The 53,764-nt window shown below is 71.5% G+C and carries 59 protein-coding genes (2 of these 59 only partly in view); 33 read left to right on the top strand and 26 right to left on the bottom strand.

Annotated elements, in window-relative coordinates; genetic code table 11:
* The 5 genes from ACLJQF_RS16055 to ACLJQF_RS16035 all read right to left on the bottom strand — a co-directional run.
* Positions 1–686, bottom strand: the 5' portion of a protein-coding gene (locus ACLJQF_RS16055) for an endonuclease/exonuclease/phosphatase family protein (RefSeq protein ID WP_410609454.1). The gene continues 445 nt to the left of window position 1, outside the view; 686 of the gene's 1,131 nt are visible here — the first part of the coding sequence; the start codon lies at positions 684–686; the stop codon falls past the left edge of the window.
* A complete protein-coding gene (locus ACLJQF_RS16050; protein WP_410609452.1) occupies positions 683–1,693 on the bottom strand; it encodes a glycosyltransferase family 2 protein in 1,011 nt (336 codons plus the stop codon). Before ACLJQF_RS16050 ends, ACLJQF_RS16055 begins: the two co-directional genes overlap by 4 nt.
* A 45-nt stretch (positions 1,694–1,738) precedes the next feature.
* Positions 1,739–2,782 (bottom strand): NAD-dependent epimerase/dehydratase family protein, encoded by a 1,044-nt coding sequence (locus ACLJQF_RS16045; RefSeq protein ID WP_410609450.1) that lies wholly within the window; start codon positions 2,780–2,782, stop codon positions 1,739–1,741.
* On the bottom strand, positions 2,779–4,200 hold the full coding sequence (locus ACLJQF_RS16040; RefSeq protein WP_410609449.1) for an aspartate aminotransferase family protein: 1,422 nt from the start codon (positions 4,198–4,200) through the stop codon (positions 2,779–2,781). The genes ACLJQF_RS16045 and ACLJQF_RS16040 overlap by 4 nt, the downstream gene beginning before the upstream one ends.
* A gap of 160 nt (positions 4,201–4,360) precedes the next feature.
* Positions 4,361–5,068, bottom strand: coding sequence for a response regulator transcription factor (locus ACLJQF_RS16035; RefSeq protein ID WP_410609448.1), 708 nt, complete (start codon positions 5,066–5,068; stop codon positions 4,361–4,363).
* A gap of 228 nt (positions 5,069–5,296) precedes the next feature.
* Between ACLJQF_RS16035 and ACLJQF_RS16030 the strand changes: the two genes are divergently transcribed.
* Positions 5,297–5,461 carry a hypothetical protein gene (locus tag ACLJQF_RS16030; protein WP_410609446.1) on the top strand — a complete coding sequence of 55 codons (165 nt, stop codon included), beginning with the start codon at positions 5,297–5,299 and terminating at the stop codon, positions 5,459–5,461.
* A gap of 4 nt (positions 5,462–5,465) precedes the next feature.
* Here the strand turns inward: ACLJQF_RS16030 and ACLJQF_RS16025 are convergent, their stop codons facing one another.
* Complete coding sequence (locus tag ACLJQF_RS16025; RefSeq protein WP_410609445.1) at positions 5,466–6,356, bottom strand: hypothetical protein; 891 nt, start codon at positions 6,354–6,356, stop codon at positions 5,466–5,468.
* Entirely contained in the window at positions 6,353–6,721 is a 369-nt protein-coding gene (locus tag ACLJQF_RS16020; RefSeq protein WP_410609443.1) for a hypothetical protein, read from the bottom strand. The genes ACLJQF_RS16025 and ACLJQF_RS16020 overlap by 4 nt, the downstream gene beginning before the upstream one ends.
* 23 nt (positions 6,722–6,744) lie before the next feature.
* Between ACLJQF_RS16020 and ACLJQF_RS16015 the strand changes: the two genes are divergently transcribed.
* On the top strand, positions 6,745–9,624 hold the full coding sequence (locus tag ACLJQF_RS16015) for a CHAT domain-containing protein (RefSeq protein WP_410609441.1): 2,880 nt from the start codon (positions 6,745–6,747) through the stop codon (positions 9,622–9,624).
* 47 nt (positions 9,625–9,671) lie between these two features.
* Complete coding sequence (locus ACLJQF_RS16010) at positions 9,672–10,772, top strand: tetratricopeptide repeat protein (protein WP_410609440.1); 1,101 nt, start codon at positions 9,672–9,674, stop codon at positions 10,770–10,772.
* A 27-nt stretch (positions 10,773–10,799) separates the two neighbouring features.
* Here ACLJQF_RS16010 and ACLJQF_RS16005 read toward each other — a convergent pair whose 3' ends face one another.
* The 4 genes from ACLJQF_RS16005 to ACLJQF_RS15990 all read right to left on the bottom strand — a co-directional run bounded on the left by ACLJQF_RS16005 (position 10,800) and on the right by ACLJQF_RS15990 (position 13,843).
* Entirely contained in the window at positions 10,800–11,696 is an 897-nt protein-coding gene (locus ACLJQF_RS16005) for a LysR family transcriptional regulator ArgP (protein WP_410609438.1), read from the bottom strand.
* 57 nt (positions 11,697–11,753) lie between these two features.
* On the bottom strand, positions 11,754–12,314 hold the full coding sequence (locus ACLJQF_RS16000; protein WP_410609437.1) for a phosphoribosyltransferase family protein: 561 nt from the start codon (positions 12,312–12,314) through the stop codon (positions 11,754–11,756).
* 136 nt (positions 12,315–12,450) lie between these two features.
* A complete protein-coding gene (locus ACLJQF_RS15995) occupies positions 12,451–12,816 on the bottom strand; it encodes a DsrE family protein (RefSeq protein WP_410609436.1) in 366 nt (121 codons plus the stop codon).
* A gap of 304 nt (positions 12,817–13,120) precedes the next feature.
* The gene (locus ACLJQF_RS15990) at positions 13,121–13,843 is read right to left on the bottom strand and encodes an MBL fold metallo-hydrolase (protein ID WP_410609434.1); all 723 of its coding nucleotides are present in this window, start codon (positions 13,841–13,843) and stop codon (positions 13,121–13,123) included.
* Positions 13,844–13,860: 17 nt separating this feature from the next.
* Between ACLJQF_RS15990 and ACLJQF_RS15985 the strand changes: the two genes are divergently transcribed.
* Positions 13,861–14,019 carry a hypothetical protein gene (locus ACLJQF_RS15985; RefSeq protein WP_410609433.1) on the top strand — a complete coding sequence of 53 codons (159 nt, stop codon included), beginning with the start codon at positions 13,861–13,863 and terminating at the stop codon, positions 14,017–14,019.
* Positions 14,020–14,068: 49 nt separating this feature from the next.
* Here ACLJQF_RS15985 and ACLJQF_RS15980 read toward each other — a convergent pair whose 3' ends face one another.
* Positions 14,069–16,255, bottom strand: coding sequence for an MMPL family transporter (locus ACLJQF_RS15980; protein WP_410609431.1), 2,187 nt, complete (start codon positions 16,253–16,255; stop codon positions 14,069–14,071).
* Between the two features lie 207 nt (positions 16,256–16,462).
* On the opposite strand from ACLJQF_RS15980, the gene ACLJQF_RS15975 reads away from it, so the two are divergent.
* Positions 16,463–17,056, top strand: coding sequence for a TetR/AcrR family transcriptional regulator (locus ACLJQF_RS15975; RefSeq protein ID WP_410609430.1), 594 nt, complete (start codon positions 16,463–16,465; stop codon positions 17,054–17,056).
* A gap of 193 nt (positions 17,057–17,249) precedes the next feature.
* Here ACLJQF_RS15975 and ACLJQF_RS15970 read toward each other — a convergent pair whose 3' ends face one another.
* Together ACLJQF_RS15970 and soxR are read right to left on the bottom strand one after the other, a co-directional pair.
* The gene (locus tag ACLJQF_RS15970) at positions 17,250–17,783 is read right to left on the bottom strand and encodes an RNA 2'-phosphotransferase (protein WP_410609429.1); all 534 of its coding nucleotides are present in this window, start codon (positions 17,781–17,783) and stop codon (positions 17,250–17,252) included.
* Positions 17,784–17,816: 33 nt separating this feature from the next.
* Positions 17,817–18,278, bottom strand: coding sequence for a redox-sensitive transcriptional activator SoxR (gene soxR / locus ACLJQF_RS15965; protein ID WP_410609427.1), 462 nt, complete (start codon positions 18,276–18,278; stop codon positions 17,817–17,819).
* Positions 18,279–18,330: 52 nt separating this feature from the next.
* On the opposite strand from soxR, the gene ACLJQF_RS15960 reads away from it, so the two are divergent.
* Positions 18,331–19,023, top strand: coding sequence for a thiamine pyrophosphate-dependent enzyme (locus tag ACLJQF_RS15960; protein ID WP_410609426.1), 693 nt, complete (start codon positions 18,331–18,333; stop codon positions 19,021–19,023).
* A gap of 2 nt (positions 19,024–19,025) precedes the next feature.
* The gene (locus tag ACLJQF_RS15955; protein ID WP_410609424.1) at positions 19,026–19,919 is read left to right on the top strand and encodes a transketolase family protein; all 894 of its coding nucleotides are present in this window, start codon (positions 19,026–19,028) and stop codon (positions 19,917–19,919) included.
* Here the strand turns inward: ACLJQF_RS15955 and ACLJQF_RS15950 are convergent.
* On the bottom strand, positions 19,897–21,015 hold the full coding sequence (locus ACLJQF_RS15950; RefSeq protein ID WP_410609422.1) for a hypothetical protein: 1,119 nt from the start codon (positions 21,013–21,015) through the stop codon (positions 19,897–19,899). The two genes, ACLJQF_RS15955 and ACLJQF_RS15950, sit on opposite strands and share 23 nt — an antisense overlap.
* A 465-nt stretch (positions 21,016–21,480) precedes the next feature.
* On the opposite strand from ACLJQF_RS15950, the gene ACLJQF_RS15945 reads away from it, so the two are divergent.
* A complete protein-coding gene (locus ACLJQF_RS15945) occupies positions 21,481–21,906 on the top strand; it encodes an NUDIX hydrolase (RefSeq protein WP_410609421.1) in 426 nt (141 codons plus the stop codon).
* On the opposite strand, the gene ACLJQF_RS15940 is transcribed toward ACLJQF_RS15945, so the two are convergent.
* The 3 genes from ACLJQF_RS15940 to ACLJQF_RS15930 are packed head-to-tail and all read right to left on the bottom strand — an operon-like array spanning position 21,892 to position 23,881.
* A complete protein-coding gene (locus ACLJQF_RS15940; protein WP_410609420.1) occupies positions 21,892–22,446 on the bottom strand; it encodes an NIPSNAP family protein in 555 nt (184 codons plus the stop codon). The genes ACLJQF_RS15945 and ACLJQF_RS15940 overlap by 15 nt on opposite strands.
* A 37-nt stretch (positions 22,447–22,483) precedes the next feature.
* Complete coding sequence (locus ACLJQF_RS15935) at positions 22,484–23,656, bottom strand: acyl-CoA dehydrogenase family protein (RefSeq protein ID WP_410609419.1); 1,173 nt, start codon at positions 23,654–23,656, stop codon at positions 22,484–22,486.
* A gap of 48 nt (positions 23,657–23,704) precedes the next feature.
* Positions 23,705–23,881 (bottom strand): hypothetical protein, encoded by a 177-nt coding sequence (locus tag ACLJQF_RS15930; RefSeq protein ID WP_410609417.1) that lies wholly within the window; start codon positions 23,879–23,881, stop codon positions 23,705–23,707.
* Positions 23,882–24,052: 171 nt separating this feature from the next.
* Between ACLJQF_RS15930 and ACLJQF_RS15925 the strand changes: the two genes are divergently transcribed.
* The 6 genes from ACLJQF_RS15925 to ACLJQF_RS15900 all read left to right on the top strand — a co-directional run bounded on the left by ACLJQF_RS15925 (position 24,053) and on the right by ACLJQF_RS15900 (position 27,976).
* The gene (locus ACLJQF_RS15925; RefSeq protein WP_410609415.1) at positions 24,053–24,916 is read left to right on the top strand and encodes a hypothetical protein; all 864 of its coding nucleotides are present in this window, start codon (positions 24,053–24,055) and stop codon (positions 24,914–24,916) included.
* A gap of 32 nt (positions 24,917–24,948) precedes the next feature.
* Positions 24,949–25,566 carry an imidazole glycerol phosphate synthase subunit HisH gene (gene hisH, locus ACLJQF_RS15920; RefSeq protein WP_410609685.1) on the top strand — a complete coding sequence of 206 codons (618 nt, stop codon included), beginning with the start codon at positions 24,949–24,951 and terminating at the stop codon, positions 25,564–25,566.
* A gap of 36 nt (positions 25,567–25,602) precedes the next feature.
* Entirely contained in the window at positions 25,603–26,340 is a 738-nt protein-coding gene (gene priA / locus ACLJQF_RS15915) for a bifunctional 1-(5-phosphoribosyl)-5-((5-phosphoribosylamino)methylideneamino)imidazole-4-carboxamide isomerase/phosphoribosylanthranilate isomerase PriA (RefSeq protein WP_410609413.1), read from the top strand.
* Positions 26,341–26,443: 103 nt separating this feature from the next.
* Positions 26,444–27,037 (top strand): TetR/AcrR family transcriptional regulator, encoded by a 594-nt coding sequence (locus ACLJQF_RS15910; RefSeq protein ID WP_410609411.1) that lies wholly within the window; start codon positions 26,444–26,446, stop codon positions 27,035–27,037.
* A gap of 71 nt (positions 27,038–27,108) precedes the next feature.
* Positions 27,109–27,450: a DUF1330 domain-containing protein gene (locus ACLJQF_RS15905; protein WP_410609409.1), complete on the top strand. Its 342-nt coding sequence runs from the start codon at positions 27,109–27,111 to the stop codon at positions 27,448–27,450.
* Positions 27,451–27,499: 49 nt separating this feature from the next.
* Positions 27,500–27,976 (top strand): GNAT family N-acetyltransferase, encoded by a 477-nt coding sequence (locus tag ACLJQF_RS15900; RefSeq protein ID WP_410609408.1) that lies wholly within the window; start codon positions 27,500–27,502, stop codon positions 27,974–27,976.
* On the opposite strand, the gene ACLJQF_RS15895 is transcribed toward ACLJQF_RS15900, so the two are convergent.
* A complete protein-coding gene (locus ACLJQF_RS15895) occupies positions 27,960–28,346 on the bottom strand; it encodes a PPOX class F420-dependent oxidoreductase (protein ID WP_410609407.1) in 387 nt (128 codons plus the stop codon). The two genes, ACLJQF_RS15900 and ACLJQF_RS15895, sit on opposite strands and share 17 nt — an antisense overlap.
* 131 nt (positions 28,347–28,477) lie before the next feature.
* Between ACLJQF_RS15895 and ACLJQF_RS15890 the strand changes: the two genes are divergently transcribed.
* On the top strand, positions 28,478–29,416 hold the full coding sequence (locus tag ACLJQF_RS15890; protein WP_410609405.1) for a hypothetical protein: 939 nt from the start codon (positions 28,478–28,480) through the stop codon (positions 29,414–29,416).
* Here ACLJQF_RS15890 and ACLJQF_RS15885 read toward each other — a convergent pair.
* The 3 genes from ACLJQF_RS15885 to ACLJQF_RS15875 all read right to left on the bottom strand — a co-directional run bounded on the left by ACLJQF_RS15885 (position 29,406) and on the right by ACLJQF_RS15875 (position 32,112).
* On the bottom strand, positions 29,406–30,380 hold the full coding sequence (locus tag ACLJQF_RS15885) for a hypothetical protein (RefSeq protein WP_410609404.1): 975 nt from the start codon (positions 30,378–30,380) through the stop codon (positions 29,406–29,408). The two genes, ACLJQF_RS15890 and ACLJQF_RS15885, sit on opposite strands and share 11 nt — an antisense overlap.
* Positions 30,377–30,877 (bottom strand): SigE family RNA polymerase sigma factor, encoded by a 501-nt coding sequence (locus ACLJQF_RS15880; protein WP_410609402.1) that lies wholly within the window; start codon positions 30,875–30,877, stop codon positions 30,377–30,379. Before ACLJQF_RS15880 ends, ACLJQF_RS15885 begins: the two co-directional genes overlap by 4 nt.
* Before the next feature lie 68 nt (positions 30,878–30,945).
* On the bottom strand, positions 30,946–32,112 hold the full coding sequence (locus ACLJQF_RS15875; protein WP_410609684.1) for a phytase: 1,167 nt from the start codon (positions 32,110–32,112) through the stop codon (positions 30,946–30,948).
* Positions 32,113–32,240: 128 nt separating this feature from the next.
* On the opposite strand from ACLJQF_RS15875, the gene hisF reads away from it, so the two are divergent.
* The 4 genes from hisF to ACLJQF_RS15855 are packed head-to-tail and all read left to right on the top strand — an operon-like array spanning position 32,241 to position 34,106.
* Positions 32,241–33,014, top strand: a complete 774-nt coding sequence (gene hisF / locus ACLJQF_RS15870) for an imidazole glycerol phosphate synthase subunit HisF (protein ID WP_410609401.1) — start codon at positions 32,241–32,243, stop codon at positions 33,012–33,014.
* Positions 33,011–33,388 carry a hypothetical protein gene (locus ACLJQF_RS15865; RefSeq protein WP_410609399.1) on the top strand — a complete coding sequence of 126 codons (378 nt, stop codon included), beginning with the start codon at positions 33,011–33,013 and terminating at the stop codon, positions 33,386–33,388. Before hisF ends, ACLJQF_RS15865 begins: the two co-directional genes overlap by 4 nt.
* A complete protein-coding gene (gene hisI / locus ACLJQF_RS15860) occupies positions 33,385–33,747 on the top strand; it encodes a phosphoribosyl-AMP cyclohydrolase (RefSeq protein ID WP_410609398.1) in 363 nt (120 codons plus the stop codon). The genes ACLJQF_RS15865 and hisI overlap by 4 nt, the downstream gene beginning before the upstream one ends.
* A complete protein-coding gene (locus ACLJQF_RS15855) occupies positions 33,744–34,106 on the top strand; it encodes a DUF1304 domain-containing protein (protein WP_410609396.1) in 363 nt (120 codons plus the stop codon). The genes hisI and ACLJQF_RS15855 overlap by 4 nt, the downstream gene beginning before the upstream one ends.
* A 21-nt stretch (positions 34,107–34,127) precedes the next feature.
* On the opposite strand, the gene ACLJQF_RS15850 is transcribed toward ACLJQF_RS15855, so the two are convergent.
* Positions 34,128–34,961: a helix-turn-helix domain-containing protein gene (locus ACLJQF_RS15850; protein ID WP_410609395.1), complete on the bottom strand. Its 834-nt coding sequence runs from the start codon at positions 34,959–34,961 to the stop codon at positions 34,128–34,130.
* Positions 34,962–35,157: 196 nt separating this feature from the next.
* On the opposite strand from ACLJQF_RS15850, the gene ACLJQF_RS15845 reads away from it, so the two are divergent.
* Both ACLJQF_RS15845 and ACLJQF_RS15840 read left to right on the top strand, forming a co-directional pair.
* Entirely contained in the window at positions 35,158–36,180 is a 1,023-nt protein-coding gene (locus tag ACLJQF_RS15845) for a DUF3592 domain-containing protein (RefSeq protein WP_410609393.1), read from the top strand.
* A complete protein-coding gene (locus ACLJQF_RS15840) occupies positions 36,177–37,175 on the top strand; it encodes a DUF3592 domain-containing protein (protein WP_410609391.1) in 999 nt (332 codons plus the stop codon). The genes ACLJQF_RS15845 and ACLJQF_RS15840 overlap by 4 nt, the downstream gene beginning before the upstream one ends.
* On the opposite strand, the gene ACLJQF_RS15835 is transcribed toward ACLJQF_RS15840, so the two are convergent.
* Complete coding sequence (locus tag ACLJQF_RS15835) at positions 37,151–37,807, bottom strand: TetR/AcrR family transcriptional regulator (protein WP_410609390.1); 657 nt, start codon at positions 37,805–37,807, stop codon at positions 37,151–37,153. The two genes, ACLJQF_RS15840 and ACLJQF_RS15835, sit on opposite strands and share 25 nt — an antisense overlap.
* Before the next feature lie 127 nt (positions 37,808–37,934).
* Here ACLJQF_RS15835 and ACLJQF_RS15830 point away from each other — a divergent pair, with 127 nt between their 5' ends.
* The 7 genes from ACLJQF_RS15830 to ACLJQF_RS15800 all read left to right on the top strand — a co-directional run bounded on the left by ACLJQF_RS15830 (position 37,935) and on the right by ACLJQF_RS15800 (position 44,568).
* A complete protein-coding gene (locus ACLJQF_RS15830) occupies positions 37,935–39,494 on the top strand; it encodes an anthranilate synthase component I (protein WP_410609389.1) in 1,560 nt (519 codons plus the stop codon).
* Between the two features lie 85 nt (positions 39,495–39,579).
* Complete coding sequence (locus ACLJQF_RS15825) at positions 39,580–40,107, top strand: Trp biosynthesis-associated membrane protein (protein WP_410609683.1); 528 nt, start codon at positions 39,580–39,582, stop codon at positions 40,105–40,107.
* 124 nt (positions 40,108–40,231) lie between these two features.
* The gene (trpC, locus tag ACLJQF_RS15820) at positions 40,232–41,041 is read left to right on the top strand and encodes an indole-3-glycerol phosphate synthase TrpC (protein ID WP_043783166.1); all 810 of its coding nucleotides are present in this window, start codon (positions 40,232–40,234) and stop codon (positions 41,039–41,041) included.
* Complete coding sequence (trpB, locus tag ACLJQF_RS15815) at positions 41,038–42,279, top strand: tryptophan synthase subunit beta (RefSeq protein WP_410609388.1); 1,242 nt, start codon at positions 41,038–41,040, stop codon at positions 42,277–42,279. The genes trpC and trpB overlap by 4 nt, the downstream gene beginning before the upstream one ends.
* Positions 42,276–43,067, top strand: coding sequence for a tryptophan synthase subunit alpha (gene trpA, locus ACLJQF_RS15810; protein WP_410609386.1), 792 nt, complete (start codon positions 42,276–42,278; stop codon positions 43,065–43,067). The genes trpB and trpA overlap by 4 nt, the downstream gene beginning before the upstream one ends.
* Before the next feature lie 227 nt (positions 43,068–43,294).
* Entirely contained in the window at positions 43,295–43,849 is a 555-nt protein-coding gene (locus ACLJQF_RS15805; RefSeq protein ID WP_410609385.1) for a Uma2 family endonuclease, read from the top strand.
* 47 nt (positions 43,850–43,896) lie between these two features.
* On the top strand, positions 43,897–44,568 hold the full coding sequence (locus ACLJQF_RS15800) for a peptidoglycan recognition family protein (RefSeq protein ID WP_410609383.1): 672 nt from the start codon (positions 43,897–43,899) through the stop codon (positions 44,566–44,568).
* Here ACLJQF_RS15800 and ACLJQF_RS15795 read toward each other — a convergent pair.
* Positions 44,560–45,918, bottom strand: coding sequence for a glutamine synthetase family protein (locus ACLJQF_RS15795; RefSeq protein WP_410609381.1), 1,359 nt, complete (start codon positions 45,916–45,918; stop codon positions 44,560–44,562). The two genes, ACLJQF_RS15800 and ACLJQF_RS15795, sit on opposite strands and share 9 nt — an antisense overlap.
* 55 nt (positions 45,919–45,973) lie before the next feature.
* Here ACLJQF_RS15795 and ACLJQF_RS15790 point away from each other — a divergent pair, with 55 nt between their 5' ends.
* From ACLJQF_RS15790 to lgt, 4 genes are read left to right on the top strand one after another with little or no spacing between them, the layout of a single operon-like run.
* Positions 45,974–47,401, top strand: a complete 1,428-nt coding sequence (locus ACLJQF_RS15790; RefSeq protein ID WP_410609379.1) for an APC family permease — start codon at positions 45,974–45,976, stop codon at positions 47,399–47,401.
* Complete coding sequence (locus ACLJQF_RS15785) at positions 47,398–48,522, top strand: amidohydrolase family protein (protein ID WP_410609378.1); 1,125 nt, start codon at positions 47,398–47,400, stop codon at positions 48,520–48,522. Before ACLJQF_RS15790 ends, ACLJQF_RS15785 begins: the two co-directional genes overlap by 4 nt.
* Positions 48,519–49,688, top strand: a complete 1,170-nt coding sequence (locus ACLJQF_RS15780) for a M20 metallopeptidase family protein (protein ID WP_410609376.1) — start codon at positions 48,519–48,521, stop codon at positions 49,686–49,688. The genes ACLJQF_RS15785 and ACLJQF_RS15780 overlap by 4 nt, the downstream gene beginning before the upstream one ends.
* An 18-nt stretch (positions 49,689–49,706) precedes the next feature.
* Positions 49,707–50,771, top strand: coding sequence for a prolipoprotein diacylglyceryl transferase (lgt, locus tag ACLJQF_RS15775; RefSeq protein WP_410609374.1), 1,065 nt, complete (start codon positions 49,707–49,709; stop codon positions 50,769–50,771).
* 87 nt (positions 50,772–50,858) lie between these two features.
* On the opposite strand, the gene ACLJQF_RS15770 is transcribed toward lgt, so the two are convergent.
* Positions 50,859–51,644 (bottom strand): SDR family oxidoreductase, encoded by a 786-nt coding sequence (locus ACLJQF_RS15770; RefSeq protein WP_410609372.1) that lies wholly within the window; start codon positions 51,642–51,644, stop codon positions 50,859–50,861.
* Between the two features lie 300 nt (positions 51,645–51,944).
* Between ACLJQF_RS15770 and gltB the strand changes: the two genes are divergently transcribed.
* Positions 51,945–53,764, top strand: partial view of a glutamate synthase large subunit gene (gltB, locus tag ACLJQF_RS15765; protein WP_410609370.1) — the start only. It continues 2,734 nt past the right edge of the window; 1,820 of the gene's 4,554 nt are visible here — the first part of the coding sequence; it begins with the start codon at positions 51,945–51,947; its stop codon lies beyond the right edge, outside the window.

The raw sequence follows: 53,764 nt of genomic DNA, 5'->3' as shown, positions 1-53,764 counted from the left end.
ACCTTCGCGCTCTCGAACACCTCGTCGTACGGCGCACCGTCGCGCAGGCCGCGGTCCGGACCCACCCTCGGCTGGGCGAGCACGGGGTACCGCGACAACGTCAGCAGCTCGCCCCGGGCCACGAGGTGGTAGCCCGGGAACTCCGCGCGCAGCCGGGCCAGGTCGTCGGCGTCGCGCGCGCCGTCGGTCCCCACCAGGTCGACGTACTCCTGCAGCACGTAGACGTCGGCCGTGTGGGCGTGCAGGTAGGCGTAGAACCGGTCCGGGTCGTCGGTCTGGTCCCAGTACTCGGTGTTCCAGGCGACGACGACCGGCGCGCCCGCCGGGGCGGCGCCCTCGTTCCCGCCGATCGCCGCCACGTTGACCCCGCTGCGTCCCGCGCCCGCCACCAGCGCGGCCACGGCCAGGACCAGCACCAGCCGGAACGCCGTCTTCGGCACGCGCCGCCGCAGCAGCCGCGGCACCGCGAGGGCGATCGCGGCCAGGGCCGGGCAGACCAGGAAGGCGACCGGCGGGACGAGACCGGGCAGCAGCCACACCCACAGCTCGCCGGTGAACAGCACGTAGGCCACGGTGAACAGCAGCCAGGCCGCGGCGAGCCCGACCAGCACCCGGGTCGCGGCGCACCACCGGCCCGGCCGCGGCGGGAGCAGCTGCTCCGGTTGGTCGAGGGTCTCCGCCGTCATGCCGGGACCTCGTCGTAGATCCGCCGGAACCGCGGGGACAGGACCCACTGCGCCGCGCCGGTCAGCACCCCGGCCGCGATGGCGACGTTGGACACCAGGTTGGTGCCGACGAAGAAGAGCCCGAACCCGAGGCCGCGGCGGCGCGCGACGAACCGGTACATCGCCCCGTCGGCGGCGATCGACCCCAGCAGCAGGCCGGCCGGCACCACCGTCCACAGTGGTCCCGCGAGCACCGGCAGCGGCACGGTCAGGACCGCGCCCAGCGCGGCCAGGCTGCCGGCCGCGCGCGCGGGCGACTCCGGTCCCTTGCCGAGCTTCTGCCCGCCCGCGAACAGCGGCACCCGCAGCAGCGACCGGGTGAACACCTTGCTCAGCAGCACCTTCAGCTTGTCGTCGTGGTCGTGCCTGCCCCGCACCGCGGAGGTGAGCCGGAGTTCGTAGTCCCGGCCCAGCCGGGCGCCGTAGTCGGCGTCCTCGGTGTGCCGCAGCTTCGCGTTGAACGGCCCGACCGCGGCGAACACCTCGGCCCGCATGGCCATCATCGCCGGGTAGACCCCGGAGATCGGGCCCTCGCACGCGACCTGGACGTAGTGCAGCTGGAGGCTCCGATAGCGTTCGACGGGCCCGTCGTCGATCAGCGGGTCGGCGTCGTAGATGCCGCACACCGCGCCGATGCGCTCGTCGGAACGCAGCAGGGTGACCGCGTTGACGACCGCGTCCGGCGCGAGGCCCACGTCGGAGTCGAGGAAGAAGAACACCTCGCCGGTCGCGGCTTCCGCGCCGACGTTCCGGGCGCCGGCGCAGCCCATGTTGACCGGCGTGTGCACCACCTTCGCGCCGAGCGACTGCGCCACCGCGACCGAGTCGTCGGTGCTGCCGTCGTCGACGACGATCACCTCCAGGCGCGGGTACGCCTGTTCGGCCAGCGCCAGCAGGCAGAGCCGCAGGGAGCGCTCGTAGTTGTAGTTGGGGATGATCACCGATACCAGCGGGGTCCGCTCGATCATGGGAGTTCTCCGTCGATCCGTCCGGGGTTGGCTTCCGCGGCCACGTCAGAACAGGGCCTTCACCAGGCTCAGCGCGCCCTGGTTCCACGGGTCGCGCGAAGTGCGGCCCGCGCCGGCCGACGGCTTGCGGGACGGCCCGCGCTGGGTGCACCACCAGCGGTAGGTGTCCAGGATGGCCTGCCGGTTGGACAGCAGCGGGGCGAAGCCGAGCCGCTCGCGGGCCTTGTCGATGCTGACGTACGAGTCGGCCATCAGCTTGTGCAGCAGCCGCCCGTAGACCGGCGACATCTTGTACCGCTGCAGCGTCCGCAGCACCGCCAGCGCCGGCCTGGCCGGCAGCGACACGACCCGCTTGCCGTGGCCGGCCGCGTCGAGCACGCACTGGAAGTCCTCGCGGATCGTGCCGAAGTCGGCGGCGCCGAGGTTGTAGGTGTCGTTGGCGACCGCCGGATCCGCGCCGAGGGTCGTGACGACCGCGTCGACGAGGTCGCCGACGCCGAACATCTGGATCCGCACGTCACCGCGGCCGAGCACGGGGAAGTTGTGCCCCTCGGCCGCCCATTCGAACAACATGGCGAACAGGCCCATCCGGCCCGGCCCCAGGAACGTCTTGGGCCGCAGCATCGCCACGCACAGCCCGTCACTGCGGAAGGCTTCGCAGACCTCCTCGGCCGCCGTCTTGGCCCGGCTGTACGAATCGACCGGGCGGCGCGGGTACGACTCGGGCGTCGGGACGACGTCCGGCAGGCCGTAGACGGCGGTCGACGAGATGTGCACCACCCGCGGCACCGCGCGGTCCCGGCTCGCCCGCAGCACGTTGCGGGTGCCGTCGACGATGACCGAACGGATCTCGCCGTCGGTGTAGCTGGGCAGCGCGGCCGCGCAGTGCACCACGGCGTCGACGCCGTCGGCGGCCCGGTCAAGCAGCGCGGGATCGCGGATGTCGCCGCGGATCTCGGTGACACCGGCCACCGGTTCCCGCGGTGGGTTCAGGTCCACGCCGACGACCTCGGTGCCGTCGGCGCGCAGCCGGCGGACCAGGTTGCCGCCCAGCATCCCGCTGCTGCCGGTCACCAGGACCCGGGTCACCACTGCGCCCTCACCCGGTCCTTGGCGAACTTCGCGAGCAGCCGCGGCAGGCCCTTGGCGAGGGTCTTGCCCAGCGCGTCGAGGAACTGCTCGATCTCCTCGCGGCCGACCACCAGCGACGGCGCGACCACCAGTGGCGTGTCGCCGTTGGGGCTGAAGTACGTCAGGATCCCGTGCTCGCGGTAGAGCTCGCTGATCACCGCGCTGGTCACGAGCTTCGTCCGGAACTTCGGGTCCTTGGCGAACCCGGACGGCGCGAGCCGGGCGGCCATGTTCAGGATGGCCGGCCCGCTGTCGAGGAAGACGCCGAACAGCGAGCCGGTACCGGAGACCCGCGTGATGGTGTCGGGGAACTCCTTCTGCAGCCGTTCCAGGCCGGCGCCGAGCACCGCTTCGATCTCCCGCGCCCGGCGCGGGAAGTCCTCCTCCACCACGATGTTGACGGCCTCGATCGCGGTCGCGGTCTCTTCGCCGAAGCCGTAGTAGGTGGTGGTGTGCAGGATGACGTCGCCGAGCCGGTCGTAGGCCTGCCGGAACAGCGGCTCGCGCACGGTGTAGCCGGAGATCGACGCCTTGCCGCCGCCGAAGGACTTCGAGTAGGTGAGGACGTCGGGCACCAGGCCCTCGTGGCGCATGAAGTAGAACAGGCTGCCGGTCTTGCCCCAGCCCGTGTAGATCTCGTCGAAGATCAGCACGATGTCCTCCGCGGTGCAGAGGGCCCGCAGTTCCCGGAGTGCTTCTTCGCTCCAGTGGCGCATGGTGGACGCGCTGAACGGCTCGACGAGGAGCGCGTAGACGTCGGACGTCCCGTCGGCCCGGCGGTGCGCGGCCACCAGCTCGCGCACGGCCTCGACGTCACCGAACGGATAGGAAACGTTCGGGATGCCGGGGAACTCGAAGGTGTTCTCCCGGGACCCGGTCAGGCTGCCGGTGGCCAGCAGCTTGCCGTGGAAGCTGATGTCCGACCGCAGGATGGTATTCCGCTTGCCTTCGTGGTATTTGTAGGCGAGTTTGATCGCGCCCTCGTTGGCCTCGGCACCGGAATTGGGAAAGTAGGAGATGTTCAGGTCACCCGGCAGCACTTCGGCGACGTTGTGACTGAGCGCGGCCACATAGGGCGAGAGGAACGCCTTGTGCACCTCCATCCGGTGCAATTCCTGGAACCGCCTTCTCGCCGCGAGAATGCGAGGGTGGTTGTGGCCGTGGTTGAGGACGCCGACCGCGCCGGTGAAGTCGAGGATGCGCTCGCCGTCCCGGGTCGTGATCCACACCCCGTCCGCGCTTTCCACGAGCCGCTTGCCGAAACCGAACGTGGACATCAGCGAGACCTGGGACCGGCTCACGTGGTCGCGGTACAGCCCCTGTAATTGCTTGACGGTGAGGGATTCGCATTCTTCGACGGATATCAGGCTGGCCATCATGCTCCTCGTGACGTTTTTCCGGCCGACTCCGATGAAAGCTACGGCAGAGCCGTCACGCGCCGCCTCAGGCGATAGTCTGAGATGTCCGTTGTCTCGTTCTCCGCCAAACGAATGAGACAGCCGGACACCAGGGTGCCCGGCCGCCGAAAACGCTTTCTCAGGCCGACGTCAGCCGGGCGTCCCCGCTGTCGGCGAACCGTTGCGCGGGCAGGTGCACGATGCCCGACCGGTAGGCCAGCGCGACCGCCTGCGTGCGGTCCCGGACCCGCAGCTTCTGCAGCAGGTGGTAGATGTGCGATTTGATCGTGCTGACCTGCACCACCATTTCGGCCGCGATCTCGGCCGTCGTCATGCCCTGCGAGATGTACTGCAGGACATCGCGTTCACGCTGGGTGAGCTGGTCGAACACGGCCGGCCGCGGCTGGTCGCGCACGAGGGTGTCCAGCAGTTTCCCGGCAACCGCCGGTGGCAGGCTGGCGTGACCGGCGGCCACCGCGCGAACGGCCCCCGCGAGTTCGAGCGCACCACTCGACCGGCAGGCGAATCCCCGCACGCGCGAGGAGAGCAGGCGGGCGACGCGGTCGCCGTCCTCCGGGCCGCCGATGAGCAGCACCGGCACGACGAGGTCCGCCAGCGAGGCTTCGTCCGCTCTGCCGAGCAGGTCCACGCCGACGACGACCGCCGAGGGCGACACCGCGCGGACCACCGCTCTCAGCGAGGCGAGCGACTCGACCTCCGCCGACACCCGCAGCGCCGGGTCCTGCTCCAGCTTCCGTCTCGTTTCGGCCCGATCCAGCGGCCCTTGCTCAGCCAGCAGGACCTCGGTCACCGGTTCCGCCGGTCGGTGTTCGCGCTCGAATGCCACTTCGCTCCCCAGTCGCAGAAGTCCTGCTTCCGACTGCGGGCCATCGTGTGGACCGGCGCTCAAGGAAGGATCAAGGACCACTGCACGAGGTGGCCCGGCGGCGGCGTTCCGGTAGTGCCTCCAGGGGTCGGGCACACTGCCGGCGCACCTACGCCGATGTGGCCGCGGAGGCGGGCACCAAGGACGCCGGTGTCTTGAATGACTCATTCCTGGCGTCGGACGCCAGGAATGAGTCATTCAAGACGTTCGAACCCGCGTGTCATCGCCGACGGCGAGCGGCGGAGCCGGCTGCGGTGGACCCGCGACGTGCTTCCCGAGGCGCTCGCCGGGCCGATGGCCGAGGCGATGGCGCGCGGCCTCGAAGTCGTCAAGCGGACCCGGGATCCGGCGTGACGGCTCAGGTCCCCTTCCGCAGCAGGTGGGTGATCTCGGTGCCCACGTCCGGGGTGAGCACTCCGTCGCAGGGGATGCCGAGGCTCTCCGCGAGCCGCCTGCCGTGCAGGTCCACGGCCGACTCCGTGAGCTCGGCGAACGCCACGCCCGCCACCCTCGCCCGCCGCCACGCCGTCGCGGCCGTCACCAGCCCGGCGACCGCCGCCGGCCACCACACCGCGCCGACGGCGAGGTAGCCGGCGGCCCACGCCACCAGCCGGGTCGCGGCCGCCAGCCTGGCCCGCGCGGCCCCGATCTCCGCGCGCACGTCTTCGGGGAGGGTGAGCCACAGCCGCGGCCACGCCGAAGCCAGGTCGAGCCGGTAGGCCTCCCACAGGCGGCCGTCGATCGCGGCGATCCGGTCGCCCAGCCACTGCGGACGGGTCGGCGCGACGAGGGCGATGCGGTTGCGCCGGGCGTTCAGCTCGCGGGCCCGGGCGGCCGCGCGGGCCTCCTCGGGGGTGCCTTCGGCCCGGGCCGCGGCGACCAGGGCCCGGGTGAACTCCGCGTGCGCCTCGTCCCAGCGCCGCCGGCGCCGGTTCGCCGCCCAGCGCGGCCGGTCCGCGAGCCACACCCGTTCCACCGCCGCGCCGAGCCCGGTGGCCGCGAGGCCCAGCGCCGCCGAGGCGGCCAGCACTCCGGCCAGGCCCAGGATCAGCGTGCCGGTGCTGCGCAGCGCCGGTTCGGCCGCGAGCCGGTTCAGCTTCTCGAACAGCAGGCGCAGGTCGTACCAGTGACCGTGGCCGAGCGTCGCGCCCGTCGCGGCCACGGCCAGCAGCACGACGCTCGGGACGAACAGCAGGGTCAGCCACCGTTCCGCCAGCTTGCCGCCGAGCGTCTCCAGGAGCTTGGTCATGACCGCAGCCTCGCGGCGGCCATCGGCTGCCGGTGCACGAGGCACGGCGGTGGATCGGCGTCCGGCGGCTCGATCCGGCTGCAGCTGCCGCCGGGGCACTTCAGCACGCTCAGCACCGGGTGCCCGGCGCCGCCGCCGGGCAGCGGTTCGTAGGACCGGACCGAACTCAGCCCGGCCGCGTACCCCGCGGCCAGGAGCCGGTCCTCCAAGGTGTCGAAGTCGTCGGCCAGCTCGTCGAGCGGGACGCCGTCGCGCACGCGCTCGACGATCGCCTCCGCGAGCGCACGGACACCGTCGACGGCCCGGACGGGATCGGCGTTTTCGCCGAGGCGTTGGCAAAGCACAGCCAGCTGGTCTGCGGTCACCGCCCAGAGGATAGCGTCGAAGGGTGACCAGCCCGACACCGTTCGACGACGCGATCGAGCAGTACCGGCGCGAGGCCGCCGAGGGGTCGCTGAACGCGATGAACGACCTGGCGGTGGCGCTGCGCGACCGCGCGCGGCACACGGACGACCCCGACGACCTGCGCGAAGGGATCGCGCAGCTGCGCGCCGCCATCGGGTACGTCCCGGACCACCCGATCCGCTACCCGTTGCTCGCCAACCTGAGCTCGCTGCTCACCGACGAGTTCCAGCGCACCGGCGACGAAGCCGTGCTGCACGAGGCGCTGGCCGGGTGCGACGAGGCCATCCCCGGCCTGGATCAGGAGAACCGGCCCCTGGCGGCGATGCTGCGGGTCGAAGTGCTGGTCCTGCTGGCCGAGCACACCCGCGACCTCGGCCACGCCACCGAGGCCGTCGAGGCGGCCGCGCGGCTGCCCCGCGGGCCGGGTGCCCTGTTCGTGCACGGCAAGGCCCTGTGCGCGCAGTACGAACTGACCTACGACCACGCGGCGCTGGCCGAGGCGGCCGGCCTGCTGGCGGCGAGCGTCCGGGCGACACCCCCCGACGACCCGGCCCACCTCCTGCGGCTCAACCAGCTGGGGGACGCCCTCCAGCGCTCCGCGGAACACACCGGCGACGACGCCGTGCGCGAAGAAGCGGTCCGCCACCTGCGCGAGGCCGTGGCGCTCGCGCGCCCGGGCTCGGACCTGCGGCTCCACCACCAGGTCGACCTCGCGGCGGCCCTGCGCGACCGCGGGCAGCGCACCGGCGACGTCGCGGCGCTGCGGGAAGGGGCGGACCTGCTGGGCGAGGTGCTCGCGGCGACCCCGCCGGACACGCGGCCGTGGGCCAACCGCTGCGAGAACTACCTGGTCGCCGCGTACGACCTCGTCGTCCGGACCGGCGACCTCGACCTGCTCGACCGGGCCGTGGAAACCGGCCGGTCCGGGCGGGGTCTCAGCAGCCGGGCGACGACGATCCCGCTCCTGCTCGGCCTGCTGCACCACGAACGCTTCCGCTGGACGAGGCAGGAGGCCGACCTGGCCGAGGCGGTCGCGGAGTTCGCCGGCGTCGCCGATTCGGTGCCCTACGGCGAACGCGACCACGTGACGGCGCTGGGCAACCTGGGCGTGGCGTGGCTCGACCGGCACCGGTTCACCGGCGACGAGGAAGCGTTGCGGCGGGCCGTGACCGCGCTCGGGACCGCCGTCCGGGCGAGCGCCCCGGACAGTTCCGAACGCGGCGAGGCGCTCGTCAACCACGGCGACGCGCTGATCGCGCACTACGACCGCCGGCTCGATCCCGGCATCCTCGCCGCGGCGGCCCTCGCCTACCAGGAGGCCGCCGGGATCCGGGCGTTGCGGCCGATCGTCCGGATCAAGGCGGCCCGCTCCTGGGCGCGCGCCGAGGCCGAAGCCGGCCACTGGCGGCAGGCCCGGGATGCCGCCGGGTACGCCGTCGGCCTGCTGCCGCTGGTGGTGCCCCGGCGGCTCGCCCGCACCGACCAGCAGCAGGCGCTCGCCGAGCTCGACGGGCTGGCCGCCGACGCGGCCGCCGCGGCACTGGCCGCCGGCGACCCGGAGACGGCGGTGCGGCTGCTCGAGCTGGGCCGCGGTGTGCTCGGCGGGCAGGTGCTGCAGAGCCGCAGCGACCTTTCGCGCCTGCACGCCGTCGCGCCGGACCTGGCCGCGCGGCTGGGTGCCGCGTTCGACCGGCTGACGCCGTCCGGGCCGGTGACGGGGGCGGACGCGGACCGGCGGCACGACGCGGACATCCGGCTGCTGGCCCTGTTGGAGCAGGCGCGTGCACTGCCCGGGTTCGCGGACTTCCTGGCCCCACCGGACCTTGCCGGCCTGCTTCCCTCCACAGTGGACGGACCGGTGGTGCTGATCAACGTCAGCGAACTGCGCGCCGACGCGGTGATCGTCCGCCCGTCGGGGGTCACCGCGCTGCCGTTGCCCGGGGTGACCCCCGGCGAGGTGGCCGCGCGGGCCGCCGCGTTCGGCGCCGCGCTGGCCGCGTCGATCCGCCCGGGAACGGACGAGGCCGCCGCGCAGCACACCATCGCGGACGTGCTCGCGTGGTTGTGGGACCACATCGCCGGACCGGTGCTGGCGCACCTCGGCCACACCGGGCCGCCGGCCGGCGCCTGGCCGCGGGTCCGGTGGTCGCCGGTGGGCCGGCTGGCGCTGCTGCCCCTGCACGCCGCCGGCCGGTTCCCGGACGGGCCGGCGGTCCTCGACCGGGTGGTTTCGTCGTACACGCCGACCTTGCGCGCGTTGCGGCACGCGTGGGAGCGCGCCCCCCGGGCGGGCGGCGACCTCCTGGTGGTCTCGATCGGGGACGCGCCGGGCGCGGCCGTCCTGCGCGGCGTGGACCGGGAAGCGGCCGACATCGCGAACCGGACGACGGCCACGAAGCTGTCCGGGGCCGCGGCGACGGTCGACGCCGTCCGCGCCGCCCTGCTGACCCACACCTCGGCGCACTTCGCGTGCCACGCCGTGAGCGACCCCGGCGATCCCTCCGCGGGGCACCTCCTCCTGCACGACGGCCCGCTCTCGGTGCTCGACGTGTCGGGCCTGGACCTGTCCGGCGTCCGCCTGGCCGTGCTGTCCGCCTGCGAAACCTCCCTCGGCGCCCCGCGGATCCCGGACGAGGGCCTGCACCTGGTGTCGGCGTTCCAGCTGGCCGGGTACCCGCAGGTCGTCGGCACCCTGTGGCGGGTGAACGACCGCGTCGCCCGGCTGGTCGCCGTGGACCTGCACGAGGGCGTCGCCGCGGGGCAGGACGTCGCCGACGCGCTGCACCACGCCGTGCGCCGGTGTCGCGACCGCTTTCCGCGGACTCCGTCGCTGTGGGCCGCCTACCTCCATTCGGGTCGATGAGCCCCGAACCCGCCTCGGCGGGCCCGCGGCTGCGGTAGGGCTGGGGCATGGCCTTCTGGAACCGGAAGCAGTCCAAGACCACCGAGCACGTCACCGGCGACTTCGGCAGCGCCGAGATCAGCGTGACCGAGCGGCGGGGCGACGTGCCGCTGGTCAACGTCAAGCTGTCGGTGACCCCGGAATACGCCAAGGGGCTCGAATTCCAGCGGAACCGCGAAGAGCTCGGCCTGCTGCACCCCGAGACGCTCCGCTCGGTGCACGAGTACGCGGTGCAGCTCGGGGAACTGCCCGAGCGGCGCGGGGACGCGATCGAGCTGCTGGAGTGGCTGGTCTCCGCCCGCGCCGACGACCCGGAAAACCGGCTGCTCGCCTTGAACGACCTGACCCGGTTGCTCCAGGCCGCCGGAAACCTCGCGGTCGCCGAGCAGCGGCTGCGGGAAGCCCTGTCGGGCTGGGAACGGCTGCGCGGCCCCGACGACCGCCAGACGCTGGGGATCGCGTCGAACCTCGCGAGCGTCCTGCTCGACCTGCGTCGCCCGGAAGAGGCGGAAGGGCTGATGCGCGACACCGCCGCGCGCTGCACCCGCGCCTTCGGCCCCGCCCACCCGGAAACCGTGCGGGCCAGGAACACCCTGGCCGGGGCGTTGCGCGGGACGCCGGACCGGCTCGCCGAGGCCACCCGCCTGTACGAGGGAATCCTGGCCGACATCGGCGAAGACGGCGAGCAGGCGCTCGCGGTGCGGCACAACCTCGCCGCCGTGCTCATCCACCGGGGCGAGCACGCCGAAGCGCTCCGGCGGTACCGGGAGCTGATCGCCGCCCGGACGCGGCAGCAGGGCGCCGGCCACCCGGACACGTGGCGCTCCCGGCACAACTACGCCGTGGTGCTCACCAAGATCGGCGACCCCGCCCGAGCGGAGGCGGAGCTCACCGAAGTGCTCGAGGGATATCGGCAGGTCTTCGGGCACCGGCACACCGCCACCCTCGACGTGCAGGTCGACCTCGCGGCCGTGCGGGCCAACCAGGGCCGCCCCCAGGCGGCCGTTCCGCTGCTGCGGGACGCCATCGAGGGGTACCACAGCACGCTGGGCCCGCAGCACCCCCGGGTTCGCGAGCTCAGCGCGATCCTCGGGCAGCTGGGCGGCTGAGTTCCGGTTCGCCGGCCGGGAAAGCGGTCAGGAACCGGGCCCGCGCAAGGAGGATGCCGCCGCGGCCGCGACCGCATCGGCCACTGTGGACAGTGCGGGCAGGTCCAGTTTCCACTGTTGCCAGTAGAGCGGCACGTCCACCGGCCGGTTGCGCACGAGGGGCACCAGCGTGCCGGCCCGCAGCCCGGGCGCCGCCTGCACTTCCGGCACCATGCCCCAGCCGAGCCCGGCTTCCACGGCGGCGACGACCATCTCCGACGCCGGGACGTAGTGCCGCAGCGCGCTCGCCCCACTCCCGCCGAGCAATCGCACGAACGCGTCCTGCAGGTCGTCGTGGTCGTCGAACAGCACGACGGGTGCCGTGGCCAGGTCCTCCCGCAGTGCGCCGGTGACCCACCGCGCCGCGAACGCGGGATGGGCGAGCGGCAGGTAGCGCAAGGAGCCGAGCGGGCGCACGGAGCAGCCCTGGACCGGGGCGGCCGAGGACGTCACCGCCGCCATCACCCGGCCCTCCCGCAGCAGCGTGGTGGTGTGTTCCTGGTCCTCCCGGTGCAGTTCGAAGCAGATCGGCGGGTCGGCGGCCACCCCGGCCAGCGCCGGCAGGAACCAGGTGGACAGCGAGTCGGCGTTGACGGCGATCGGCACCCGGACGGGCTCGCCGCTCATGCCCAGCTCGGCTCGCGCGTCTCGTTCGAGGGCCGCGAGCCGCCGCGCGAACCGGACCACCACCTGACCGGAGTCGGTGACCCGCACCGGTTTCGTGCGGGTCACCAGTACGCTCCCGGTCCGCTGTTCGAGGGCCTTGACCCGCTGGCTCACGGCCGAAGGCGTCACGTGCAGCACGGCCGCGGCGGCGTCGAACGTGCCGGCGTCGACGACCGCGAGCAGCGTCCTGACCTGGTCCAGTGGCAGCTCCGTCAGCACGGACGCTGATGTTACGGCGGAACCTTCGATCGACCGGCGGCGACGTCGGCGCGCCCGTCAGAGTTCCCTGATGTGCAGCAGTGACCGGACGTTCAGCCGGCGGCGCACCCGGCCGCTGCTCAGCGCGTCCACCACGGTCGCGGCGCCGAGCCAGGTAGCCTCGGCGTCCCGGGTGAGCAGCTGGGCGCCGTCGGCCTGACCGCCGGTTTCGATCCAGTCGTCGACGAACAGCACGCGATCGCCGCCGTCGACCAGGTGCTTGCGGAAGCCGAGGCTGAGGTGCCGGTCCTGGTAGTCGGGCGGGGTGGTCCGCCGCAGCCAGGCGTCGCTGTCGACGGGCGTCCCCCGGTTCTTCTGCACCTCGACGAACCCGACGCCGAAGTGCAGCGCGACCAACGGTCCCAGGAGGAACCCGCGCGATTCCGGCCCGAGGACGACCGTCGGCGGCCGGTCGGCGAACAGCCGGCCCAGCGCGGGGCCCAGGCCGGCGAGCAGCTCGGGCCGGCGCCACCAGCCCGTGACGTCGGCGTAGCGGTGTTCGTCCGTGCGGTCTCCGCGCCAGGTGAAGGCGCGGCGAAGCCCGGACTTCACCTCTTCCAGCCGCACGTCTCCGGACACCAGCCGATGATCGCGCCGACGCCGTGCCCGGGCAATCGGATTACGCCCCCGCGCCCTGCCGCACCATCACCCGGCGATCGGCGTCTGCGCGGAAGTACTTCACGATGTTCTGAACCGAGTCACGCGGCGGCGCCGGTCAGTAGCTGAACGTCGTCGCCGGTTCGTCGCCGATCCACTTCCACAGCGGGATGGTGCCGTTCAGCTCCGCGCCGTCGATCAGGGCGCCGTCGTCGAGGTGCTTGGCGGTGAAGCAGATCGGGCAGACATAGTAGCGGCCGCCCGCTGCCGCGTAGCGCTCGCACAGGTCGGCCAGCGGCGGGCAGCCGTCGCACGCGGCGCCCACGGCGATGCCCTCCAGCGCGAGCCGGACCGCCTCCTTGGTCAGGAACATCAGCGTCTCGCGCCCGGTCTCGGCGGCTCCCACCGCCACCAGGAACGCGACGGTCACCTTCTCCGCGTCCTCGAGCCCCGTCGACAGGCTGATCACGGCTTTGTTCGACATGGTTGTCGCTCCCTTCGTCCGGAACCAGGACGTCAGGAGCGGGCGGGGCCCGTGTCGTCGGGTGTTCTCCCTACAGATCGAGCGGGTCGAGCAGGCGATCGTCAGGGCCGCCCCTCGCCCGCCCGACAAAGTCGCCTGACCAAGTCACGTCGCTGCTGTCAGCCAGGTGCGGCGGCCTGCCGATCTGCCGCAGCTGGTCGTGAGTGGTAATTCGGGTTAGAACCCGAATTACCACTCACGACCACCAGCCACGGCAAACGGTGACCTTGTTCCCCGGGTCACGCACACAAGTGTCCCTGCAGTACTAGACCTTGTAGACGGTCCCTGGCGTGGCGACCGCGTCGGTTCCGGCGCGGTCGGCAGCTTCGGCCGGCTCGAGGAACGGGCCGATGTGGGTGAGCACGAGCTTCCCCGCGGCGTGGGCGGCGCGGGCCGCGTCCTCCGGGGTCAGGTGCACCGGCGACGGTGCCGCCACGTCCGCCTCGCACAGGAAGAGATCGGCGCCGTCGGCCAGTTCGGTGAGGGCCGTGCACGGGCCGGTGTCGCCGGAGTAGGCCAGCACCCGGGCGCCGTCGGTGACGCGGACGCCGAACGCCGGGAAGCCGTGCTCGACCGCGGTGGTCGCCAGGGTGAGGCCGCCGGCTTCGGCGAAGTGACCGTCGTGCAGCTCGTGCACGGCGAAGGCCTGCTCGATCGGTGCCGGCCCGGTGTTGCTCAGGAACGCACTGAGCCGTTCGCCGATCCCCGGCGGCCCGTAGAGCGGCATCGGCTTCGCGGGCCGGAGGTCGGCGAAGAGCAGCGCGTAGACGGCGGGCAGCAGGTCGGCGACGTGGTCGGCGTGCAGGTGCGAGATCCAGATGGCGTCGACGTCGGTGAGCGAGGTGTGCTCCTGCAGCGCGGCGAGGGTCCCCGGGCCGGCGTCCAGCCACACGGTCGCTCCGGAGCCGCGCACGAGGTACCCGGAGCACGGCTCGCCGGGACGCGGATACGGGCTGGCGCTGCCCAGCACGATCAGTTCCAGGGGCATGTGGCACCCTAACCGGCGTGAACAACGGTGTGGTCGGCGTGCTCCTGCTCGCCCTCGGTGGCTTCCTCGTGGGCGGGGTGTACTCGGCCTGGAAGACGGCCAAGTTCCTGGCGGTGGTGCTGGGCATCGCGGCCGTCCTCGCCATCGGCGGCGCGATCTTCTGGTTCTCGAGCTGAGAAACGGCGAAAGCCCCCTCGGCGCACCGAGAGGGCCTTCGCGGGGAAATCAGCGGCTCGCGCCGACCAGTTCGCGTTCCTCGGGCTCGTCGAGGTGCTTCGTGAGCTTCTCGCCCTCGACGTCGACGTCCGGCAGGATCCGGTCCAGCCACTTCGGCAGCCACCACGCACCGCGGCCGAGCAGGGACATCACTGCCGGGACCAGCGTCATGCGGACCACGAACGCGTCCACCAGCACGCCGAACGCCAGCGCGAAGCCGATCGACTGGATCAGCGCCGACTCGGCCAGGATGAAGCCGGCGAACACGCTGATCATGATCAGCGCCGCCGCGACCACCACCCGCGCGCCGTGGCGGAAGCCCGTCACCATCGCTTCCTGCGGCTCCGCGCCGTGGACGTGTTCCTCGCGCATCCGCGTCACCAGGAACACCTGGTAGTCCATCGCCAGCCCGAACAGCACGCCGATCAGCAGGATCGGCAGCATGCTCATGATCGGGCCGGTCGAGGAGACACCGAGCAGGTCCGTGAGCCAGCCCCACTGGAACACCGCGACCACCGCGCCGAACGTCGCCGCGACCGAGCCGAGGAAGCCGATCGTCGCCTTCAGCGGCACCACCACCGAGCGGAACACCAGCATCAGCAGCACGAACGCCAGCCCGACGATCAGCGCCAGGTACGGCAGCATCGCGTCCGACAGCTTCTCCGAGACGTCGATGTTCGCCGCGGTCTGGCCGGTGACGGACAGCTTCGCGCCGGTCCCGTTCTCCAGCGCGCCGGACTCGGTGCGGATCGCGGCCACCAGGTCCTCGGTCTGCGCGCTGCTCGGGCCGCTCTTCGGGATCACCGTGAGCAACGCCGTGTCGCCGGCCTGGTTCAGCCGCGGCGGCGTGACGGCGGCGACGTCGGGCAGCTTCTGGATGTCGGCCGCGGCCCGGCCGAGCGCCGCCTGGCGGTTGGTGCTCGTGGAGACGTCGACGACGACCAGCAGCGGCCCGTTCGAGCCTTCGCCGAAGCTGCGGCTGGCGATCTCGTACGCCTTGTGCTGCGTCGATTCCGGCGCCGCGGTGCTGTCGTTGGGCAGGCCGAGCTGCATGCTCAGCGCCGGCAGCGCGACGACGGCCATCCCGGCCAGCGCGACCAGCAGCACCGGGAACCGGTGGCGGCCGACGAACCGCGCCCAGCGTTCGCCGTGCGTCGGTTCGACCGGCTTGCGGCGCAGCCGGATCCGGCCGCCGGCGACCCGGGTGCCGGCGAAGCCGAGGATCGCGGGCAGCAGCGTCAGGGCGATGAGCACGGCGATCGCGACGGTGACGGCCGCGGCGACGCCCATCTGGCCGAGGAACGGGATGCCGATCACGGTGAGGCCGGCCAGCGCGATGATGACGGTGAGCCCGGCGAAGACCACGGCGGACCCGGCGGTACCCGCCGCGCGGCCGGCGGCTTCTTCGGGGTCGCGGCCGATGCCCAGTTCGTGGCGGTAGCGCGACACGATGAACAGCGCGTAGTCGATGCCGACGGCCAGGCCGATCATCAGTGCCAGTACCGGCGTGTTCGAGTTCAGCTCGAGGAACCCGGAGGCGAAGAAGATGCCCGCCATCCCGGTGCCGACGCCGATCAGTGCGGTGAGCAGCGGGATCCCGGCCGCGAGCAGCGAACCGAACGTGATGACCAGCACGACGGCGGCAACGGCGACGCCCAGGCCCTCGGTGGCTCCGGTCGCGGGCGCGCCCTGCACGGCGTCACCGCCGAACTCGACGGTGAACCCGGTGGCGCGGGCGGCGTTCGCGGTGTCCAGCAGGGCCTGACGGTCTTCGTCGGTCAGTTCGTACGCCTTCGCTCCGTAACTGACCTGGGCGAGCGCGACGTGCTGATCGGGTGAGATGGACTGCGCCTGGAACGGGTCGACCACGGCGGAGACCTTCGGTGCCGTCTTCAGCCGCCCGACGAGGGCTTCGACGGTGGCCTTGCCCTTCGCGTCGGTCACCGTGGTCCCGGCCGGAGCCTCGATGACCACGCGTGCGGTGGCGCCACCCGCGTTGGCCTGCGGAAACTTCTCGGTGAGCTGGTCGATCGCCCGCTGTGACTCGGTGCCGGGGATCGTCACCGAGTTCGACAGCTGGCTCGAGAGCGTCAACGCGCCCAGGCCCAGCACCACCAGGACCGCCGCCCAGACGGCCGCGACCAGCGCTCTGCGCCGGAAGGAAAACCGGCCGAGCCGGTACAGGAAGGTCGCCACGAGTCAGCTCCATTTCGCCCGAACGGGGTGGGTTCACTCCATAAGGTTGCTTCCCAAGCTAGCCGATCGGCAAGGGAGAGTCCAAGCCGATCGGCAAGTATGTGACTTGCCGAACAGCAAGGTTTATCCCTTGCCAATCGGCTAGTAAGTCGGTTTGCCGATCGACAAGGCGTGACGTAGGCTCCGACGGCTCAATGAGGAGGAAGAATGACCGCCGGCCCGGCCGAGGACACCCGGACCCGACTGCTGCAGACGGCGCTGCGCCTGTTCACCGAACACGGGGTCGAGGGCACGTCGCTGCAGATGATCGCCGACGCGCTGGGCATCACCAAGGCGGCTGTGTACTACCACTTCAAGACGAAGGCGGAGATCACCGAGGCGGTCGCCGAGCCGGGCGTCCGCGACCTGGACGAGCTCGTCCGCCGCGCGGCGGCGCAGAAGCGCCGGGGCGTACAGGTTGACCTGCTGCTCGAGGGGTTCGTCGACCTGGTGATCCGCCACCGGGCGCTGGTGGCGCTGTTTTCGAGCGACCCGGGCATCGCTCGCGCGATCGAGAAGTCCGCGCACGGCGGCACGGAGGGCTTCGGCCGCGCGATGCTCGCCATCCTGTCGGGCCCGGACCCGGACACGACGGCCCGCGTCAATGCCCTGGTGACCCTGACGGGCATCGCGATGGCCGGCGGCTCCCCGGACCTGGCCGGCCTCGGCGACGAGGACCTCCGCACCGAACTCCTGGACGTCGGCCGCCGCCTCCTCGGCCGCCCCCGCCGCCGAACCCTGAACCCCGTATCGGCCCTCTGACCACCCGAGATGTCCCTCCAATCACGCGAGATGCCCGCCTGATCACGCGAGATGCCCCGCCAGTCACGCGAGTTCCGGTGGTTCGCGTAATTCGGGGTCGGGATTCGCGTGATCGAGGGCGGAACTCACGTGATTGGGCGGCGATCTCGCGTGATTGGAAGGGCATCTCGCGTGATTGGCGGGGCGACACGGTTCAGCCGATTCGGCCGAGGTAGAGCGGCGGGACCGAAGCGGTCAGCCAGACTCCGTTCGCGCTCACCTGGAACGCGTGGCCTGCGGTTGCCATTGCGGCGGCGTCGACGCGGAGGATCACCGGCTTGCCGCGGCGGGCGCCGACGGTTCGGGCCGTTTCCGTCGTCGCCGACAGGTGGACCGCGTGGCGGTTCATCGGGCGCAGACCCTCGTGGAAGATCGCGTCGAGGTACTTCGCCACCGTGCCGTGGTACAGCACGTCCGGTGGGGTCGCGTCCGGCAAACCCAGATCGACCGTCACGCTGTGGCCCTGGCTCGCCTGGATGCGCGTGCCCGTTTCGTCGAACGCGAACCGGCGCTTGTTGTTCCGCTCGACCACTTCGTCGAGTTCCTCGCGCGTGATCGAGAGCGCGCGCACGAGCGTGTCGACCGAGACCCAGCCGCCGGGGGTGAGGGTCAGGCCGAGGGCGGCCGGGTCGTGGCGCAGGTGTCGCGCCAGCCGCTTCGAGATGCGGATCAATTCTTTTTCGTTCATTGCCTCCCCAGCATCGCGCCGGGCGCAAGGGGTTTAAATGCCGCCCTCGACCGCCGGCCGCAACTTGCTCGCGCCCGGGCCGAAGCGGGCCAGCTCGTCGTCGTTGTTGTACAAGGCGCAGCTGCGCAGGGAAAGGCAGCCGCAGCCGACGCAGCCGGTGAGGCGGCCGCGGAGCCGCTGCAGGGCGTCGATGCGTGCGTCGAGCTCGTGCTGCCAGTCGCGGGACAGGCGCGCCCAGTCCGCCTTCGTCGGGGCGTGGTCCGCCGGCAGCGTCGACAGCGCCGAGCTGATGTCTTCGAGCGAGAGCCCGACCCGCTGCGCCGCGCGGATGAACGCGATCCGGCGCAGCACCGAACGCGCGTAGCGGCGCTGGTTGCCCGCCGAGCGCTCCGAACTGATCAGCCCTTTCTCCTCGTAGAACCGCAGTGCCGTGTGCGGAACCCCGCTGCGTTCCGCCACCTGTCCGATGCTGAGATGTTCAGCGAGCCTGGTCACCTGGTCAGGCTATCCTTGACTTCGAGTTTAGTCGAGGTTGCATCGTCGGGTCATGACCACTGTGACCGAGCCGGGCCACGCCGACCTGCCCCGGCTGATTTCGCTGATGACCGGCGACGAAAAGCACAGCGCCGCCGCCGAGTCCACTTTGGACGTCATGTGGGTGCTCTACGACCGCGTGCTCGACGTCACGCCCGAGAACTTCCGCGATCCCGGCCGCGACCGGTTCCTGCTGTCCAAAGGGCACGGACCGATGGCGTACTACGCCGTGCTCACCGCGAAGGGCTTCATCGCCGAGGCGGAGCTGGCGACGTGGTCCGACGCGATGTCACGGCTCGGCCACCACCCCGACCGGCGCCGCATCCCCGGCGTCGAGATCTCCAGCGGCTCCCTCGGTCACGGCCTGCCGATCGCGTTCGGGACCGCGCTCGGCCTGCGCGCCCGCGGCCTGACGGACGCGAAGGTCGTGACGCTCGTCGGCGATGCTGAGCTCGACGAGGGTTCGAACCACGAGGCGATCGTCGTCGCGGCGCGCGAAGGCCTCGAAAACCTGACCACGGTGGTGATCGACAACCAGTCCTCGACGCACGGCTGGCCGGGCGGCATCGAGCGCCGCTTCGCCGTCGAAGGCTGGGAGACGCGCACGGTGTCCGGCCGCGACCACGACGCGCTGTACGCCGCCTTCACCACCGCCCACCCCGGCCGGCCGCTCGCCGTGGTCGCCGTCGTCGAACCGAAGGGCTGACCATGTCGCCGATGCGGGAAACCTTCCTCGCCACCACCGAACGGATCATCGACGCCGATCCGGACGTCGCGGTCGTGCTGGCCGACATCTCGGCCGCCCAACTCGCCGGCGCCGCGCGGCGGCACCCCGACCGGGTGATCAACGTCGGTATTCGCGAGCAGCTGCTGGTCAGCACGGGCGCCGGGCTGGCGCTGGCCGGGCTGCGGCCGATCGTGCACACGTTCCCGTCGTTCCTGGTGGAGCGCGCCTTCGAGCAGATCAAGCTGGACTTTTCCCATCAAGAGGTGGGCGGCGTCCTGGTGTCGTGGGGAGCGTCGTACGACATGTCGACGGCGGGGCGCACCCACCAGTCGCCGGGCGACGTGGCGTTGATCGATTCCCTGCCGGGCTGGACGATCCACGTCCCGGGCCACCCGGCCGAGGCCGAGCGGCTGCTGCTGGAGTCGATCCCCGGGGACGACCGCGTCTACCTGCGGCTTTCGGCACAGGAAAACGCTTCTCCGCATTTGGGGGTGGGGTTCTCCCGGTTGCGGCAGGGGGCTCGTGGCGTGGTGGTGGCGGTGGGTCCGGTGCTGGACCGGGTGTTGCGCGCGACGTCGGGCCTGGACGTGACGGTGTTGTACGCGTCGACGATCCGGCCTTTTGATGCGGCCGGTTTGCGGTCGGCGGTGCTCTCGGCTTCGGCTTCGGTCGTTTTGGTGGAGCCGTATCTGGCGGGGACGTCGGCTTTCTGGGTGGCTGAGGCGCTTTCCGATGTGCCGCACCGGTTGCGGTCTCTGGGCGTGCGGCGGGATGTGGAGGTCCGGAGTTATGGCTCGATTGCGGACCACGATCTGGCTCATGGGCTTGATGCCGGGTCGCTGGGGATTTCGATCAGGGAGTTTTTGAGGGTGTAGGAGGAGCGTCGCCGGTGCTGGGGGTACCGGCGGCGGGGTGTTTGTATCGCACACTGACTTTACGATCATGCTCGATCAGCTTCATGAGCTTCTCGTTGTTCCGGCGTTCTTCGATGCTGTTGCGCGGTAGTTCCATGCGAAGGCTTTCGTAAAGCTTGAAGCGGTTGAGATCCACGACAGTGGCCATGATGGTCATATAGTCGGCCGCGGATGCCGCTGTAGCGCGATAAGCCAGCCAGCTGAGGACATACGGGACCAGGGCCACGAGCAACCACAAGCCATCGGTGGCGAGGAAGCCACACGTCATCACGGTGGCAACCATGAAGACCACACAGAGCCGCACGGTCATGTCGAACTGCTGGCGAGCGTCTCGTAAGTGGTCCAGATGCCGTTGCTCGGCTACGAGAGAGAAGTGCTGAGCAGTGAGGATGATATCGAGCCCGTACTGTTTGCCGACGCGGTCCTCGGCGCCACGCAGCACATTGCCCAAGCGTGTGGGCATGGTCCTGGCCATGGCCGGGTAGGAATGGATGACTCCGAAGAGCGCATCCTCGGCAGCTCGTAACCCCGCGAAGTCCGCACCTGCAGCAGAATCGAAGAGCTCGTTGCGGCGTGTCTCCCTGGTCTTGGCATCCCAAGTTCGCGGATCTTCGGCGTAGAGGTCTTGCAGAAGCCGGTCGAGTCCGGCGATCCGACGCCGGCGAAGGGCTTTTCGCCGGTCGTCAAGCAGGTCCAACCGGCGGCGATGACGGCCGATCCGCCAGCGTAATATCAGCCGAGCCGGCCCCGAGCTGCCCCAGTAGCCTTCGAGGAGCCGCGTCATCCCGAACTGCAGCGGATTCAGGACCAGGCCGACGATCAAGGACGCCGGCAGGATCCACAGCAGCGCTCCGGCGTAGCTGCTCGGAGTCCACCCGGACAACGCTTGGTGCAGCTGATGCAGGTCCGGGCGGCCGCGCCAGGAGTCGCTCAAGATCAAAACGGTGCCCCACAGCACCAGGAAGAGGGACGGGATCATTCCCACGATCCCGAAGTAGCGGCCGATCCGGGTGCCGGTCGACGTGGCGGCGTCGGTCAGCGAAGTCCCGGAGGTCATCGGGACTTGGCCGAGGGGTTGAAGCCGCACTTCGAGCAGCTACGGCCTCCGTGGTTGTTCCTTTTGACGCGCCCCTTGCAGCGGGGCTGTGGGCACGGCTCGTCGTCGTCGACGGGTTCAGGGTCGCGCTCGCGATCGCCGGGTTGCCGGTAGCTCGGATTCTCATAGCGAGCGAAAGGCGCGACCATTGCGGCGACGAGCCGAAGCCTGCGCATGCGCCTCACCCCGCCCTCCAGGATCCGACCATGTTAGGCCAGCATTCAGGCGCAGTCGACCGTGTGGGACGAGGTGGGGATGGGGTTTTCGCCCTGGGCGGGGCCTGCCGTGGGGATCGTGGCCGTCGCCTTGGCCGGGGTGTCCGGCAGCGGGTGGGCTTGGCTTGCCGTCGGGGTGCTGGCCGTGATCGGTGGGGGATGGGTCGGCCGGCTCGTGCTTCGGGAGCCGCGGGCCGATAGCGTGGCGCCCATGCCTTCGATCCGGCCCATTGTCCTCGCCGTCATCCGGCGCGGGGACGCGCTTCTCGTCTTCGAAGCGCGCGACGACGCCAAAGGCGAGACCTTCTGCCGGCCACTCGGGGGTGGGATCGAGTTCGGGGAGACCAGCGAAGAGGCCCTCGCGCGGGAGTTCCGCGAGGAACTCGACGCCGAGATCGTCGTCCACGAGTTGCTCGGCGTGCTCGAGAACGTCTTCACCTGGCAGGACCGGCCCGGGCACGAGATCGTCTTCCTCTACGCCGCCGAGTTCGCCGACGCCGACCGGTACCGGCGCGACGAGATGAAGATCCTCGACGATCCCGCCACCGCGCGCTGGGTCGACCTCGACGACTTCCGTGAAGGCCGCAAGGTCCTCTACCCCGAAGGGCTCATCGAACTCCTCTCAGCGGATCAGTGACCGCGATGTCGATACGAGCTCCAGGGACCCCGGCGAAGCGACCCGGCTGAACGACACCGAAAACGGGCCGTCCGTGCGGACCGGCAGCTCGGGGAACGTGTTCGGGGCCGGCTCCGTCTCGAACGCCGCGAACGCCGGCTCCGGCGGGGGCGCCGGCGGAGAAATCGTCACGTGCAGGCCCGCGCCCGGCGGTGGCGCGGCCAAGCCGCGGCGGATCGGGCGCAGCAACAGGACGTTGTCGGAATCCACCATCGTCTCGTTCGCCGCCGAGCGGTGGGCCTTCCAGACCGGGCCGAAGTAGAACTCCTCCAGCGCCTTCCTGCGGGCCTCCATCGAGCGGAATCCGCGCAGCCACACGAACTCGTCCGGTGACGCCCTGGATCGGAACAGGCCGAACAAGTGCGCGCCCGCCGCCTCCTGGGGCTCGACGAACTCGCGCTCGAACAGCTCGATCAGCTCGTCGCGCCGGCCGGGGTGCAGGGTGTAGCGCCGCAGCTCCACCACGGCTTCGAACTCGGAGAACGTCTCGGAAGAAGTCATGCGGCAGAACCTAGCGGGCACCACCGACAAAAACCGATCAGCGGAACGCCGCCAGCCCCGTCACCGCCTGGCCGAGGGACAGCGCGTGCATCTCCTCGGTGCCCTCGTACGTCAGCACCGTCTCGAGGTTCGCCATGTGCCGCATCACCGGGTACTCCAGTGAAATCCCGTTGGCGCCCAGCATCGACCGCGCGGTCCGGGCCACGTCCAGCGCCGACCGGACGTTCGCCATCTTGCCGAAGCTGACGTGGTTGTGGTGCAGGTCGCCGGCGTCCTTCAGGCGCCCGATCTGCAGGGCCACCAAGCCGGCCCGGTTGACCTCGACGACCAGGTCGGCGAGCTTGCGCTGGGTCAGCTGGAACCCGGCCAGTGGCTTCCCGAACTGCGACCGGGAAAGCGTGTACTCCAACGCGGCTTCGTAGCACGCGCGCGCCGCGCCGACGACCCCGAACAGGATGCCGTAGCGGGCTTCGTTCAGGCAGGACAGCGGCCCGCGCAGCCCGCGGACCTCGGGGAACGCCGCCGATGACGGCAACCGGACGCCGTCGAGCACCAGTTCCGCGGTCAGCGATGCCCGTAGCGACAGCTTGTGCTTGACCTCGTTCGCGGTGAAGCCCGGCGTGGCCGTCGGGACGACGAAGCCGCGGATGCCGTCGTCGGTCTGTGCCCAGACGACCGCGACGTCGGCGACGGTTCCGTTGGTGATCCACATCTTCGTGCCGGACAGCACCCAGTCGTCGCCGTCGCGCACCGCGCGGGTCCGCATCGCGCCCGGGTCGCTGCCCGCGTCCGGCTCGGTCAGGCCGAAGCAACCCAGTGCCTCGCCGGTGGCCATCCGCGGCAGCCACTCCTGCCGGTGCTCTTCGCTGCCCCACTTGTGGATCGCGTACATCGCCAGCGATCCCTGCACCGAGACGAAGCTGCGCAGCCCCGAGTCGACGGCCTCGAGCTCGCGGCACGCGATGCCGTAGGCGACGGCGCTGGTGCCGGCGCAGCCGTAGCCCTCCAGGTGCATGCCGAGCAGGCCGAGCGAGCCGAAGCCCTTCGCGAGTTCCGCGGCGGGCAGCGCGCCCGTTTCGTACCAGTCGGCGACGTGGTCCAGCAGCTGGTCCTTGGCGTACGCGCGGACGGCGTCGCGGATGGCGCGTTCCTCCTCGGCGAGCCCGGCGTCGAGGTCCAGGAAGTCGTGCGGGTCAGGGGTGCGGGTCATGATGGGCTCCCGGGGGCGCGTCGATGCGGCCACCGCAGGAAACCACAGTCAAGCGTCTGTTCTCCGCGTGGCGTTCGTCACGCGCGCGGCAGACGAGCCGGGGACGCATCGGGGCCGGACCTGCTGGCGCGGGATCAGCAGCTCGCTGAACTGCGGAAACGGCACGCTTTCGATGTCGTCACGCCAGGCGTGCAGCATCTGGGACAGCAGATCGTCCTCGGCCATCTTCGCCTCCCTGGCGTCCGGTCGTGCCGGGCTGATCGCACACGATCAGGTGAAGTGGTACCCGGGTGGTGGGACGGTCAAACGGGTTTCTTCAAGATCTTTCCGGTCGGTGCGAGCTCTGTGGCAGGATGACATCGCCGCCGCCAAGGCCTCCACTCCCGAGGAGCGCACATGCGCGCACTGCGGACGGCAAGTCTGCTCGCCCTCACCACCGCCACCCTGCTCGCCGCCACCGGCGTCGCCGCCGCGCACGGCACCCGCTGGCGGCAGGTCGGCCACACCACCGCCGAGAACCGGATCAGCGGCGAGGGCCTCGCGACACTCCGGCTGCCCGGCCACGCCCCCGAGATCGTCTACCGCAACGGCGCCACCATCCCGCAGCCGCTCAAGGACGAGGGCTGGGGCCACGTCGGCGACCCCGACTCGCTGCGCGGTTACGTCTTCGACGTCTACCAGGACACCCGCACCCCGGCGCCGGCCACGAAGATGTACCTGGTCACCCGGCCCGACGGGACCACGACGGAGTTCGTCCACCCGCTGCAGCCCGACGAGCCCGCCGCCAACGCGAACGCCCAGGTCGCGGCCACCCCCGACGGGCAGTGGCTGGTCTCCGGCCCGCTCGGGGAGATCGACCGCCTTTTCGTCTCCCCGACGCCCTTCCTCAACCCGCGCGGCCCGAAGGTGGCCGGCGACCTCCCCGTCGCCGCCCGCATCCACCTCGACCACCGCATCCGCAGCGCCCAGGGCTGCGACTTCGTCGGCGCGACGCGCCTGATCTGCGCCACCAGCGACCCGTACAACGACCTGTACCCGACGAACCTGCAGCTCCTGCAGATCGACCTCGCACGGCCGCTGACCGGCCGCGACGTCACCGCGCGGGTGCACGAAATCGGCCAGGTCCCGCTGGTCAGCACGTGCACGGGGACCTTCACCCCGGAAGGCGTCGACTACGACGACGGCGTGCTGCGCGTCGAGGTCGTGCCGCCGTCGCCCTGCAACACCGTGACCGACGTCTATTCGTTCGAGCGCCGCTGAGCGCGACGGCTACGCTGGGTGGCGTGTCTCGTGTGGTGATCCTCGACTACGGTTCCGGCAACCTCCGCTCCGCCGAACGCGCTGTGGCGCGCGCCGGGGCCGATGTCGAGGTGACCGCCGATCCGCATGCCGCCGTCGAAGCCGATGGGCTGGTCGTGCCCGGCGTCGGCGCCTACTCCGCCTGCATGGCCGGGCTGCTGGACGTGCAGGGGCACCGGATCATCGGCAAGCGGCTCGCCGGCGGGCGGCCGGTGCTGGGCATCTGCGTCGGCATGCAGATCCTCTTCTCCCGCGGCGTCGAACACGGCGAGGAGACCGACGGCACCGGCGAGTGGCCCGGCGTCGTCGACCGGCTGCACGCCGAAGTCCTGCCGCACATGGGGTGGAACACCGTGCGCGCGCCCGCGGACTCGCAGCTGTTCGCCGGGCTCGACCCGCAGGAGCGGTTCTACTTCGTGCACTCCTACGCCGCCCGCACGTGGGAGCTGGACGGCCTGGCCGGGCAGGAGCCCAAGGTCACCTGGGCCCACCACGGCGAGGACTTCGTCGCCGCGGTCGAGAACGGGCCGCTGTGGGCCACCCAGTTCCACCCGGAAAAGTCGGGCGACGCCGGGGCGAAGCTGCTGCGCAACTGGCTGGCGACCCTCTGACCGGGTGATCCGGGTCTCCGCCCTAGAGTTACCCGCGTGACTTTCACGCTGCTTCCCGCCGTTGATGTGGCCGATGGCCAGGCCGTGCGACTCGTCCAGGGCGAGGCCGGCACCGAGACCTCCTATGGCAGCCCCCTGGAGGCCGCGCTCGCCTGGCAGCGCGACGGCGCCGAGTGGATCCACCTGGTCGACCTCGACGCCGCCTTCGGCAAGGGCAGCAACCGCGAGCTGCTCGCCGAGGTCGTCGGCACGCTCGACGTCAAGGTCGAGCTGTCCGGCGGCATCCGCGACGACGCGTCGCTGAAGGCCGCCCTGGACACCGGGGCCCGGCGGGTCAACCTCGGCACCGCCGCGCTGGAGGACCCGGAGTGGACCTCCCGGGTCATCGGCGAGTACGGCGACCGCGTCGCGATCGGCCTCGACGTGCGGATCACCGAGGCCGGCCACCGCCTCTCGGCCCGCGGCTGGACCTCCGACGGCGGCGACCTGTGGGACGTCCTGGAGCGCCTCGACCGCGACGGCGCGTCCCGGTACGTCGTCACCGACGTCAGCAAGGACGGCACGCTGCGTGGCCCGAACCTCGAGCTGCTGCGTGACGTCGTCGCCCGCACCGACGCGCCGGTGATCGCTTCCGGCGGGGTGTCGAGCGTGGCCGACCTCGTCGCGCTGGCGGGCCTGGCGTCCGACGGCGTCGAGGGCTCCATCGTCGGCAAGGCGCTCTACGCCGGTGCGTTCACGCTGCCGGAGGCCCTCGCCGCGGTCGCGAAGGTCTAGTACTGCAGTGGCTGGGTGGTCGTGAGTGGTAAGTAGGGTTCTAACCCTCTTTACCACTCACGACCAGCCGCCGTGGTACTACGTTTGGAGTGGTGTCAACGTCATGGTGCGACGCAACCCCGAGCGGCGGGCGGCCCTGCTCGACGCCTCGATCGAGGTCCTGGCCGGCGAGGGCGCGCGCGGGCTGACCTTCCGCGCGGTCGACCAGCAGGCCGGGGTGCCGGTCGGCACGGCCTCCAACTACTTCTCCAGCCGCGACGAGATCCTCAGGCACGCGGGGGAGCGGGTGTACGAGCGGCTGGTCGACGAAGGGGCCATCGCGGAGGGGCTGGCCGGGCCGCGCGACCGGGACCGTGTCGTCGAGCTGATGCACACGCTGGTGGACCGCGTGGCCGCGTTCCCGACCGGCTTCCTCGCCCTGCTGGAACTGCGGCTCGAAGCCACCCGCCGGCCGGAGCTGCGTGACGTGCTGACCCGCCGCATCCGCGCGGACGTCGATTTCAACGTCGAGTACCACGAGAAGTCCGGCCTGCCCGGCGACGGCACGATGGTCGTCCTGCTGTGGCTGGCGCTGAACTGGCTGATCATGGACCGGCTGACGTTGCCGGACCTGTTCACTGACGAGCAGCGCCACGATCTCGTCACGGCCCTGGTCGAGCGGCTGCTGGCCGGGCAGCCGGCATTACCTCCGGCGTAATCGACGCCATGACGGCGAGCGGCCAGGATTCCTGTCACGACCAGGAAGACCAGGACGAGGGAAGGACCGCCATGACCGCCTACGGACTCGCCCACCTGCGCCCGCCCGCCGTGTTGCCGGAGGAGGTTTTCGAGTACCTGGAGCGCATCCAGGCGACGCTCGACCCCTACGGCGGCAAGTTCCTCGTGCACGGCGCGCCGGTGCAGGTCATGGAAGGCGACTGGCCCGGCGGGCTCGTGCTCATCGAGTTCCCGAGCCTCGCCGCGGCGCACGAGTGGTACGCCTCGCCCGCCTACCGAGAGATCCTGCGGCTGCGTGCGGACCACATCCCGGGCGACCTGATCGTGGTCGAGGGCTGCGGACCCGACCACGACTCGGCCGCGATGGCGACGGCCCTGCGCGCCGCCGCTTGAGGCCGAAAAGCGGCTGACAGCGGACCGCGGTGGTCGTAGGTTGCCGCGGGTGGAGGAGATCGTCACCCAGCTCGAAATGACCGCCGCCCGTCAGCTCAACCCCGCTCCGCTGGTCGACGGTGTCGCGCTGCGGACCACCGGGCCGGGCCCGCTGATCCGCGAGCTGCACGTCCGGATCGGGACGCCGTACCGGTGGCCGGGCGCCACGCGCGGAGACGACGAGTGGGCCCGCTGGCTCGCCGCGCCACACCGGGAATACCGGCTCATCGAGTACCGCGGCGAGGTCGCCGGCGCCGCGGATTTCGAGCCACAGCCCGGGAACGACGTCGAGATCACCACGTTCGGCCTGGTGCCGGAGTTCGTCGGCAAAGGACTCGGCGGGTTCGCCCTCACCCTCGTCGTCGCCGACGCGTGGGCGCTGCCCGGGACCCGGCGCGTCTGGCTGCACACCTCGACGCTCGATCACCCGAACGCGCTGCCGAACTACCTGCGGCGCGGCTTCCGCAGCTTCAGTCGTCCACTTTGACCGCGATGCCGACAGTCCGGTCCTCCGGGCCGCGCAGCTTTGAGAAGAACATCGTGACGCGCCCGACGATGCCGTACTTGCGCGCGATCGCCCGCCGGGCGCGCTCGCTGTCCGCGGCGTCCAGCAGCCGGGCCTGGCCGGAGACCTTCGCGCCGTGCGTCTTCCGCCCGCGCACGTCGCAGGCCTGGACCTCCACCCGGCCGTCGTTGCGGATGCGCTTGACCTTGCCCGTGTCCCGTACGGACGAGAACACCAGCTCGCCGCCGTCGCCGGCCACCCAGATCGGGGTCGGCACGGCCCGCCCGTCGCGCCGGAACGTGGTCAGGACGACGTAGCGCTCGGCGGCGAGGCGGTCGGTCTCGGAGGTCATGCGTTCACCGTAGCCGGTCGAAGTGCCTAGGCCTTTCGGCGCCAAAACCCCACACGCCTGGCCGAAGCGTTTCAACTCATCCACCTGCAACGCTTATTCGGCTGGGTTTCCCCGCACACTGGAGGGCTTCGATGGCGGTCAAACAGCAGGTACCGGCTCATCCGCAAGCAGGCTTCTTCGGCGCCGGGCCGTATCCCCCGCGCCGGGCCGCCATCGCCGTCGCCGCGATCGTGGCGGGGTTCGTGCTGACCGCCATCTGGTCGGCGCCGTTCGTCGACTCCGTGATCGGGGACAGCGTCGCGAACGGCCTCCTCGGCTACGACGCCAAGGCCACCCCGATCAGCGGCGTCCTCGCCGGGACGCTCTTCGCGTTCGTCTCCGGCCTCGCGGGCTCCTTCACCGCGTGCAACATCGCCGCCTTCGGTGCCGTCGCGCCGCTGGTGGGCGACCAGGCGGGCGGGAAGCGGAACGCGCTCAAGCCGCTCGGCTGGATCTCCGCCGGCATGCTCACCGTCTCGATCGTCTACGGCGTGATCGTCGCGCTCGTCGGCACGCGGATGCCGCAGTTCTCCACCGCGAAGACCACCGGGCTCTCCCCGCGCAGCATCCAGTCCATGGTCGCCTTCGGCGTCGTCGGCCTGGTCTTCCTGCTGATGGGCCTGATCGCCCTCGGCATCCTCCGCAACCCCTTCGCGAGCTTCACCCGCCGTCACCCCGCCGCACCGCTGGTGCTGATGGGCGCGCTCATCGGCGGGTTCCTCATCGGACGGCCGTACCCGCTGTTCCGGATCATGTTCCGCGACGCCGCCGAGCAGCACAACGTGCTCTACGGTGCCGCCGCGTTCGCGTTGCAGTCGCTCGGCAACATCGTCGTCATGGCGGTGCTGTTCCTGATCCTCACCTACGCCACGGGCGGGCGCGTGCAGCGCTGGCTGGCCGCGAAACCGGCGCGGATCGCGACCGTGACCGGCGCGGCCCTGCTCGTCGGCGGCACGTTCACGCTGCTCTACTGGGACGTCCGCGTGCTCGGCCGGCTCGGGATCATCTGGTTCCCGATGATCAACTGGTAGTCCCGAGCCAGCGGTAGTCGGGTGCCGGGTCGAGCTGGACGCCGTTCGCGATGGCGATCAGCTCGGCCTTCGGCCACGCGCCCGACACCCGCAGCCAGCGTCCCGACGGCAGCCGGACGAAGACCATCGGGTCCCGTCCGGCCGCCGGCGCCACGAAGAAGCCCTCGCCGCCGCGGACGGTCACCGACACCGCGATTTTCGGAGTGGGCGGGTTCGGCCCGGCGGTGACCCGCAGCAGGGGAACCGCCGGGCGGGCCGGGTCGGCCGCGGTCAGCTCGGTCCCGGCGTTGCCGGGACGGGAGCCCTTCACCACGGTCGACCGTTCGGCCAGCCCCGCCGGCAGCGGGCCGAACCGCAGCTCGCCGTGGACGCCGACCGGTTCGGCGCCGACCGAGTCGGCGACCCGTTGGGCGATCGCGCGGGCGTCCGGGATCCCGAGGATCTGCACGACCAGCACGTGCTGCTCGTCGGCCAGCCAGGTGAGCTCCGCGGTGCCGCCGGAGCCGGTGAGCATGGCGACCCGGCCGTGCACCAGGGCCTGGTCCTTGAGCGACGCGATCTTCAGCGCGGTCTGCGACCACTCGGGGTCGGCGGTGGAGTACGCCGTCAGCGTGACCTTGGCCGGGCCGGCCACCCACTGCCGAACCTGCGGGGTGATCCCGGGCCCGCCTTCGCGGTACTGCTCGGTGAAGCCGCCCGGCAGCCACTCCGGGCCGTAACCGAGCACCGGGCGGCTCGCGGCCGGCGCCGGGTCCGGCCGGGTCAGCAGTTGCATGCCGGAGACGGCGCCGACCACCATCACGACCACGGCGGCGGCGACCAGGGCCAGCCGGGTCGACGGCCGCCGCGTCCGCCCGGCGCCGGCGAGGGCGTCGTGCACCGCGTGGCCGTCCGGGGCGCGGGCGGCGAGGCGGTCCAGGCTGTCCCGGATCAACGTCTCGGTCTCGTGCTCGCTGCGGGTCATTCGGGGGCTCCGGTGGTGATGGCGGTGTGCTTCACATCGGCTTCGCGCAGGGTGGTCAGTGCACGCGAGATCTGGCTGCGCACGGTGGACACGCCGCACCGCAGGGTCGCGGCGATCTCGGTGTCGGAGTAGTTCTCGTAGTACCGCAGCACGACGGCGGCCCGCTGCTTGCGGGGCAGCGTGGCGAGCAGGCCGAGCATGGCGTCCCGCTCGTCGTAGGCGGCCGACGGATCGGGTTCCGGCGGGCCGAGCGCGTCGAGGACGTCGTGGCTGCTGGCCACCATCCGCCGCACCGCGCGCCGCCGCCAGGACAGGTACTCGTTGGTGATCATCCGCCGCACGTAGGTCGGTGGCGCGGCGATGCCGTCCCACCGCTGCTGGGCGCGCAGGAGCACGTCCTGGACGACGTCCTGCGCCAGGTGCGGGTCGTTCGTCAGGACGGTGGCGTAGCGGAGCAGCCCGTCCAGCCGCTCCGCCACGAACTCTTCGAAGGTCACACGCGTCCTCTCGGTCACCTCTGTGGACGCGTGAGGGGGCCGTGCCGCTGCACGGCGGACGGAAGTTTCTACCGCGTGACGACATCCTCCAGCCGGACGAAGGCGAAGCCGGTGGTCGGCAGGTCCCCGGCGGCGGGGCGGCGCTCGCCGTCGTGGACCACCAGGAGGCCGTGCGGGAAGCGGCGGCCGAGGTACGCCGTGCTGATCGCCGAGCCGTCGGAGTGCTCGACCGAGTCCGTGCCGCGGCCCGCGACGATCCGCAGGTCACGGACGTGCCTGCCGTACACGACGAACCGCGAGTCGCCCTGGCTGGAGGCGAACAGCGTGCCGTTCGCCATCGCCAGGCCCTCCGCGTCGGCCGTCAGCCACCGGCCTCCGTAGCCGGGGTCGGCGCCGTCGGGGACGCACGCCTCGCCGTTCCAGCGCTGCGGGACGCCGAAGGAGCGCACCCGGTCGATCAGCTCGGGCCGTCCGAAGCCCGTGGACGTCAGCGGGATCCGCCAGATCCCGACGTCCTCCTGGGCGGTGTAGAGGACGCGGCCGTCGATGACCGAGCCCTCCAGCTGCGGCCCTTCGCCGGGTTCCTCGCACGGCGACCAGGCCGAGCCGTTCGGCAGGCGGAACCGCGACGGCAGGTCCACGGTGGCGACCGGCGCGGTGCCGACCGTCCCGTCCGGCCGGTCGGCCAGCGCAAGCAGCGCCACGCGCGTCTCGTGCCGCCGGGTCACCGCGACCCACCGGACGCCGGTGCGCGGGTCCCGGCCCGCGGCCAGGCCGTAGGCGGTCCGCTGCTCGTCCACTTCGGACTCCGACGCGGAGAACACCGGCGCGGCGGCGGGGTCGGTGACGTCGCGCAGCACGTGTGCGCCGGCGGCCGAGCCCGCGGGGTCGATCCGGTAGACGCGGACCCGGTCCCGGCCGCGGTCGCTGACGACGGCCAGGTCCCCGACGACGTCGACGTTGTTGAACCGCCCGCCCGGCCCGGCGCCGACCAGCTGCAGCGTCCGCCCGCCCAGGTCGAACGCGGCGAGGCCGCCCTTCTTGAGGGCGCCGAGGACGACGCTGCGTTCGGGGTCGCGGGGGTGCACCCAGATGGCGGGATCGTCGGCGTCGGCGTTGGCCGGGGAGGCGCCGGGGTCGTCGACGAACGCCTGGGTCTGCAGGACGGGCGCCGGCTCGCGGGGAGCGGCCGACGCGGGGACGGCGGTCAGCAGGGAGACGGCGGCCACGGCCACCGGGAGGAGTCTGCGCACGCGCGGAAACTAGACGAATCGGGTGGCCGGAGCGTGAACGGCGGATGCCGGATCGAAGTGGCGGCGTGCCATCGGCGGTGGTCCCGACCCCCTTGACTACGCTGGTGGCCATGTCTGTCGCGGTGCGGGTGATCCCCTGTCTCGACGTCGACGCGGGCCGGGTGGTGAAGGGGGTCAACTTCGCCGGCCTCCGCGACGCCGGTGACCCTGTCGAGCTGGCCCGGCGCTACGACGCCGAAGGCGCCGACGAGCTCACCTTCCTCGACGTCACGGCCTCCTCCGGGGACCGCGAGACCACCTACGACGTCGTCCGCCGGACCGCCGAGCAGGTCTTCATCCCGCTCACCGTCGGGGGCGGCGTCCGCAGCAACGACGACGTCAACCGGCTGCTGCGGACCGGCGCCGACAAGGTGAGCATCAACACCGCCGCCATCGCGCGGCCCGAGTTCCTCAGCGAGGCGTCGAGAAGGTTCGGCGCCCAGTGCATCGTGCTGTCCGTCGACGCCCGGCGCGTGCCCGGGGGCGGCGAGCCGACCGCCTCCGGCTTCGAGGTCACCACCCACGGCGGCCGGCGGGGGACCGGGATCGACGCCGTCGAATGGGCCGCCCGCGGCGAGGAGCTCGGCGTCGGGGAGATCCTGCTGAACTCCATGGACGCCGACGGCACGAAGAACGGCTTCGACCTCGAACTCATCGAACTCGTGCGCAAGGCCGTGCGCGTCCCGGTGATCGCCAGCGGGGGAGCGGGTGCCGTCGAGCACTTCCTGCCCGCCGTGCGGACCGGGGCCGACGCCGTGCTCGCCGCCAGCGTGTTCCACTTCGGACAGCTGAAGATCGGGGACGTCAAGAACGCCCTGCGCGAAGGCGGGGTCGAGGTCCGATGAAGTCCTGGCAGGCACCCGCAGAGGTGAAGGTCACCGCCGGCCTGCTGGTCGGGCTGCCCGTCGCGTGGGCGCTGCTCGACCTGATCCCGGTGCTGAGCGCCGGGGCGGGCCTGGCGATCTACCGGATGCCCGCGCTCGCCCTGATCCTCGGCGGCGTGGTGACCACCGGGCTCGTCCTGAAGCACGGCAGCGCCCGGATCGGTGGCCTGGTCGTCGCTGTCGTCTTCGCGCTGCTGCACGCGTTCCTGCTGCTCGGTGCCGAGCTGTGGTTCAACAAGCTGTTCTCCGGGCTTTCCTTCGCCGGCTACGGCTACGCGTTCGTCCTGCTGAACTCGATGCCGCTCAAGCGGCACCTCCTGGGAGCCAACGCATGACCCTGAACGCGGCCGTCTCGGCGCGCCTCAAGCGCAACGCCGACGGCCTGATCGCCGCGGTCGTCGTCGAGCACGCCACCTCGGACGTGCTGATGATGGCCTGGATGAACGATGACGCCCTCGCGGCGACGCTGGCCACCCGCCGCGGGACGTACTGGTCGCGCAGCCGGCGGAAGCTGTGGGTCAAGGGCGAGACGTCCGGGCACTACCAGCACGTTCGCGAGGTGCGGATCGACTGCGACGGCGATACTGTCCTGCTGCGCGTCGACCAGACCGGCCCGGCCTGTCACACCGGCACGCACACCTGCTTCGACACCGAGGAACGCCTCCTCCTGGCAGATGAGAAAGAGCACGCGTGACCATCGTCGCCGACATCCTGGTCGGGCTCGTCGCCCTGATCCACCTCTACATCGTCGTCCTGGAGATGTTCCTCTGGACCTCGCCCCGCGCCCGCGCCGGCTTCGGCACGACCAAGGAGTTCGCGGAGGAGACCAAGACGCTCGCCGCGAACCAGGGCCTGTACAACGGCTTCCTGGCCCTCGCGCTGGTGTGGGGTCTCATCGCGAGCGACCCGACCGGGTTCCAGCTCAAGCTGTACGGCCTCGTCTGCGTGATCGTCGCGGGCCTCTACGGCGCCGCGACGGCCAGCAAGAAGATCCTCTTCGTGCAGGTGGTCCCGGGCGCGCTGGCGCTCATCGCGCTGCTGCTCGCGCGGTAGGCCGGCGCGCCAGGCCGCCCGTCACCGGGCGGCCTCCCGGAGCAGAACCTGGGAATCCTCTTCGCTCAGCGCCACCTTGTGCAGGAGCTTGGCCGCCTGCTGGTGCCCGGAAATCTGCGTGTCCTCGTGGAGGAAAGCCGTCGAGCAGACGTGTTCGACGGAAGCGATCGGTGGCGAGCCGGGGAACTCGTAGAGTTCGAACGGCCCGATCAGGCCTGGGTGGTAGCCGATTCCGGCGGGGACGACGCGCAGGCTGATGTTCCGGCGCCCGGCCATCGCCACCAGGTGGTCGAGCTGGTCGGACATGACCCCGGGAGCGCCGAAGTTCTCCTGGAGCGCGCGTTCACCGAGCAAGGCGGTGAAGCGGATGGGGTCGTGGCGGGTCAGGATTGCCTGCCGGGCCAGCCTGACCCGCAGCTGCTTGTCGGCCTGCTCGATCGGGACCTTGGAATTGTCCATGATCGCCCGGATGTAGTCCGGGGTCTGCAGCAATCCGGGCACGATCAGCGGCGACCACGTCGTGATGGCCGTCGCGGTCCGTTCGAGGTCCAATCTCGTGGTGAGCGCGAAAGGGAGATCGGTGTTTCCCGACGCGAGCCAATTGGGTTCACGGGCGTGCCGGGCGAGAGCCCGGATCCGGTCGCGCTTTTCTCCGGTGACACCCAGCAGCGCCAGGATCGCCGACACGTCTTCGACGCTCGGCAGGCGATGCCCTTTCTCCCACACCGACAACAACTGGGGGAGGATGCCCAGTTTGTCGGCGAGCGCCCGCAGACCGATTTTGCGCGCTTCGCGTTCTTCACGCAGCGAAGCGGCGAGAGTTCTCGCGGCGGGTCCCGAAGACGTTGGCTTCATGCGGAGATCGTACGAATACCGTCGATTCCCCGATTGTGCGAATGGTGTCCACGAATCACGATTTCCGCCATTTCGTCCGGCGTCCGGGTGACGATCGCCTGCTCACTTGCACGCTCGGCGCGGCCGTCCGGTTGCCTTCGGGCGCTGTGCCTCTTCTCGCAGCATCGGTGCTGCTCAAGGCTTCTATGCTCGGGTCATGGATCCCTTCGGCGGTTTCGTCCAGCGGCGGTGGGTGTGGTTCGCCGTCCCGGCGGCCGTGGTGGCCGTCCTCTCCGTTTCTCCGAATGTGCTGGCGGCGTTCGGATGGGGCCCCGTCTTCGCCGTCGGTCTCGTGGCCGTGGCCGTCGGTGTGGGTCTGGGCGTCCGGCGCCGGCGGGTGTCGGTCCGGAACCGCGCCACCGCGAGCGCGAGCGGATTCGCGGGCTGGCTGCCGCCGCCGACCGCGCACGACCACGACCGCCGGATCGACTTCGCGGCCGAAACCGCGCGGCTGCGCCGGGTTGCGCTGCGCACGACCGCGCTCATCCTCGTCTGGATGGCACTGGCCGGGAGCGGGCTCGGCGGCCTGGTCCTGCTCGGCAAGGCCGCCGACGACCTCCTCGCGACCGGTGCCCGGACCTCCGGCGAGGTGATTTCCGTGCGGAACTACGCAAAGGGCGGGATGACGTTCGAGGTGCGCTACGGCACGCGGACCGCGGAGATCGCCCGCGACTCGAAGAACTCGTACGCCGTCGGCGAGAAGGTCACCGTGATCTTCGACCGTGCCGATCCGGACCGGGTGCGCACCACGAGGGAAGAGAACAAGAGCCAGTTCCTCGTCAACCTCGGTATCGTCTCGATCGTGGCCGGCTCGCTGGGGACATTTTTCGCGGTCTGGGCCGCGATGGGCTGGTGGTTCCGGGCCCGTGCGGTCGCGGCCACCGGGTGGCGGAACGCGACGGTCGACATCGTGCGGGTCTTCGCCCGCAACGGTCGCTCACTGAGACGGCCGCCGCCGGAAATCGACGTCCGCTACCGCGAGGGCACCGGGATCCGGCTGCGGGCCATGTCGTCGACCCACGGGGCGAACGCGCTGGCGGACTTCACCGACCGGCTCGCGTGGGTGGGCGGCTGGGGGCGCCACATGGTCGTCCTCTTCCCGAACGGCCCGCGCCGCGGCCCGTACGCGGTTCCGGCGTACGCGCTGACGCGGCGGACTGAGGGCGGGGGCCACCGGTGAAGGGATGGCTGGTGGTGACGGTGGCCGCCGTGCTCGTCTTCCTGTTCTTCGGCGCGGGCACGACGTACTCGCTGCTGACCCCGGACTACGTCTTCGCGGACGGCGAGCTCCCCGGCGAGGCCGCCATCCTGACCGGCTCCCTGGCGCTCGCCGCGTTCGGCGCCCATCGCCTGCACGCTCCGGACCGCCGGCTGCGCGCCGACGTGCCGGTCTTCGGTGCCTGGCTGCCCGTGCGGGACGGCTTGCCCGGCGGCGGCGACCTCGAGGCGCACACCGCGCGCCTGCGCCGGACCGCCCGCCGGGCGACCGCGATCGCCGTCGCGTGGGCCGTGCTGTTCGCGGGCGGCCTCGCCGCGGTGATCGCCGCGGACCGCGTCGCCGCGGAGCTTCTCGCCACCGGCGTCCGCGTCGGCGGCACGGTGGTCTCCGTCTACGAGCCGGCCCGGGGCGCGCCGACGATCCGGGTGCGGTTCGAGGCACCGGGCGTGTCCCGGGTGGAAGAGATCGCCCGCGATTCCGGGCAGGAGTACCACGAGGGCGATCCGGTGACGGTCGTCTACGACCCCGCCGACCCGGCGCACGTCCGGACCACCGTCGAGGCGAACGAAAACCAGGCCCTCGTCGGCTTCGGCGTCATGCTGCTGGTGTCCGGCTTCCTCGTGCTGCCGGTGGCCGCGAGCGCGGCGCTGGGCTGGTGGCGCCGGGGCCGCGCGGTCGCGGCCACCGGGTGGCGGATCGCGACGGTGACCGTCGGGCCGGACGTCCGGCACGCGCAGGAGATCGAGGCCCGCTACCGTGACGGCAGCGGCATCGTGCTGCGCTGCGCGCCGTCGCTGCACCGTCCGGGCGGTCCGGCCCGCCGCCGCGCGTGGATCGGCGGCTGGGGACGGCAGATGGTCGTCCTGTTCCCGTACGGCCCGGACAAGTCAGGGCCGCAGTACGTCCCGGTGTGCGCGACCGGGCCGCGGTCTCAGCCGATCTCGCCGGTCAGGTAGCGCTGCAGGTTCGGCGCGATCGCCCGCACCAGGACCTCGACGTCCTCGGTGGCGAGCGGCTCGAACTTCGCGACGTACCGGACCATGCCCAGGCCGACCATCTGCGTCGCGCACAGGTTCATCCGGAGTGTCACGCGGTCCGAGCCGATCGAGGTGATCAGCGCGCTGAAGAACCGCTGGAAGAAGTCGCGCAGCACGTGCCCGGCCTGCTCGTGGCCGGTGATGCTGCGGATGAGCGCCACGAACACGCCGCCGCCGACACCGTCCCAGAGAGTGATGAAGGTGCGGACGATCCGCTCCCCGAGTTCGTCGTCGGGGCCGGTGCGCAGCGCCTTCTGCACGTCCGCGGGGTCGAACGGCAGCTCGAGGACCGCCTGGGCGAACAGGCCCTCCTTGCTGCCGAACCAGTGGTTGACCATCGCCGCGTCGACGCCGGCCCGGGTGGCGATCACGCGCACGGTGGCACCGTCGTAGCCGGTTTCGGCGAACACCGACCGCGCGGCTTCGATCAGTGCCGTGCGGGTGTCCTGGCCGGCGGGCCGCCGGCCGCGACGGCGGGCAGTAGTCTCGGTGTTGTCCGTGGTGCTCACGGCTCCACTATGACCCAAGCGCCCGCCAAATTCAACACTCATTGAATTTCCGGCCGCGCAACGTCTTGAATGACTCATTCAGGACCTCCGACGTCCTGAATGAGTCATTCAAGACGTTGCGCGGAGCCGCTGGGGCACCATAATCCGCGCAAGCGGCACAATGAGGGCCATGGTCAGCGCATCCGCCGGTTCGACCGGTCCCGGCACGGTCAGCCCGTCCCGCGAGGACTTCCGCCTCCTCGCCGAGAGCCGCCGCGTGATCCCGGTCGTGCGCCGGGTCCTCGCCGACGGCGAGACGCCGATCGGGGTGTACCGCAAGCTCGCCGCCGACCGGCCCGGCACGTTCCTCTTCGAGTCCGCCGAGAACGGCGCGTCCTGGACCCGCTGGTCGTTCATCGGCGTCCGCAGCCCGGCCGCGCTCACCGTCCGCGACGGCGAAGCGGTCTGGACCGGCACCCCGCCGGTCGGCCTGCCGACCGACGGCAATCCCCTCGACGTCCTGCGCGAGACCATCGAAGCCCTGCACACCGAGCCGCTGCCCGGCCTGCCCCCGCTGACCGGCGGCATGGTCGGCTACATCGGCTACGACGCCGTGCGCTGGCTCGAAAAGCTGCCGGAGCTGGCCGAACGCGACCTCGACATCCCCGAGCTGACCATGCTCCTGGCCACCGACCTGGCCGCGTTCGACCACCACGAGGGCACGGTCACGCTCATCGCGAACGCCGTCAACTGGGACGACTCGCCCGAGCGCGTGGACGCGGCCTACGACGACGCCGTCGCCCGGCTGAGCGCGATGACCGAGCAGCTGCAGGTGCCCGCGCCCGCCACCGTCGCCGCGTTCGACCGGCCGGTGCCGGAATTCACCCGGAAGCGGTCGAAGGAAGACTTCCACGCGGCCGTCGAGAAGGCCGTCGAGGCGATCAAGGCCGGCGAAGCGTTCCAGATCGTGCCGTCGCAACGGTTCGAGATCCCGACCGCGGCCGACGCGATCGACATCTACCGCGTGCTGCGGACGTCCAACCCGAGCCCGTACATGTACCTGCTGCGGCTGGAGGGCTTCGACATCGTCGGCTCCAGTCCCGAATCCCTGGTCACCGTGCGGGACGGCCGCGCGACCACGCACCCGATCGCGGGCACCCGCTGGCGCGGCGCCGACCTCGAAGAGGACGCGCAGCTGGCCAAGGACCTCCTGGCCGACGAGAAGGAGCGCGCCGAGCACCTGATGCTCGTCGACCTCGGCCGCAACGACCTCGGCAAGGTCTGCAAGCCCGGCACCGTGCGCGTCGTCGACTTCTTCCAGATCGAGCGCTACAGCCACGTCATGCACATCGTGTCCACCGTCACCGGCGAGCTGGCCGAGGGCAAGACGGCGTTCGACGCGGTCACGGCGTGCTTCCCGGCCGGAACGCTGTCCGGCGCGCCGAAGGTCCGCGCGATGGAGCTGATCGAGGAGCTGGAGCCGGTCCGCCGCGCGCTGTACGGCGGGGTCGTCGGCTACCTCGACTTCGCCGGCGACGCCGACACCGCGATCGCGATCCGCACGGCGCTGGTGAAGGACGGCATCGCGCACGTCCAGGCCGGGGGCGGGGTGGTCGCCGACTCGGTGCCGGACTACGAGGACACCGAGTCGCTGAACAAGGCCCGGACCGTGCTTTCGGCGGTGGCCGCGGCCCAGACGATGGTGGCGGCGGGCCCCCTCGACCCGGCCGCGGACGCGGCTCATGTCTGACACGCCGGAAGCGCCGCGAGGGCCGGGTGCCCCGGTCGTGGCCGCGGCGGGTCCGGCGGCGAGGGCGCCGAAGCGTCCACTGTGGATGACGGTGACCGCGCTCCTGCTGGGCGCGCTGGCCCTGTGGGGTGCGTCACGGCTCACCTGGTTCGCCGAGTTCCGCGACGGCGGCGTCCGGGGGACCGTGCTCTACCGCGAGACCGGAGAGCAGCGGGCGAGCGCGCTCGTGCCACTGGCGCTGCTGGCCCTGGCCGGGGTGGCCGGGCTGGTCGCCACCGGCGGCTGGGCGCGGCGCGTACTGGGCGTCGTGCTGGCGCTGGCCGGCCTCGCGGCGATCTGGATCGGCGTCGCCGGGGTCCGGTTCTCCGGCTACGCCGACGGCCTGCCGGTCACCCAGATGCTGCTCGGCCGGGCGCTCGCCGTGGTCGCGGGAATTCTCGTCGCCGCCGGCGGGTTGGCAGCCGTCAAGGGTGCGGGCCGGGCCACCCGGCTCGGGGCGAAGTACGCGGCCCCGGCCACCCGGAAAAAGGTCCGTGACCCCGACGTCCAGCTGTGGGACGCCCTGTCCGAAGGGGAAGATCCCACGGACCTCCGGGGCAGGCATTCGGAGTAACGCGCACACCCGGAACCGGGCGTCTCGGATGCGGGGGTTAGCATCGTTTCGGCGGGAAGGGGAAGGTTTTTGTGAGCGACCTTGCGAGTGAAACCGTGAGCACGCGCCCTGGTGGGGGCGCCCGGTGAGCGTGCTCGAAGACATCGTCGCCGGCGTGCGGGAAGATCTCGCCGTGCGGGAATCCGCGCTGCCGTTCGACGAGCTGAAGATCCGCGCGGCCGCCGCCCCGGCGCCGCGCGACGTGATGGCCGCCCTGCGCGAGTCCGGCATCGGCGTCATCGCCGAAGTCAAGCGGCGCAGCCCGTCGAAGGGTGAGCTGGCCGACATTCCCGACCCGGCCGCGCTGGCGAAGGACTACGAAGCCGGCGGGGCGCGCGTGATCAGCGTGCTCACCGAACAGCGCCGCTTCGGCGGTTCGCTGGCCGACCTGGACGCGGTCCGCGCCGCGGTGGACACCCCCATCCTGCGCAAGGACTTCATCGTCAGCCCGTACCAGGTGCACGAGGCCCGGCTGCACGGCGCCGACATGGTGCTGCTGATCGTCGCCGCGCTGGAGCAGAACGCGCTCGTCTCGCTGCTCGACCGCGTCGAGTCGCTCGGCATGACCGCCCTGGTGGAGATCCACAACGCCGAGGAGGCCGACCGGGCCCTCGAGGCGGGCGCCAAGGTCATCGGCGTCAACGCGCGCAACCTGCACACCCTCGAGGTGGACCGCGACGTCTTCTCGCGGCTGGCCCCCGGCCTGCCGATGGACGTCTACAAGGTCGCCGAGTCGGGTGTCCGCGGGCCGGGCGACCTGATGTCGTACGCCGGTCACGGCGCCGACGCGGTGCTGGTCGGCGAGGGTCTCGTCGCCTCCGGCGACCCGAAGGGTGCCCTGGTCAAGCTGGTCACCGCCGGTTCCCACCCGGCCTGCCCGAGGCCGTCGCGGTGACCGAGGAGCACGGTGTTGTCGAAGAGCCTAAGGCGGCGTTCGGCACGCACGACCCCGACGAACGCGGCTACTACGGCCCGTACGGCGGGCGGTTCATGCCGGAGGCGCTGATCGGCGTCGTCGACGAGGTCGCGACCGAGTACGACAAGGCCCGGCACGACCCGGAGTTCCTGAACGAGTTCAACCGCCTGCTGAAGGATTACGCGGGCCGTCCGTCGCTGCTCACCGAGGCCAAGCGCTTCGGCGAGCACGCCGGTGGCGCCCGGGTGTTCCTCAAGCGCGAGGACCTGAACCACACCGGCTCTCACAAGATCAACAACGTGCTGGGCCAGGCGCTGCTCACCAAGCGGATGGGCAAGAAGCGCGTCATCGCCGAGACCGGAGCGGGCCAGCACGGCGTCGCGACGGCCACCGCGTGCGCGCTGCTCGACCTCGACTGCGTCGTCTACATGGGCGAGGTCGATACCGAGCGCCAGTCCCTGAACGTGGCCCGCATGAAGCTGCTCGGCGCCCAGGTGATCCCGGTCAAGACCGGCTCGCGGACGCTGAAGGACGCGATCAACGAGGCGCTGCGCGACTGGGTCACCAACGCCGACACCACGCACTACCTCTTCGGCACGGCCGCCGGGCCGGCGCCGTTCCCGGCGATGGTGCGCAACTTCCACCACGTCATCGGCACCGAGGCCCGCGAGCAGATCCTGGAGCAGGCCGGCCGCCTGCCCGACGTCGTCGCGGCCTGCGTCGGCGGCGGGTCGAACGCGATCGGCATCTTCTCGGGCTTCTACGACGACCCGTCCGTGCGGCTGGTCGGCCTGGAGCCGGGCGGCGAGGGCATCGAGGGCAACCGCCACGGCGCGACGCTCACCAAGGGCACCCCGGGCAACCTGCACGGCGCGATGACGTACCTGCTGCAGGACGAGGACGGCCAGACGGTCGAGTCGCACTCGATCTCGGCCGGGCTCGACTACCCGGGCGTCGGCCCCGAGCACGCGTGGCTCAAGGACACCGGCCGCGCCGAGTACCGCCCGATCACCGACGCCCAGGCGATGGACGCGTTCAAGCTGCTGTCCCGCACCGAGGGCATCATCCCGGCGATCGAGTCGGCGCACGCGCTGGCCGGCGCGCTGGACCTGGGCCGTGAGCTGGGCCCGGACGGGCTGATCGTGGTCAACCTGTCGGGCCGCGGCGACAAGGACATGGACACGGCGGCCAAGTGGTTCGGACTGGTGAACGAATGAGCGGGCTGGACGACCTCTTCGCCGCGACGCGCGCCGAAGGGCGTGGCGCGCTGATCGGCTACCTCCCCGCGGGGTTCCCGACCGTTTCCGGGTCCAAGGACCTGATCGCGGCGTGCGTGGACGGCGGCGCGGACCTCATCGAGGTCGGCGTCCCGTATTCGGACCCGGTGATGGACGGTCCCACCATCCAGGCCGCGTCGGTGACCGCGCTGGACAACGGCTTCCGGCTCAAGCACCTGTTCGAGGTCGTGGAGTCGGTGTCTTCGCGGGGCGGCCGCGCGGTCGTGATGACGTACTGGAACCCGGTGAACCGCTACGGAGTGGACCGCTTCGCGCGCGACCTCGCCGCGGCGGGCGGGCTCGGCCTGATCACGCCGGACCTGATCCCGGACGAGGCCGGCGCGTGGATTTCGGCGTCGGAGACGCACGGCTTGGACCGGACGTTCCTGGTGGCGCCGTCGTCGTCGGAGGAGCGGCTGGCTCTCACGGCGGCCGCGTCGTCGGGGTTCATCTACGCGACCGCGGTGATGGGCGTGACGGGCGCGCGTGACCAGGTCGGCGCGGGTGCCGAGGAGCTGGTCAGGCGCACTCGCGCGCACACTTCGCTGCCGATCGGCGTGGGCTTGGGCGTCCGATCCGGCGCGCAGGCGGCCCAGGTGGCGTCGTTCGCGGACGCGGTGATCGTGGGCTCGGCCCTGGTCACGGCGGCGGCCGAGGGTGCTTCCGGGGTCCGTGCGCTGTCCGCCGAGCTGGCCGAAGGTGTCCGCCGGGCCGTCACACCTGCCTGAGGGGCCTTCCCAGCCTACTGTTGACTGCCGGACAGCGCCCCAAGGCGGCCTTCGGTGCGTCAGACGCACCCAAGGCGGCCTTCGGTGCGTGAGACGCAACGAAGGCCACATTGGGGCGCTTCGGACTTGGCGACTGGGCCGGGGACCACTTGCCCGGAGTGCTGTCACGCCTGCGTGACGCCCATCGCCCGATCAGAACTGTCGGTGGCGGTCTGCATACTCCTCGTGTGAGGATCCACAACGCGCTCTTCTTGCCGCCACGACCGGACGGCTGGACGGTCGACGAAGTTCTCGCCCTCCCCGACGCGCAAACCTTGGCGCAGCGGATCGAACTCGTCGACGGCGCACTCGTCGTGAGCCCGTGGCCGGGGCTGGAGCACCAGCGGCTGCTGGGGAAGCTCCAAGTCGCCTTGACGCCCGCCCTGCCGGCGGGCACTGAGCTGCTGCCCGGTGTGAACGTGCGTCTCGGAACGCAGCGTCTGCTGAGCCCCGACGTGGTGATCCTCAACTGTCCCGGGATCGACACCGTCGCCTGCGCGGCGAGCGATGTCCTCCTGGCCGCGGAAATCGTCTCGCCGTCGACCAAGATCCAGGATCGGGTCCTCAAGCGAGCCCTCTACGCCGAAGCCCTGATCCCGTACTACCTCCTGGTCGAGCCAGGCGAGCCCACGGCGGCAACCCTCTTCGAACTCCAAGGCGGCGAGTACGCCCCCATCGCCAAGAGCGACAAAGCGGAAATCGAGCTCACCCGGCCCTTCACCGCCACAATCCGCCTCGCCTGACCGCCTTTTGTACGAAAGCTGTACGCCGCCGCAGGAGAGTCCGCCCCATGGACATCGCACACCTCCCGCGGCGCAGCTTCCTCCGCGGCGCCGCCGGTCTCGCCGTCGCCGGAGCTGCCGGCCTGGTCCTCCCGAACGCAGCCCGAGCCGCCCAAGCTGCCGCCACTGAGCCGCGGATCTACAGCTGTGCCGAGTGGGGCGCCCGGGCGCCCGCCGATGTGCTCACCACGCTCGACCACCCGGCGAACCGGATCCTCATCCACCACATCGCCAGCGCCAACAGCACCGACTACTCGCTCGCCCACGCCTTCCAGGTCGCGCGCGACGACCAGCACGACCACATCGACAACAACGGCTGGTCCGACACCGGCCAGCACTTCACCGTCAGCCGCGGCGGGTACCGGCTCGAAGGGCGGCACGGCAGCCTCGACGCGCTGCGCGGCCGCACCACCATGATCCAGGGCGCGCACTGCCCCGGGCAGAACACCAACGCCATCGGCATCGAAAACGAAGGCCTCTACACCAGCGTCGAGCCGCCCGAGACGCAGTTCGCCTCGCTTGTCGTCTTCTGCGCCTACATCTGCCGCCAGTACGGCATCCCGGTCGAAGAGATCAAGGGCCACCGCGACTTCTACAACACCGAATGCCCGGGCGACAAGCTCTACGCGAAACTGCCGCAGCTGCGCAGCGAGGTCGCCAAGGCGCTCAAGTCAATGTAGGTACCGCATCACGGCGCACAGCTCGTCCGGCGGCAGCGCGCCGAGCCGGTTGAGCTCGCCGCGGCGGACGTCCACCAGCGTCGCCGCCAGCTCCGGGCCGAACGCCGTCGTCAACGCCGAGTCCGCTTCGAACGCCGTCACCGCGTCGGCCAGCGAGGTCGGCAGCCGCTCGGCGGAGGGGAGCGTTCCGGGGTCGACGTCGACCGGCTCCGGCAACGACGCCTCTTCCGCAAGCCCGGCCAGGCCCGCGAAAATCAGCGCCGCCACCACCAGGTACGGGTTCGCCGTCAGGTCGAAGCATTTGACCTCGAAGTTCGCCGCCCGATCGCGCTGCCCGGCCGGTCCCTGCACCAGCCGCAGCGGCGCCTCGCGGTTCTCCAGGCCCCACACTCGGTACACCCCGGCCCAGTGGTGCGGTTCGAGCCGCAGGTAGCTGACCACCGACGGCGCGCCGATCGCCAGCAGGGCCGGCAGCCGGGAAAGAATCCCGGCGCCGAACGCCTCCGCCGTCTCCGTGAGCCCGAACCGCCGGTCGCCGCCGGTGCACAGGTTGCGGTCGCCGTCCCACAGGCTCAGGTGGACGTGGCCGCCGTTGCCGACGCCGTCCGGGGCGAACTTCGGCGTGAACGACGCCCGCAGCCCGTACTGCCGGCTGACCGTCCGGATCGTCTCGCGCGTCAGCACGGCGACGTCCGCCGCGCGCACCGGGTCGCCGGCCGCCACCGACACCTCGAACTGCCCGGCCGCGTACTCGGGGTGGACCTGCTCCACCGCGACTCCCTGGGCGGCCAGCGTGGACACCAGCTTGCGCAGGTAGCCCGCCTGCGAGGAGAGCCGCGCGTAGCCGTAGGCCGGGCCCGCGGTGGCCGAGCGCGGGTCGTCCGGTGCGTCGGCCGCCGTGACCACCCACTCGATCTCGAACGCCGTCCGCGCGTTGTAGCCCAGTTCCGCGAGCCGGGCCGTCGCGGCCGTGGCCAGGGCCCGCGCGTCCTGCGGGTGCGGCTCGCCTTCCTGGTCGTAGCGCCAGGCCGGCGCCCACGCCCAGCCGGGCTGCGCGGCCAGGGGCACGAGCGCGTCGAGATCGGGGTGCAGCCGCAGATCGCCGACCGGGCCACGCGAGTGGGTACCGCCGACGATGTCGTCGGTGGCCAGGAAGAAGTCGAACGAGTTCGACGCGCCGACGCCCCACGCCGCCGCCGACCACAGCCGGTCCACCGGGACGGCCTTCACCCGCGCGATCCCGCTGTTGTCCACGAAGGTCAGCGCGACGAGCTCCACGCCGGCGGCGCGCAGGCCGTCGGCCCGGAGAGCGCCTTGTTGCGCGAGTTCTGCCCGATCGAGCTGGCTCATCCTGCCCCCGTCGCTGTTCACTGGATCCGCTCACCTGAGAAAGAGGTGAAAGATCGTGTCAGACACCGTCGAAACCCGTCCAGGGCTGCGCCGGTCCCTCTCCGTCTGGCAGGCCGTCGGCCTGTCCGTGGCGTTGATGGCCCCGAGCATGGCTGCCAACATCAACCCCCAGCAAACGGCGGCCGCCGCCGGGCGGGCCGTGCCGCTCGCCTTCCTGCTCTCCGCGGTCGGCGTGCTGCTGGTCGCGTACGGCTTCGTCAAGCTCTGCCAGTACTACCAGCACGCCGGTTCGGTGTACGCCTTCGTCGGCGCCACCCTCGGCCCGCGCGCGGGCGTCGTCTCCGGTATCGGTCTGCTCGGGACGTACACGTTCTACGCCGTCGTCACCAGCTCGGCCGCGGGCACGCTGGGCACGGCTTTCCTGACCCAGACCGGGATCTGGCCGGATCCACCGTCCTGGGGGCCGTTCGTGCTGACGGCCGTCGCGCTGGTCGGCGCCTGGCTGCTGGCCGTGCTGCCCGCTCGCCGCGGCACGAGCACCCTGCTCGCCGTCGAAGGCGCGACGATCGCGGTGATCCTGCTGGTCACCGTCGTGATCCTGGTTCGGCTCCTCGCCGGGAACGCCCCCGGCGGCGCCCGCTTCACGATGGACATCTTCGTCCCGGAAACCGGGCTTTCCGGCGTGTTCCTCGGCGCGGTCTTCGGGTTCCTGTCCTTCGCCGGGTTCGAGGCCGCCGCGACGCTCGGCGAGGAAACCCACGACCCGAAGCGCAACATCCCGCGCGCGATCCTGGGCACGGCGATCTTCGGCGGCCTCTACTTCGTGGTGGTGACGGCGGTGGAGATGATGGCGTTCGGCGGCGACGCGAACGCGTTCCACGACTCGCCGTCCCTGCTCGGTGACCTCGGCAGCCGGTACGCGGGCGCCTGGGTCGGCGACGTCATCAGCGTGGGTGCGGCGATCAGCGCGTTCGGCTGCTGCCTCGCCTGCGTCGTCGGCGGTTCGCGGCTGCTCTACGCCCTGGGCCGCGATGCGGGTGGCGGCCTCGGCCGGACGTCCTCGCGGGGTACGCCGGTGGCCGCGGTGACGGCCGTGACGCTCGCCGCGGTCCTGATCATCGTGGTGTGCGCGGTGTTCTTCGGCGCGACGGCGTCGGACACGTTCGCCTGGTCCGGTTCGATCGGGACGCTCATCCTGCTGGTGATCTACCTGCTCACGACCGTCGGCGCGATCCTGCTGCTGTTCGTGAAGCACCGGATGCGCGTGCCGGCCTGGCACCTGGTGTTCCCGATCGGGGCGCTCGCCGTGCTGGGGTACACCGTGTACGTCAACGTGGTGCCGTACCCGACCGAGGGACCGGCGCGCTGGTTCCCGGTGGTGGCCGCGGCGGTGCTGCTGCTCGCCGTGCTCGCCGTCCTGTCCGCGCCCGGGTTCGCTCGTAGGGTGGGGGAGAGGCTGACGAGCGTGGACGGAGGCGCATGACCGATTTGCTTCCGTTCGTCGCGGACCTGCCGCTGGTGGACCACCACTGCCACGGCGTCGTCACCCGCGACGTCACGCGCGGGGACTTCGAGGCGATGCTGACGGAGGCCGACGCGCCGTCGCCGCTCGGCACGAGCCTGTTCGACTCGCTCATCGGGCTGGCCGTGCGCGAACGCTGCGCGCCCGTGCTCGACCTGCCGAAGCATGCCCCGGCCGAGGCCTACCTCGAGCGCCGCGCCGAACTCGGCGCGGCCGAGGTGGCCCGGCGGTTCCTCCGGGCCACCGGCACGGCCGACTTCCTCCTGGACGGCGGGTTCCTGCCGGACGCGCTGACCACGACGGTCCAGTTCGCCGAACTGGCGGGCACACGCGCGCACGACATCGTCCGGCTGGAACAGGTCGCCGAAGCGGTGATCCGGGGTTCCTCCGCGGCTGGGTTCGCCGCCGCCTTCGCCGACGAGCTGGAGAAACGCGCCGCGACCGCCGTCGGGCTCAAGTCGATCGCGGCCTACCGCGTCGGCCTGGACCTGGCAGGGGAACGGCCGTCGCCGTCGGAGGTCGAAGCCGCCGCCGGGCGGTGGCTGGCGGCGGGCGGCACCCGGCTCGCCGACGAGGTGCTGCACCGCCACCTCGTGTTCACCGGCCTCGACCTCGGGCTGCCGGTGCAGTTCCACGTCGGCTACGGCGACGCCGACGTCGACCTGCACCGCTGCGACCCGCTGCTGCTCACCGGGCTGCTGCGGGCCACGCGCGGCAGCGGCGTGCCGATCCTGCTGCTGCACAACTACCCCTTTCACCGCCACGCCGCGTATCTGGCGCAGGTTTTCGAGCACGTGTTCGTCGACGCCGGGCTCATCACGCACAACGCGGGGTTCCGGGCGCCGGCCGTGCTGGCCGAGCTCCTGGAGATCGCGCCGTTCGGGAAGGTGCTCTTCTCCACCGACGCCTTCGGCCTGGCCGAGCTGTACCACCTGGGCACGGCCCTGTTCCGGCAGGGTTTGTCGGACTTCGTCCGTGCCGCGCTCGACGCGGACGCGATGTCCGAAAAGGACGCCGTCCGGCTGTGTGCTTTGGTGGGACACGAGAACGCGAAGAGGATCTACCGCTTGGAGCACGTGTGAGTGATCTGTGGACCCGGTGGACGCAGGCGATCGCCGACGAACTGCCCGCCGCCGTCGAACTCCGGCACGCCGTGCACGCCGACCCCCGCGGGTCCGGCGACGAGGAGGACACCGCCCGCCTGGTGGCCGGCGCGCTCGGCGCCGGCGACGGGACCCGCGTCGCCAAGACCGGCCGGGCCATTCCGCTGCCGGGCGGGGACGGCCCGGCCGTGGCGCTGCGGGCCGAACTCGACGCGCTGCCGGTGCTGGAGGGCACCGGCGTGCCGTGGGCGTCCGGGAACGAGTTCATGCACGCGTGCGGCCACGACGTCCACCTCGCCGCGCTGGTCGCCGTCTGCCGGGCCGCACGGCGCGTCGGCGTGCCACGGCCGATCCTGGCGCTGCTCCAGCCGCGAGAGGAGACGTCGCCGCCCGGCGCGCTCGACGTCATCGAGTCCGGCGTGCTGGCCGAGCACGGGGTGGACGCGGTGATCGGCGCGCACGTCCAGCCGCGGATCGCGCACGGCGTCGTCTCGGCGGCGCCGGGGCCGGTGAACGCCTCCACCGACGAGTTCGAGGTGACCATGCAGGGCCAGGGCGGCCACGCCGGCTACCCGCACCTGCTGCGCGACCCGATCCTGGCGCTGTCGCAGCTGGTCGTGAGCCTGCAGCAGCTCCCGTCGCGGCGGATCGACCCGGTGTTCGGCGCGGTCTGCTCGATCGGCCGGATCCAGGGCGGCACCGCGGCCAACGTCGTCCCGAACAGCGCGAGCGCGTTCGGCTCGCTTCGCCTGATGCGCGCGAAGGACCGCGAGCGCGCCTTGGAAACGCTGGCGGACATCGTGCACGGCACCGCGCGGGCGCACGGCTGCACGGCCGAGCTGGAGATCAGCCCGTGCGAGCCGGTCCTGGACAACGACCCGGCGCTGGCGGCGGGCGCGCAGCGGTGGCTGCGGCACGCGGGCTTCGCCGTCGACGAGGGGTTCCGCTCGTTCGGCGCCGACGACTTCGCCCACTACTGCGGCGGCGCGACCCGCGGCCTGATGCTGTTCGTCGGCCTCGGCGACACGGCAGGCGTGCCGAGCCTGCACGACGACCGGTTCCTGCCGCGTGACCAAGCCGTCACCCAGGTCGCGCACGCGCTGGTGGCGGGGTACCTGGCCGCTTTGGATGCTCCGGCGTCTTAGCGCTACGGTGGCCGCGTGATGAGCGCCTTTCTCGCGACGATCCCCAGCCCCGACCGCGGTGTCTGGCACCTGGGACCGATCCCGCTCCGCGCGTACGCCCTGTGCATCATCGCCGGCATCATCGTGGCGATCTGGTGGGGGGAACGGCGCTGGATCGCCCGCGGCGGCACCCAGGGCACGGTGATCGACGTCGCGGTGTTCGCGGTGCCGTTCGGCCTGGTCGGCGGCCGGTTGTACCACGTGATCACCGACCCCGAGCTGTACTTCACCGAGGGTCGCAACCCGTGGAACGCGTTCGCGATCTGGGACGGCGGCCTCGGCATCTGGGGCGCGATCGCCCTCGGCGCGGTGGGCGCGCTCATCGCCTGCCGCCGCAAGGGCATCCCGCTGCCGGCGATGGCGGACGCGCTCGCCCCCGGCATCGTCGTCGCGCAGGCGATCGGCCGCATCGGCAACTACTTCAACCAGGAGCTCTACGGCGCGCACACGGACCTGCCGTGGGGGCTCGAGGTCTACCAGCGCTTCAACCCGGAGGACCCGGACAACCTGCTGAACGGCGTCGCGACGGGGCACATCCCGCTGCCGGAGAGCCCGGTCCACCCGACGTTCCTGTACGAGCTCATCTGGAACCTGCTGGTCGCGCTGCTGGTGGTGTGGGCGGACCGGAAGTTCAAGCTCGGGCACGGGCGGGCGTTCGCGCTGTACGTGGCGGGGTACACGGTCGGCCGCGGCTGGATCGAGATGATGCGGACCGACACGGCGAACCACATCCTCGGCCTGCGGGTGAACGTGTGGACGTCGATCCTGCTGTTCCTCGGGGCGGTGGCGTACTTCGTGCTCGCCGGCCGTCGCGGGCCGCGGGAGGCGCCGGAGACGCTAGTGAGCAAGGACGCCCCGGGGCCGGACGAGGTTCCGGTGGCCGCGGAGGAGACCCCGGCTGGGGATGCGAAGCCCGAGTCCGAGTCCGTGGTCGCCGACGAGCCGGAGCCCGCGAAGGTGGCGGCCGATGCCCCGGCTTCCGCGGAGAAGCAGGCTTCCGCGGAGGCACCGGTCGAGGAACCGAAGAAGACCGACGAGAGCTGACCTGACCGCCGGCTCAAGCGTCTTGAATGACTCATTCAGGACCTCCGACGTCTTGAATGAGTCATTCAAGACGTCGGAGGTCCCGGGTCAGAGGTCGGGCAGGCCGAGTTCGAGGTTCGGCGTCTGCAGGCCGCCGTCGACCTCGATGATCTTGCCCGTGATGTACCCGCCGGCCCGGGACGCCAGGAACACCACCGTCGCCGCGATGTCCTCGGCCTCGCCGATCTTCCGCAGCGGCGTCGCCGACTCCATCTTGTCCTTCAGCTCCGGGTTGCCGACGACGATCTCCAGCGCCGACGTCGCCACCGACCCCACCGAGATCGCGTTGACCCGTACGCGAGGGGCCAGGTCCGCCGCCGCCAGCCGCGTGTAGTGCGCGAGAGCCGCCTTCGCCGTCCCGTACGCCGCGAAGCCGCGCCCCGAGACCCGGCCCAGCACCGACGAAATGTTGACCACCGAGCCGCCGGTCTTCACCAGCGAAGGCGCCGCCGCCACCGTCAGCGCGTGGGCCGTCGCGACGTTGAAGCGGAAGGCTTCCTCCATGAAGTCCACCGTCGACTCCAGCAACGGCCGCGGGTACGTGCCGCCGACGTTGTTGACCACCAGGTCGACCCGCCCGAACTCCGAGACCGCCGTCTCGGCCAGCGCGGCCGCGGCTTCGGGCGACGAGAGGTCGACGGGCACCGGGACCGCCCGGCGGCCCGCGTCGGCAACGAGCGCGGCGACTTCCTTGAGCTGGGCTTCGGTGCGGGACGCGATCACCACGTCGGCGCCCGCTTCGGCGAGGGCCACGGCGGTGGCCGCCCCGATTCCGCGTCCGGCGCCGGTGACCACCGCGACCTGGTCGGTGAGCTTGAACCGATCGAGGATCATGCGGCGAAATGTAACACGTTCTAGTGACCGGGGACACAGCGCGCCGATCAGGTCACGTTAGACTTGACCAGGGTTTCCGGGCCGTATACTTAGCGGAACGAACTACCGGCAACCCATCAGGAACTACGTCGTTCCGCGCAGCCAGATCGTTACCGTCCGACGCCGTCCGGGGCGCTCTGAAGTGCTGCTGCCGTGTTTCCCAGGTGTTAAAGTCGCGCTAACAAGCGGGCCATCGTCGTCCCGTGCGCTCCCCGGCCGGTAGTCCCGGCCCCGCACGACAAGACGACGAAGGAGGTCCCGTTGATCTTCTCCGCCATGCCCGGCAAGCAGGGTCTGTACGACCCGGAGACCGAGCAGGACTCCTGCGGTGTGGCCATGGTGGCCGACATCCGCGGACGCCGTTCCCACGGCATCGTCACCGACGGCCTGGCCGCGCTGACCAACCTCGACCACCGCGGCGCCGCGGGCGCCGAGCCCACCTCCGGCGACGGTGCCGGCATCCTGCTCCAGCTGCCCGACGCGCTCCTGCGCGCCGAAGCCGGCTTCGAGCTGCCCGAACCGGACGAGCACGGGCACCACGCCTACGCCGCCGGCATCGCTTTCCTGCCGCAGGACGCCGAGCAGCGCCGCAAGGCCGTCGGGCTGGCCGAACGCATCGCCGTCGAAGAGGGCCTCGAGGTCCTCGGCTGGCGCGAGGTCCCGGTCGACGCCGACCGCGCCGACATCGGCCCGACCGCCCGCTCGGTCATGCCGCACTTCGCCATGCTGTTCGTCACCGGTGACGGAAAATCGGGGCTGGCGCTGGACAGACTCGCGTTCTGCCTGCGCAAGCGCGTCGAGAACGAGAGCGTGAACGCCGGCTGCGGCACCTATTTCCCTTCCCTGTCCTCGCGGACGATCGTCTACAAGGGCATGGTGACGCCGGAGCAGCTGCCCGCGTTCTTCGCCGACCTGCGCGACGTGCGGCTGGAAAGCGCCATCGCCCTGGTGCACTCCCGCTTCTCCACCAACACCTTCCCGTCGTGGCCCCTGGCCCACCCGTTCCGGTTCGTGGCCCACAACGGCGAGATCAACACCATCCGCGGCAACCGCAACCGCATGCGCGCCCGCGAGGCGCTGCTGGAATCCGACGTCTTTCCCGGCGACCTGAGCAGGCTCTTCCCGATCTGCGCGCCGGACGCGTCGGACTCCGCGTCCTTCGACGAGGTGCTCGAGCTGCTGCACCTCGGCGGCCGGTCGCTGCCGCACGCGGTGCTGATGATGATCCCGGAGGCGTGGGAGAACCACGCCACCATGAAGCCCGAGCGCCGCGCGTTCTACCAGTTCCACGCCAGCCTGATGGAACCGTGGGACGGCCCGGCCTGCGTCACCTTCACCGACGGCAGCCTGGTCGGCGCGGTCCTGGACCGCAACGGCCTGCGCCCGGCGCGCTGGTGGCGCACGGCCGACGACCGCGTCGTGCTCGCCAGCGAGGCCGGTGTCCTCGACGTCGCCCCGAAGGACGTCGTCGCCAAGGGACGGCTCAAGCCCGGCAAGATGTTCCTGGTCGACACCGAGGCCGGCCGGATCGTGGACGACGAAGAGGTCAAGTCCGCGCTGGCCGCCGAGCTGCCCTACGACTCGTGGCTGCACGCCGGCCTGCTCAAGATCGCCGAGCTGCCCGACCGCGACCACATCGTGCAGAGCCACGACTCCGTGCTGCGCCGCCAGCTTTCCTTCGGCTACACCGAAGAAGAGCTCAAGATCCTGCTCGCGCCGATGGCCACCAACGGCGCCGAGCCGATCGGCTCGATGGGCACCGACACCCCGCCCGCCGTCCTGTCCAAGCGGTCGCGGCTGCTCTACGACTACTTCAAGCAGAACTTCGCCCAGGTGACCAACCCGCCGCTGGACGCGATCCGCGAGGAGCTCGTCACCTGCATGGCGCGGATCATGGGCCCGGAGCGCAACCTGCTGGCCCCCGGCCCGGCGTCCTGTCGCCACCTGAAGCTGCCGTACCCGGTCATCGACAACGACGAGCTCGCCAAGCTCATCCACATCAACGACGACGGCGACCTCCCCGGCTTCGCCTGCAGCGTCCTTTCCGGACTGTACGAAGTGGACGGTGGCGCCGAGGCGCT

It is taken from the genome of Amycolatopsis sp. lyj-109 (genome assembly GCF_046548995.1).
Taxonomy (GTDB): domain Bacteria; phylum Actinomycetota; class Actinomycetes; order Mycobacteriales; family Pseudonocardiaceae; genus Amycolatopsis.
This window is presented reverse-complemented; position numbering and strand designations above follow the sequence as displayed.

What these genes read in the sequence shown, in the direction of transcription:
- ACLJQF_RS15910 (WP_410609411.1), top strand. Translation starts at nt 26,444, where the DNA reads ATGGTGCGACGCAACCCCGAGCGGCGGGCGGCCCTGCTCGACGCCTCG.
- ACLJQF_RS15925 (WP_410609415.1), top strand. Translation starts at nt 24,053, where the DNA reads ATGCGCGCACTGCGGACGGCAAGTCTGCTCGCCCTCACCACCGCCACC.
- ACLJQF_RS15940 (WP_410609420.1), bottom strand. Translation starts at nt 22,446, where the DNA reads ATGACTTCTTCCGAGACGTTCTCCGAGTTCGAAGCCGTGGTGGAGCTG.
- ACLJQF_RS15795 (WP_410609381.1), bottom strand. Translation starts at nt 45,918, where the DNA reads ATGAGCCAGCTCGATCGGGCAGAACTCGCGCAACAAGGCGCTCTCCGG.
- ACLJQF_RS15935 (WP_410609419.1), bottom strand. Translation starts at nt 23,656, where the DNA reads ATGACCCGCACCCCTGACCCGCACGACTTCCTGGACCTCGACGCCGGG.
- ACLJQF_RS15850 (WP_410609395.1), bottom strand. Translation starts at nt 34,961, where the DNA reads ATGAAGCCAACGTCTTCGGGACCCGCCGCGAGAACTCTCGCCGCTTCG.
- ACLJQF_RS15950 (WP_410609422.1), bottom strand. Translation starts at nt 21,015, where the DNA reads ATGACCTCCGGGACTTCGCTGACCGACGCCGCCACGTCGACCGGCACC.
- ACLJQF_RS15955 (WP_410609424.1), top strand. Translation starts at nt 19,026, where the DNA reads ATGTCGCCGATGCGGGAAACCTTCCTCGCCACCACCGAACGGATCATC.
- ACLJQF_RS15800 (WP_410609383.1), top strand. Translation starts at nt 43,897, where the DNA reads ATGGACATCGCACACCTCCCGCGGCGCAGCTTCCTCCGCGGCGCCGCC.
- lgt (WP_410609374.1), top strand. Translation starts at nt 49,707, where the DNA reads ATGAGCGCCTTTCTCGCGACGATCCCCAGCCCCGACCGCGGTGTCTGG.
- ACLJQF_RS15945 (WP_410609421.1), top strand. Translation starts at nt 21,481, where the DNA reads ATGCCTTCGATCCGGCCCATTGTCCTCGCCGTCATCCGGCGCGGGGAC.
- ACLJQF_RS15975 (WP_410609430.1), top strand. Translation starts at nt 16,463, where the DNA reads ATGACCGCCGGCCCGGCCGAGGACACCCGGACCCGACTGCTGCAGACG.
- ACLJQF_RS15895 (WP_410609407.1), bottom strand. Translation starts at nt 28,346, where the DNA reads ATGACCTCCGAGACCGACCGCCTCGCCGCCGAGCGCTACGTCGTCCTG.
- ACLJQF_RS16030 (WP_410609446.1), top strand. Translation starts at nt 5,297, where the DNA reads ATGAGTCATTCAAGACGTTCGAACCCGCGTGTCATCGCCGACGGCGAG.
- ACLJQF_RS15865 (WP_410609399.1), top strand. Translation starts at nt 33,011, where the DNA reads ATGAAGTCCTGGCAGGCACCCGCAGAGGTGAAGGTCACCGCCGGCCTG.
- ACLJQF_RS15785 (WP_410609378.1), top strand. Translation starts at nt 47,398, where the DNA reads ATGACCGATTTGCTTCCGTTCGTCGCGGACCTGCCGCTGGTGGACCAC.
- hisI (WP_410609398.1), top strand. Translation starts at nt 33,385, where the DNA reads ATGACCCTGAACGCGGCCGTCTCGGCGCGCCTCAAGCGCAACGCCGAC.
- ACLJQF_RS15995 (WP_410609436.1), bottom strand. Translation starts at nt 12,816, where the DNA reads ATGTCGAACAAAGCCGTGATCAGCCTGTCGACGGGGCTCGAGGACGCG.
- ACLJQF_RS15770 (WP_410609372.1), bottom strand. Translation starts at nt 51,644, where the DNA reads ATGATCCTCGATCGGTTCAAGCTCACCGACCAGGTCGCGGTGGTCACC.
- ACLJQF_RS15990 (WP_410609434.1), bottom strand. Translation starts at nt 13,843, where the DNA reads ATGCCCCTGGAACTGATCGTGCTGGGCAGCGCCAGCCCGTATCCGCGT.
- ACLJQF_RS16040 (WP_410609449.1), bottom strand. Translation starts at nt 4,200, where the DNA reads ATGGCCAGCCTGATATCCGTCGAAGAATGCGAATCCCTCACCGTCAAG.
- ACLJQF_RS15960 (WP_410609426.1), top strand. Translation starts at nt 18,331, where the DNA reads ATGACCACTGTGACCGAGCCGGGCCACGCCGACCTGCCCCGGCTGATT.
- ACLJQF_RS16050 (WP_410609452.1), bottom strand. Translation starts at nt 1,693, where the DNA reads ATGATCGAGCGGACCCCGCTGGTATCGGTGATCATCCCCAACTACAAC.
- ACLJQF_RS16025 (WP_410609445.1), bottom strand. Translation starts at nt 6,356, where the DNA reads ATGACCAAGCTCCTGGAGACGCTCGGCGGCAAGCTGGCGGAACGGTGG.
- hisF (WP_410609401.1), top strand. Translation starts at nt 32,241, where the DNA reads ATGTCTGTCGCGGTGCGGGTGATCCCCTGTCTCGACGTCGACGCGGGC.
- ACLJQF_RS15930 (WP_410609417.1), bottom strand. Translation starts at nt 23,881, where the DNA reads ATGGCCGAGGACGATCTGCTGTCCCAGATGCTGCACGCCTGGCGTGAC.
- ACLJQF_RS15825 (WP_410609683.1), top strand. Translation starts at nt 39,580, where the DNA reads ATGACGGTGACCGCGCTCCTGCTGGGCGCGCTGGCCCTGTGGGGTGCG.
- ACLJQF_RS16010 (WP_410609440.1), top strand. Translation starts at nt 9,672, where the DNA reads ATGGCCTTCTGGAACCGGAAGCAGTCCAAGACCACCGAGCACGTCACC.
- trpA (WP_410609386.1), top strand. Translation starts at nt 42,276, where the DNA reads ATGAGCGGGCTGGACGACCTCTTCGCCGCGACGCGCGCCGAAGGGCGT.
- ACLJQF_RS15835 (WP_410609390.1), bottom strand. Translation starts at nt 37,807, where the DNA reads ATGAGTGTTGAATTTGGCGGGCGCTTGGGTCATAGTGGAGCCGTGAGC.
- ACLJQF_RS15885 (WP_410609404.1), bottom strand. Translation starts at nt 30,380, where the DNA reads ATGACCCGCAGCGAGCACGAGACCGAGACGTTGATCCGGGACAGCCTG.
- ACLJQF_RS15890 (WP_410609405.1), top strand. Translation starts at nt 28,478, where the DNA reads ATGGCGGTCAAACAGCAGGTACCGGCTCATCCGCAAGCAGGCTTCTTC.
- ACLJQF_RS15905 (WP_410609409.1), top strand. Translation starts at nt 27,109, where the DNA reads ATGACCGCCTACGGACTCGCCCACCTGCGCCCGCCCGCCGTGTTGCCG.
- ACLJQF_RS15845 (WP_410609393.1), top strand. Translation starts at nt 35,158, where the DNA reads ATGGATCCCTTCGGCGGTTTCGTCCAGCGGCGGTGGGTGTGGTTCGCC.
- ACLJQF_RS15830 (WP_410609389.1), top strand. Translation starts at nt 37,935, where the DNA reads ATGGTCAGCGCATCCGCCGGTTCGACCGGTCCCGGCACGGTCAGCCCG.
- ACLJQF_RS15970 (WP_410609429.1), bottom strand. Translation starts at nt 17,783, where the DNA reads ATGAACGAAAAAGAATTGATCCGCATCTCGAAGCGGCTGGCGCGACAC.